General features: G+C 73.7%; 58 protein-coding genes (1 of these 58 cut by a window edge). 42 read left to right on the top strand and 16 right to left on the bottom strand.

The features are described from left to right. Positions 1–42: 42 nt before the first annotated feature. The 10 genes from ftsZ (at position 43) to Q6350_RS08780 (ending at position 10,196) form a co-directional block, all read left to right on the top strand. Positions 43–1,380, top strand: a complete 1,338-nt coding sequence (ftsZ, locus tag Q6350_RS08735; protein WP_304603732.1) for a cell division protein FtsZ — start codon at positions 43–45, stop codon at positions 1,378–1,380. Next, positions 1,377–2,183, top strand: a complete 807-nt coding sequence (pgeF, locus tag Q6350_RS08740; RefSeq protein ID WP_304607386.1) for a peptidoglycan editing factor PgeF — start codon at positions 1,377–1,379, stop codon at positions 2,181–2,183. Before ftsZ ends, pgeF begins: the two co-directional genes overlap by 4 nt. Before the next feature lie 80 nt (positions 2,184–2,263). After that, positions 2,264–2,740, top strand: a complete 477-nt coding sequence (locus tag Q6350_RS08745; RefSeq protein WP_171247733.1) for a cell division protein SepF — start codon at positions 2,264–2,266, stop codon at positions 2,738–2,740. A 67-nt stretch (positions 2,741–2,807) separates the two neighbouring features. Continuing rightward, on the top strand, positions 2,808–3,104 hold the full coding sequence (locus Q6350_RS08750; protein ID WP_171247732.1) for a YggT family protein: 297 nt from the start codon (positions 2,808–2,810) through the stop codon (positions 3,102–3,104). 177 nt (positions 3,105–3,281) lie between these two features. Beyond that, the gene (locus Q6350_RS08755) at positions 3,282–3,929 is read left to right on the top strand and encodes a DivIVA domain-containing protein (protein ID WP_171247731.1); all 648 of its coding nucleotides are present in this window, start codon (positions 3,282–3,284) and stop codon (positions 3,927–3,929) included. Positions 3,930–4,058: 129 nt separating this feature from the next. Beyond that, the gene (locus tag Q6350_RS08760; protein WP_304603734.1) at positions 4,059–4,520 is read left to right on the top strand and encodes a TraR/DksA C4-type zinc finger protein; all 462 of its coding nucleotides are present in this window, start codon (positions 4,059–4,061) and stop codon (positions 4,518–4,520) included. A gap of 16 nt (positions 4,521–4,536) precedes the next feature. After that, a complete protein-coding gene (lspA, locus tag Q6350_RS08765) occupies positions 4,537–5,157 on the top strand; it encodes a signal peptidase II (RefSeq protein WP_304603735.1) in 621 nt (206 codons plus the stop codon). Then, the gene (locus Q6350_RS08770) at positions 5,157–6,089 is read left to right on the top strand and encodes an RluA family pseudouridine synthase (protein ID WP_304603736.1); all 933 of its coding nucleotides are present in this window, start codon (positions 5,157–5,159) and stop codon (positions 6,087–6,089) included. The genes lspA and Q6350_RS08770 overlap by 1 nt, the downstream gene beginning before the upstream one ends. A 64-nt stretch (positions 6,090–6,153) precedes the next feature. Further along, a complete protein-coding gene (gene dnaE / locus Q6350_RS08775; RefSeq protein WP_171247727.1) occupies positions 6,154–9,717 on the top strand; it encodes a DNA polymerase III subunit alpha in 3,564 nt (1,187 codons plus the stop codon). Continuing rightward, the gene (locus Q6350_RS08780; protein ID WP_304603737.1) at positions 9,714–10,196 is read left to right on the top strand and encodes an NUDIX domain-containing protein; all 483 of its coding nucleotides are present in this window, start codon (positions 9,714–9,716) and stop codon (positions 10,194–10,196) included. Before dnaE ends, Q6350_RS08780 begins: the two co-directional genes overlap by 4 nt. A 21-nt stretch (positions 10,197–10,217) precedes the next feature. On the opposite strand, the gene Q6350_RS08785 is transcribed toward Q6350_RS08780, so the two are convergent. Continuing rightward, on the bottom strand, positions 10,218–10,976 hold the full coding sequence (locus Q6350_RS08785) for a DUF899 family protein (protein WP_305065956.1): 759 nt from the start codon (positions 10,974–10,976) through the stop codon (positions 10,218–10,220). A gap of 82 nt (positions 10,977–11,058) precedes the next feature. On the opposite strand from Q6350_RS08785, the gene Q6350_RS08790 reads away from it, so the two are divergent. Continuing rightward, positions 11,059–11,466 carry a pyridoxamine 5'-phosphate oxidase family protein gene (locus tag Q6350_RS08790; RefSeq protein ID WP_305065957.1) on the top strand — a complete coding sequence of 136 codons (408 nt, stop codon included), beginning with the start codon at positions 11,059–11,061 and terminating at the stop codon, positions 11,464–11,466. Between the two features lie 75 nt (positions 11,467–11,541). Here the strand turns inward: Q6350_RS08790 and Q6350_RS08795 are convergent, their stop codons facing one another. After that, a complete protein-coding gene (locus tag Q6350_RS08795; protein ID WP_304603740.1) occupies positions 11,542–11,769 on the bottom strand; it encodes an RNA-binding S4 domain-containing protein in 228 nt (75 codons plus the stop codon). A gap of 58 nt (positions 11,770–11,827) precedes the next feature. Between Q6350_RS08795 and hisD the strand changes: the two genes are divergently transcribed. Both hisD and Q6350_RS08805 read left to right on the top strand, forming a co-directional pair. After that, positions 11,828–13,150, top strand: a complete 1,323-nt coding sequence (hisD, locus tag Q6350_RS08800) for a histidinol dehydrogenase (protein ID WP_304603741.1) — start codon at positions 11,828–11,830, stop codon at positions 13,148–13,150. A gap of 110 nt (positions 13,151–13,260) precedes the next feature. Next, positions 13,261–16,539 carry a DEAD/DEAH box helicase gene (locus Q6350_RS08805; protein ID WP_305065958.1) on the top strand — a complete coding sequence of 1,093 codons (3,279 nt, stop codon included), beginning with the start codon at positions 13,261–13,263 and terminating at the stop codon, positions 16,537–16,539. 15 nt (positions 16,540–16,554) lie between these two features. Here Q6350_RS08805 and Q6350_RS08810 read toward each other — a convergent pair whose 3' ends face one another. Further along, on the bottom strand, positions 16,555–18,789 hold the full coding sequence (locus Q6350_RS08810; RefSeq protein WP_305065981.1) for a RecQ family ATP-dependent DNA helicase: 2,235 nt from the start codon (positions 18,787–18,789) through the stop codon (positions 16,555–16,557). Positions 18,790–19,055: 266 nt separating this feature from the next. Then, the gene (locus Q6350_RS08815) at positions 19,056–19,472 is read right to left on the bottom strand and encodes a hypothetical protein (RefSeq protein WP_304603743.1); all 417 of its coding nucleotides are present in this window, start codon (positions 19,470–19,472) and stop codon (positions 19,056–19,058) included. A 59-nt stretch (positions 19,473–19,531) separates the two neighbouring features. Between Q6350_RS08815 and Q6350_RS08820 the strand changes: the two genes are divergently transcribed. The 7 genes from Q6350_RS08820 to Q6350_RS08850 are packed head-to-tail and all read left to right on the top strand — an operon-like array spanning position 19,532 to position 24,522. Then, on the top strand, positions 19,532–19,978 hold the full coding sequence (locus tag Q6350_RS08820) for a ubiquinol-cytochrome c reductase iron-sulfur subunit (protein ID WP_171247720.1): 447 nt from the start codon (positions 19,532–19,534) through the stop codon (positions 19,976–19,978). 19 nt (positions 19,979–19,997) lie between these two features. Next, positions 19,998–21,131: a histidinol-phosphate transaminase gene (locus tag Q6350_RS08825; RefSeq protein WP_304603744.1), complete on the top strand. Its 1,134-nt coding sequence runs from the start codon at positions 19,998–20,000 to the stop codon at positions 21,129–21,131. Beyond that, on the top strand, positions 21,128–21,730 hold the full coding sequence (gene hisB / locus Q6350_RS08830) for an imidazoleglycerol-phosphate dehydratase HisB (protein ID WP_171247718.1): 603 nt from the start codon (positions 21,128–21,130) through the stop codon (positions 21,728–21,730). Before Q6350_RS08825 ends, hisB begins: the two co-directional genes overlap by 4 nt. Continuing rightward, positions 21,731–22,276, top strand: a complete 546-nt coding sequence (locus tag Q6350_RS08835) for a hypothetical protein (protein WP_171247717.1) — start codon at positions 21,731–21,733, stop codon at positions 22,274–22,276. Next, positions 22,276–23,022, top strand: a complete 747-nt coding sequence (hisH, locus tag Q6350_RS08840) for an imidazole glycerol phosphate synthase subunit HisH (protein ID WP_305065959.1) — start codon at positions 22,276–22,278, stop codon at positions 23,020–23,022. The genes Q6350_RS08835 and hisH overlap by 1 nt, the downstream gene beginning before the upstream one ends. Before the next feature lie 34 nt (positions 23,023–23,056). After that, positions 23,057–23,788: a bifunctional 1-(5-phosphoribosyl)-5-((5-phosphoribosylamino)methylideneamino)imidazole-4-carboxamide isomerase/phosphoribosylanthranilate isomerase PriA gene (gene priA, locus Q6350_RS08845; protein ID WP_304603746.1), complete on the top strand. Its 732-nt coding sequence runs from the start codon at positions 23,057–23,059 to the stop codon at positions 23,786–23,788. After that, positions 23,785–24,522 (top strand): SseB family protein, encoded by a 738-nt coding sequence (locus Q6350_RS08850; protein ID WP_171247714.1) that lies wholly within the window; start codon positions 23,785–23,787, stop codon positions 24,520–24,522. The genes priA and Q6350_RS08850 overlap by 4 nt, the downstream gene beginning before the upstream one ends. A 5-nt stretch (positions 24,523–24,527) precedes the next feature. Here the strand turns inward: Q6350_RS08850 and Q6350_RS08855 are convergent, their stop codons facing one another. From Q6350_RS08855 to Q6350_RS08875, 5 genes are all read right to left on the bottom strand, one after another. Then, positions 24,528–25,256: a S1C family serine protease gene (locus Q6350_RS08855; RefSeq protein ID WP_304603747.1), complete on the bottom strand. Its 729-nt coding sequence runs from the start codon at positions 25,254–25,256 to the stop codon at positions 24,528–24,530. After that, a complete protein-coding gene (locus Q6350_RS08860; RefSeq protein WP_304603748.1) occupies positions 25,253–25,843 on the bottom strand; it encodes a hypothetical protein in 591 nt (196 codons plus the stop codon). Before Q6350_RS08860 ends, Q6350_RS08855 begins: the two co-directional genes overlap by 4 nt. A gap of 1 nt (position 25,844) precedes the next feature. Beyond that, entirely contained in the window at positions 25,845–26,201 is a 357-nt protein-coding gene (locus Q6350_RS08865; RefSeq protein WP_171247712.1) for a DUF1844 domain-containing protein, read from the bottom strand. Positions 26,202–26,290: 89 nt separating this feature from the next. Next, complete coding sequence (locus tag Q6350_RS08870) at positions 26,291–27,736, bottom strand: catalase (protein ID WP_304603749.1); 1,446 nt, start codon at positions 27,734–27,736, stop codon at positions 26,291–26,293. Between the two features lie 29 nt (positions 27,737–27,765). Further along, positions 27,766–28,197 (bottom strand): Fur family transcriptional regulator, encoded by a 432-nt coding sequence (locus Q6350_RS08875; protein WP_305065960.1) that lies wholly within the window; start codon positions 28,195–28,197, stop codon positions 27,766–27,768. A 406-nt stretch (positions 28,198–28,603) separates the two neighbouring features. Between Q6350_RS08875 and infC the strand changes: the two genes are divergently transcribed. The 4 genes from infC to Q6350_RS08895 all read left to right on the top strand — a co-directional run bounded on the left by infC (position 28,604) and on the right by Q6350_RS08895 (position 30,928). Next, complete coding sequence (gene infC / locus Q6350_RS08880) at positions 28,604–29,287, top strand: translation initiation factor IF-3 (protein WP_369810846.1); 684 nt, start codon at positions 28,604–28,606, stop codon at positions 29,285–29,287. 103 nt (positions 29,288–29,390) lie between these two features. Continuing rightward, a complete protein-coding gene (rpmI, locus tag Q6350_RS08885; RefSeq protein ID WP_171247709.1) occupies positions 29,391–29,585 on the top strand; it encodes a 50S ribosomal protein L35 in 195 nt (64 codons plus the stop codon). Positions 29,586–29,645: 60 nt separating this feature from the next. Continuing rightward, a complete protein-coding gene (gene rplT / locus Q6350_RS08890) occupies positions 29,646–30,029 on the top strand; it encodes a 50S ribosomal protein L20 (protein WP_171247708.1) in 384 nt (127 codons plus the stop codon). A 44-nt stretch (positions 30,030–30,073) separates the two neighbouring features. Then, on the top strand, positions 30,074–30,928 hold the full coding sequence (locus tag Q6350_RS08895; protein ID WP_305065961.1) for an RNA methyltransferase: 855 nt from the start codon (positions 30,074–30,076) through the stop codon (positions 30,926–30,928). A gap of 85 nt (positions 30,929–31,013) precedes the next feature. Here the strand turns inward: Q6350_RS08895 and Q6350_RS08900 are convergent, their stop codons facing one another. Next, positions 31,014–31,373: a hypothetical protein gene (locus Q6350_RS08900; RefSeq protein ID WP_304603752.1), complete on the bottom strand. Its 360-nt coding sequence runs from the start codon at positions 31,371–31,373 to the stop codon at positions 31,014–31,016. Between the two features lie 134 nt (positions 31,374–31,507). Here Q6350_RS08900 and thpR point away from each other — a divergent pair, with 134 nt between their 5' ends. From thpR to Q6350_RS08920, 4 genes are read left to right on the top strand one after another with little or no spacing between them, the layout of a single operon-like run. After that, a complete protein-coding gene (thpR, locus tag Q6350_RS08905; protein ID WP_304603753.1) occupies positions 31,508–32,143 on the top strand; it encodes an RNA 2',3'-cyclic phosphodiesterase in 636 nt (211 codons plus the stop codon). A 40-nt stretch (positions 32,144–32,183) separates the two neighbouring features. Continuing rightward, entirely contained in the window at positions 32,184–33,257 is a 1,074-nt protein-coding gene (pheS, locus tag Q6350_RS08910) for a phenylalanine--tRNA ligase subunit alpha (RefSeq protein ID WP_304603754.1), read from the top strand. Next, a complete protein-coding gene (gene pheT / locus Q6350_RS08915) occupies positions 33,257–35,860 on the top strand; it encodes a phenylalanine--tRNA ligase subunit beta (protein WP_305065962.1) in 2,604 nt (867 codons plus the stop codon). Before pheS ends, pheT begins: the two co-directional genes overlap by 1 nt. Continuing rightward, the gene (locus Q6350_RS08920; protein ID WP_304603756.1) at positions 35,853–36,692 is read left to right on the top strand and encodes an SDR family oxidoreductase; all 840 of its coding nucleotides are present in this window, start codon (positions 35,853–35,855) and stop codon (positions 36,690–36,692) included. The genes pheT and Q6350_RS08920 overlap by 8 nt, the downstream gene beginning before the upstream one ends. 3 nt (positions 36,693–36,695) lie before the next feature. On the opposite strand, the gene Q6350_RS08925 is transcribed toward Q6350_RS08920, so the two are convergent. Genes Q6350_RS08925 through Q6350_RS08935 form a run of 3 tightly spaced genes read right to left on the bottom strand, consistent with a single transcriptional unit; the run spans position 36,696 to position 39,307 of the window. Beyond that, a complete protein-coding gene (locus Q6350_RS08925) occupies positions 36,696–37,487 on the bottom strand; it encodes an LLM class F420-dependent oxidoreductase (RefSeq protein ID WP_304603757.1) in 792 nt (263 codons plus the stop codon). 25 nt (positions 37,488–37,512) lie between these two features. Then, on the bottom strand, positions 37,513–38,310 hold the full coding sequence (locus Q6350_RS08930; RefSeq protein ID WP_304607398.1) for a methyltransferase domain-containing protein: 798 nt from the start codon (positions 38,308–38,310) through the stop codon (positions 37,513–37,515). Positions 38,311–38,323: 13 nt separating this feature from the next. Then, positions 38,324–39,307, bottom strand: a complete 984-nt coding sequence (locus Q6350_RS08935) for a quinone oxidoreductase (protein WP_304607399.1) — start codon at positions 39,305–39,307, stop codon at positions 38,324–38,326. A gap of 23 nt (positions 39,308–39,330) precedes the next feature. On the opposite strand from Q6350_RS08935, the gene Q6350_RS08940 reads away from it, so the two are divergent. After that, positions 39,331–40,311 carry a hypothetical protein gene (locus tag Q6350_RS08940; protein ID WP_305065963.1) on the top strand — a complete coding sequence of 327 codons (981 nt, stop codon included), beginning with the start codon at positions 39,331–39,333 and terminating at the stop codon, positions 40,309–40,311. After that, positions 40,304–41,143, top strand: a complete 840-nt coding sequence (locus Q6350_RS08945; RefSeq protein WP_304603756.1) for an SDR family oxidoreductase — start codon at positions 40,304–40,306, stop codon at positions 41,141–41,143. Before Q6350_RS08940 ends, Q6350_RS08945 begins: the two co-directional genes overlap by 8 nt. A 3-nt stretch (positions 41,144–41,146) precedes the next feature. On the opposite strand, the gene Q6350_RS08950 is transcribed toward Q6350_RS08945, so the two are convergent. The 3 genes from Q6350_RS08950 to Q6350_RS08960 are packed head-to-tail and all read right to left on the bottom strand — an operon-like array spanning position 41,147 to position 43,758. Beyond that, the gene (locus tag Q6350_RS08950; RefSeq protein ID WP_304603757.1) at positions 41,147–41,938 is read right to left on the bottom strand and encodes an LLM class F420-dependent oxidoreductase; all 792 of its coding nucleotides are present in this window, start codon (positions 41,936–41,938) and stop codon (positions 41,147–41,149) included. A gap of 25 nt (positions 41,939–41,963) precedes the next feature. Then, positions 41,964–42,761 (bottom strand): methyltransferase domain-containing protein, encoded by a 798-nt coding sequence (locus Q6350_RS08955; protein ID WP_304607398.1) that lies wholly within the window; start codon positions 42,759–42,761, stop codon positions 41,964–41,966. Positions 42,762–42,774: 13 nt separating this feature from the next. After that, positions 42,775–43,758 (bottom strand): quinone oxidoreductase, encoded by a 984-nt coding sequence (locus Q6350_RS08960; protein ID WP_304607399.1) that lies wholly within the window; start codon positions 43,756–43,758, stop codon positions 42,775–42,777. A gap of 44 nt (positions 43,759–43,802) precedes the next feature. Between Q6350_RS08960 and Q6350_RS08965 the strand changes: the two genes are divergently transcribed. From Q6350_RS08965 to tyrS, 12 genes are all read left to right on the top strand, one after another. Next, complete coding sequence (locus Q6350_RS08965) at positions 43,803–44,336, top strand: GNAT family N-acetyltransferase (protein ID WP_305065964.1); 534 nt, start codon at positions 43,803–43,805, stop codon at positions 44,334–44,336. A 37-nt stretch (positions 44,337–44,373) separates the two neighbouring features. Then, complete coding sequence (gene argC, locus Q6350_RS08970; protein WP_305065965.1) at positions 44,374–45,450, top strand: N-acetyl-gamma-glutamyl-phosphate reductase; 1,077 nt, start codon at positions 44,374–44,376, stop codon at positions 45,448–45,450. Further along, positions 45,447–46,637 (top strand): bifunctional glutamate N-acetyltransferase/amino-acid acetyltransferase ArgJ, encoded by a 1,191-nt coding sequence (gene argJ, locus Q6350_RS08975; protein WP_305065966.1) that lies wholly within the window; start codon positions 45,447–45,449, stop codon positions 46,635–46,637. Before argC ends, argJ begins: the two co-directional genes overlap by 4 nt. Next, positions 46,634–47,575, top strand: coding sequence for an acetylglutamate kinase (gene argB / locus Q6350_RS08980; protein ID WP_305065967.1), 942 nt, complete (start codon positions 46,634–46,636; stop codon positions 47,573–47,575). The genes argJ and argB overlap by 4 nt, the downstream gene beginning before the upstream one ends. After that, positions 47,572–48,825, top strand: coding sequence for an acetylornithine transaminase (locus Q6350_RS08985; RefSeq protein WP_370375376.1), 1,254 nt, complete (start codon positions 47,572–47,574; stop codon positions 48,823–48,825). The genes argB and Q6350_RS08985 overlap by 4 nt, the downstream gene beginning before the upstream one ends. 1 nt (position 48,826) lies before the next feature. Then, positions 48,827–49,759, top strand: a complete 933-nt coding sequence (argF, locus tag Q6350_RS08990) for an ornithine carbamoyltransferase (protein WP_304603764.1) — start codon at positions 48,827–48,829, stop codon at positions 49,757–49,759. Beyond that, entirely contained in the window at positions 49,756–50,289 is a 534-nt protein-coding gene (locus tag Q6350_RS08995; RefSeq protein ID WP_304603765.1) for an arginine repressor, read from the top strand. Before argF ends, Q6350_RS08995 begins: the two co-directional genes overlap by 4 nt. Before the next feature lie 46 nt (positions 50,290–50,335). Continuing rightward, positions 50,336–51,565 (top strand): argininosuccinate synthase, encoded by a 1,230-nt coding sequence (locus Q6350_RS09000; RefSeq protein WP_171247691.1) that lies wholly within the window; start codon positions 50,336–50,338, stop codon positions 51,563–51,565. After that, complete coding sequence (gene argH / locus Q6350_RS09005) at positions 51,562–53,010, top strand: argininosuccinate lyase (protein ID WP_304603767.1); 1,449 nt, start codon at positions 51,562–51,564, stop codon at positions 53,008–53,010. Before Q6350_RS09000 ends, argH begins: the two co-directional genes overlap by 4 nt. Beyond that, complete coding sequence (locus Q6350_RS09010; protein WP_304603768.1) at positions 53,011–53,631, top strand: uridine kinase; 621 nt, start codon at positions 53,011–53,013, stop codon at positions 53,629–53,631. After that, on the top strand, positions 53,628–54,299 hold the full coding sequence (locus Q6350_RS09015; protein WP_171247689.1) for a DNA-3-methyladenine glycosylase: 672 nt from the start codon (positions 53,628–53,630) through the stop codon (positions 54,297–54,299). The genes Q6350_RS09010 and Q6350_RS09015 overlap by 4 nt, the downstream gene beginning before the upstream one ends. A gap of 120 nt (positions 54,300–54,419) precedes the next feature. Further along, positions 54,420–55,654, top strand: the 5' portion of a protein-coding gene (gene tyrS, locus Q6350_RS09020) for a tyrosine--tRNA ligase (RefSeq protein ID WP_305065968.1). The gene runs 25 nt beyond the window's last position; the window shows 1,235 of its 1,260 coding nt (coding positions 1–1,235); it begins with the start codon at positions 54,420–54,422; its stop codon lies beyond the right edge, outside the window.

Consider the following 55,654-nt stretch of genomic DNA (forward strand, 5'->3'; position numbering starts at 1 on the left):
GACCGGTGGGGTCAGGACCCGAACGACCCGAGAGGCAACGACGTGGCAACTCCGCAGAACTACCTGGCAGTGATCAAGGTGGTCGGCATCGGCGGTGGCGGCGTGAACGCCGTGAACCGCATGATCGAGGTCGGCCTCAAGGGTGTCGAGTTCATCGCCATCAACACCGACGCGCAGGCCCTGCTGATGTCGGACGCCGACGTCAAGCTGGACGTCGGTCGCGAGCTGACGCGCGGGCTCGGGGCCGGCGCCGACCCCGAGGTCGGCCGCAAGGCCGCCGAGGACCACGCCGACGAGATCGAGGACGTCCTGCGCGGCGCCGACATGGTCTTCGTCACGGCGGGCGAGGGCGGCGGCACCGGGACCGGGGGCGCCCCGGTCGTGGCGCGCATCGCGCGCTCCCTCGGCGCGCTGACGGTCGGGGTCGTCACCCGCCCGTTCACCTTCGAGGGCCGGCGCCGGTCGGTGCAGGCCGAGCAGGGGATCGAGCAGCTCCGCGAGGAGGTGGACACGCTCATCGTCATCCCGAACGACCGGCTGCTGTCGATGTCGGACCGGAACGTGTCGGCCATCGCCGCCTTCCACTCCGCCGACCAGGTGCTGCACTCGGGCGTGCAGGGGATCACCGACCTCATCACCACCCCGGGGCTGATCAACCTCGACTTCGCGGACGTCAAGTCCGTCATGCAGGGGGCGGGGTCCGCGCTCATGGGGATCGGGTCGGCCCGTGGGGAGGACCGCGCGGTCCAGGCCGCCGAGCTGGCGATCTCCTCGCCGTTGCTGGAGGCCTCCATCGACGGTGCGCACGGCGTGCTGCTGTCGATCCAGGGTGGCAGCGACCTGGGACTGTTCGAGGTGCACGAGGCCGCGCGGCTCGTGCAGGAGGCGGCCCACCCCGAGGCGAACATCATCTTCGGCACGGTCATCGACGACGCGCTCGGCGACGAGGTGCGCGTCACGGTCATCGCGGCCGGGTTCGACGGCGGGCTGCCCAAGGCGCGCGAGGACTCCCGCGCCCTGGGGCAGGTCGCGGGCAGCTCCTCGGCGAGCCGTGCGGGCGGGGACGACGGCGCGGCCGGACGTCAGGGCTCGTCCGCGGCGAGCCCGGGCACCGGCCACGGCGGCTCCCCGGCCACGGCGCCGGTGCCCCTGCCGGCCGCCGAGCCCGCCCACGCGCGCCCGCGGCCGATCCCGGCCGGTCCGGACGACGTCCCCGCCAGCCTGGAGCCGGTGGGCAACGTCCAGCGGCCGACGAGCCTCGGCGTGGTCGAGGAGGGCGCGGGGGAGGGCGTCACGGTCGAGCGTCCGGTGGACGTGCCCCGCATGGTGGACCAGTCCCGGCCCGCCGAGGACCTCGACGTCCCCGACTTCCTCAAGTGACCTCGTCCGTCCCGTGGGCCCAGGAGGCCATGTTGCCCGAGGACTTCGGTGCCGGACTGCTCCGTGTCGACCTCGGCGCCGGAGTCGTCGCCGGCTTCACCACGCGGCACGGGGGCGTGTCGCCGGCGCCGTGGTCGTCGCTCGACCTGTCCGACGGCACCGGTGACGACAGCGCCCGGGTCCAGCGCAACCGTGACCTGCTGGCCGACTGGGTCGGCAGCCCCGTGGCGTTCGCCACGCAGGTGCACGGAGCCGACGTCCTCGAGCTCGGGCCCCACGAGCGCGCCGAGTGGTCCGGCACGCCCCCGACGAGTGCCGGCACGGCGGACGGTCTGGTCACGGCGGAACCGGGGCTCGGTCTCGGGGTGCTCGTCGCCGATTGCGTGCCGGTGCTGCTCGCCGACGCCACCGCGCGGGTCGTCGGTGTCGCCCACGCGGGTCGGCGCGGGCTGGTGGCCGGCGTCGTCGACGAGGTCGTCGACCGGCTGCTGACCCGCGGTGCCGAGACCGGTCGGCTGCGCGCCGCCGTCGGCCCCGCGGTCTGCGGTCGGTGCTACGAGGTGCCCGAGCAGATGCGCGACGAGGTCACGGCCGTCGTGCCCGAGGCGTGGTCCACGACGTCGGCGGGCACGCCCGGGCTCGACCTGCCGGGCGCCGTGGTGACTCGGCTCGTCGCGCGGGGGGTCGCCACCACGCGCGTGGACCGCTGCACGATGACCGACCCGGACCTGTTCTCGCACCGCCGTGCGACGGCCGCCGGGGAGGTCACCGGGCGACAGGCGGGTGTCGTCGTCCTCTCGTGACCTCGGCGTGTCGCGCTCCGCATAGCGTGTCCCGCTGGATACCGTCAAGTACCTGACGTACCGACGAACGGAGCAGAGCGATGGGCGGAGCGCTTCGCAAGACCATGCTGTACCTGGGGCTGGCCGACGACCAGCGCCCCGACGGGGACTACCTCGACGAGTACGACGAGGAGCTGGAGCCGGTGCGTGACGACGACTACCAGGCCGAGGTCACGCCGCTGCACCGTGACGGTGTGCCGGCCGACGCCCTCGTCGGTGCCGACCTGCGCCGCATCACCACGATCCACCCGCGGTCCTACAACGACGCGCGGTTGATCGGTGAGGCGTTCCGCGGGGGGACCCCGGTCATCATGAACCTGTCGGACATGGACGACTCCGACGCCAAGCGGCTGGTCGACTTCTCCGCCGGTCTCATCTTCGGCCTGCGCGGCTCGATCGAGAGGGTGACCAACAAGGTGTTCCTGCTGTCGCCCGAGCACGTGGAGATCACGGGCGAGGAGCAGGTCGCGCCGCGTCCCACCGAGGCGCGCGCGGGCGCGTTCTACAACCAGAGCTGACCCGCGCACGGCCGCTGCCCGAGAACGCCCCTCGGGCCGTGCGTCGTGCGTCGGGTAGGTTGCCCTCGTGAGCGTGATCTTCAGCCTCGTCGGCTTCGTCCTGCTGCTGTTCCTCGTCTGCCTGATCGTCCGGCTGGTGTTCGACTGGGTCCAGTTCTTCGCCCGTGACTGGCGCCCGCGCGGTGTCGTGCTCGTCATCGCGGAAGGTGTGTACACCGTCACAGATCCGCCCCTGCGCGCCCTGCGGCGGATCATCCCGCCCCTCACCCTGGGCAGCGTGCGTCTGGACCTCGCGTTCCTGGTCCTGTTCCTGGCCACGTCGATCCTCATGCAGGTCGCCAACGGGCTGGCCGCCAGCCTGTGACGACCCCTCCCCGTCCGAGGCGCGGTCCGGGGCGGGGACGGCAGACTGTTCGCCGCCTGTGAAGACGTCGTGTGCTCGCCGCGCTCGGAGGGCCGTGGCGGCGGCCGTGGGCTACCGTGGGCACCCACGGACGCTCCGGGTCCGTGCACGAACGCGCTACGGCAACGAGGTGACACGATGGCACTGCTGACGGCAGAGGACATCCTCAACAAGAAGTTCTCGGCGACGAAGTTCCGCGAGGGCTACGACGTCGAAGAGGTCGACGACTTCCTGGACGAGGTCGTCCGGACGCTGACGGCGGTGCAGGAGGAGAACGACGACCTCCGTTCGAAGCTCTCCGCCGCCGAGAGCCGTGTGGGCGAGCTGAGCCGCAACGAGGCCGCCGCGCAGTCGGCCGAGCAGCCCGAGGCCCCGGCGCCGCAGGCCGCCCCGACCCCGGCGCCCGCGCTGGCCGAGGCCGCCGCCGGCAAGCAGGGTGCCGAGCCCGAGTCGGCGACGGGCATGCTGCAGCTCGCCCAGAAGCTGCACGACGACTACGTGCGCTCCGGCCAGGAGGAGGGCGACCGGCTGATCGCGGAGGCGAAGGCCGAGGGGTCGCGCATCGTCCGCGAGGCCGAGGAGACCAGCCACCGCACGCTGTCCCAGCTGGAGCAGGAGCGGTCGCTGCTGGAGCGCAAGATCGACGAGCTGCGCCTGTTCGAGCGGGACTACCGCACCCGCCTCAAGAGCTTCCTGCAGAACCTGCTCGGCGACCTCGACGCCCGCGGTTCGGCGCTCCCCCCGCAGCGGCAGAACGCCGGGGCAGGACGCTCGCAGGACCTCTGACACCGCACCCGGAGCACGCGGCGCACGGATCGGCCCGCACCGGCAGACACGCCCGAAGGGCGCCTGCTGTTGTGCGGGCCGATCCGTGCGCTTACTCTTCGGTGACCTCGAAGAACGGAAGGGCGCCGAATGTCCAAGCTCTCCACCTCCCAGCGGGCGACGATCCGCGAGGAGTTCCCGAACCTGGCGCGTGACGTCAAGGACTTCCCGGTGCGTGACGGCGAGGAGCCGTGGACGCTTCAGGAGGTCTCCGAGCTCGCTCTGCTGCTCCTGGAGGACAAGGAGCGCTACACCGACGAGCTCGCCGCCGCGGACGCCGAGCTGTCCGACCTCCTGCGCAACTCCGGCGACGGCGCCGGTGACGACCAGGCGGACTACGGATCGAGCGCGCTCGAGCGCGAGCAGGAGCTCACCCTGGTGAACAACCTGCGGGACCTGCTCGACCAGACGACCCACGCGCTGGACCGCATCCGCAGCGGGAAGTACGCCACGTGCGAGGTCACGGGCGCGCCCATCGGCAAGGCCCGGTTGCAGGCCTTCCCGCGCGCCACCCTGTCGGTCGAGGCGAAGGCGCGCGAGGAGCGGCGCTGACCGTAGACTCTGCGCGATGTCCACGACGCCCGCCGGGTCCGACCCGGCTCCCGACCTCCCGCACGAGCCCGTGTCACCCGCTCCGCAGGACGCCGCCGGCACCGCCGCGGATCACGACGCGGCCGTGACGGCCGCACGACGTCGTCGGCTCGGGGCCGGGGCCCTGGGTCTGGCCGCCGTGGTGCTGGTCGTGGACCAGCTGACCAAGTGGTGGGCGCTCGCCACGCTCAGCGAGGGCGAACGGGTCCCGCTGCTCGGCGACCTGCTGGGTCTGACCCTCGTCTTCAACCCCGGCGCGGCGCTGTCGTTCATGGCCAACGGCTACACCTGGGTCCTGACGATCGTCGTCGTGGCGGTCGTGGTGGTGATCCTGCGGGCGATGCGCCGCATCGGGTCGGTGGGCTGGGCGGTCGCCCTGGGACTGCTGCTCGGGGGAGCGCTCGGCAACCTGGTCGACCGGCTCCTGCGCCAGCCCGGGTTCGCCCGGGGGGAGGTCGTCGACATGATCGCCTACGCCGACCTGTTCGTCGGGAACGTCGCCGACATCGCCATCGTGGTCGCGGCCGGGATGATCATCCTGCTGACGTTCCGCGGGATCGGGCTGGACGGGTCGCGGCACACCGAGGACGGTGACTGATGGCCCTGCGGACCCTGCCCGTGCCCGACGGGCTGGCCGGCGAGCGCGTGGACGTCGCCCTGGGTCGGATGCTCGGTTTCTCCCGCAGCCAGGCCGCCGATCTCGCCGCCTCGGGCGCCGTGCGCGCCGACGGGCGCACCGTGGGCAAGTCGGACCGGCTGCTGCCCGACACGCTGCTCGAGGTGGATGTCCCGGACGCGCCGGCGGACGCCCCGGAGGTCGTCGCCGAACCCGTCGAGGGCATGACGATCGCCTACGAGGACGACGACGTGGTGGTCGTGGACAAGCCGGTCGGCGTGGCCGCCCACCCGTCGCCCGGCTGGACCGGTCCGACCGTGGTCGGGGCGCTGGCGGCGGCCGGCTACCGCATCGCGACCTCGGGTGCGGCGGAGCGCCAGGGGATCGTGCACCGGCTCGACGTCGGCACCTCGGGGCTGATGGCCGTCGCCAAGTCCGAAGCCGCGTACACGGGCCTCAAACGCGCCTTCAAGGAGCGCACGGTCGACAAGGTCTACCACGCGCTCGCCCAGGGACACCCGGAGCCCACGACGGGCACCATCGACGCGCCGATCGGCCGCCACCCGCACCACGACTACAAGTTCGCCGTCGTCGCGGAGGGCAAACCGTCGGTGACCCACTACGAGGTCCTCGAGATGCTGCCGGCGGCCTCGCTGGTCGAGGTGCACCTGGAGACCGGGCGCACCCACCAGATCCGGGTGCACTTCGCCGCGCTGAGGCACCCGCTCGTCGGGGACCTCACCTACGGGGCCGACCCGGTGCTGGCCTCGCGCACCGGGCTGCAGCGACAGTGGCTGCACGCGATGCGCCTCGGCTTCACGCACCCCGTGACGGGCAAGGACGTCGTCGTGGAGTCCGAGTACCCGGACGACCTGGCGCACGCCCTGGAGACCCTGCGCGACGCCTACCGGTGAGCCGGTGACCGCTCTCACGGCGGGGCCGGGCGGGGACGTCGGAGGCCGCGCCTAGACTCGGGGCATGCCGGACGCCGCCACCCAGAAGACCGACGACTTCGTCCACCTGCACGTCCACACCGAGTACTCGATGCTCGACGGCGCCGCGCGGATGGACGACCTGTTCTCCGAGGTCGCGCGGCTCGGCCAGAAGGCCATCGCCATCACGGACCACGGCTACCTCTTCGGCGCCTTCGACTTCTGGAGCACCGCGCAGAAGTACGGCGTCAAGCCGATCATCGGCGTCGAGGCGTACGTCACCCCCGGCACCAGCCGCCACGACCGCACGAAGGTCCAGTGGGGCGAGCAGCACCAGAAGCGCGACGACGTCTCCGCCGGCGGCGCCTACACCCACATGACGCTGTGGTCCCGGAACAACACCGGTATGCACAACCTGTTCCGGGCGTCCTCGCTGGCATCCCTCGACGGGCAGATGGGCAAGTGGCCGCGCATGGACCGCGAGCTGCTGGAGACGTACGCCGAGGGGCTGATGGCCACCACCGGCTGCCCGTCGGGCGAGATCCAGACCCGGCTCCGGCTCGGTCAGTGGGACGAGGCGGTCCGCGCGGCGGGGGAGTACCAGGACATCTTCGGCCGCGAGAACTACTTCGTGGAGCTGATGGACCACGGGATCGAGATCGAGTCCCGCACGTCGAAGCAGCTCCTGGAGCTGGCCCGGCACATCGGGGCCCCGCTGGTGGCCACCAACGACCTGCACTACACCCGCCAGGAGGACTCCCACGCCCACGAGGTGCTGCTGGCGGTCAACTCCGGGTCGACCCTGGACGAGCCCACCTACGACCAGGGCGGCAGCCGGTTCGCGTTCAGCGGCGACAACTTCTACGTCAAGTCCGGCGCCGAGATGCGCCGCCTGTTCGCCGAGATGCCCGAGGCGATCGACAACACGCTGCTCATCGCCGAGCGGTGCGAGGTCTCGTTCGACACCGGGGCGAACTACATGCCGAACTTCCCGGTGCCCGCCGGGGAGGACGAGGTCTCCTGGTTCGTCAAGGAGGTCGAGAAGGGCATGCACGTCCGGTACCCGCAAGGGGTCCCGGACGCCGTGCGCGCCCAGGCGAAGTACGAGACCGAGGTGATCGTCCAGATGGGCTTCCCCGGGTACTTCCTCGTGGTGGCCGACTTCATCAACTGGGCCAAGGAGCAGGGCATCCGCGTCGGCCCGGGCCGTGGTTCGGCCGCCGGGTCGATGGTCTCCTACGTCATGGGCATCACCGAGCTGGACCCGCTCGAGCACGGCCTGATCTTCGAGCGGTTCCTCAACCCCGAACGCGTCAGCATGCCCGACGTCGACGTCGACTTCGACGAGCGCCGGCGCTCGGAGGTCATCCGCTACGTCTCGGACAAGTACGGCGACGACCGGGTGGCGATGATCGCCACGTACGGCTCGATCAAGGCCAAGCAGGCTCTCAAGGACGCCTCCCGGGTGCTCGGGTTCCCGTTCGCGATGGGGGAGAAGCTCACCAAGGCGATGCCGCCGCCCGTGATGGGCAAGGACATCCCGCTGTCCGGCATCTTCGACCCGCAGCACGACCGGTACTCCGAGGCCGGGGAGTTCCGTCAGCTGCACGACACGGACCCCGAGGCGCAGCGCGTGGTCGAGACCGCCCGCGGCATCGAGGGGCTCAAGCGCCAGTGGGGTGTGCACGCCGCCGGTGTCATCATGTCCAGCGACCCGCTGATCGACGTCATCCCGATCATGCGGCGCCCGCAGGACGGGGCGGTGATCACGCAGTTCGACTACCCGACCTGCGAGGGTCTCGGCCTGATCAAGATGGACTTCCTGGGCCTGCGCAACCTCACGATCCTCGAGGACGCCCTGGAGATCATCGAGGCCAACGGCAAGGACCCGGTCCAGATCGAGACGATCGCCCTGGACGACAAGGCCTCCTACGAGCTGCTGGCCCGCGGGGAGACTCTCGGCGTGTTCCAGCTCGACGGCGGCCCCATGCGGTCGTTGCTGCGGCAGATGCGTCCGGACAAGTTCGACGACCTCTCGGCGGTCATCGCCCTGTACCGGCCGGGGCCGATGGGCATGAACTCGCACGTCAACTACGCGCTGCGCAAGAACGGCATGCAGAAGATCGAGCCGATCCACCCCGAGCTCGCCGAGCCGTTGTCCGAGGTGCTCGACGAGACCTACGGCCTGATCGTCTACCAGGAGCAGGTGCAGCGCGCCGCCCAGGTGCTCGCCGGGTACTCCCTGGGCCAGGCGGACCTGCTGCGCCGTGCCATGGGCAAGAAGAAGCCCGAGGTGCTGGCCAAGGAGTTCGTGAACTTCGAGGCCGGCTGCAAGGAGCGGGGCTACTCGGACGCCGCCATCCAGGCGGTGTGGGACACGCTGGTGCCGTTCGCCGGGTACGCCTTCAACAAGGCCCACTCGGCCGGCTACGGCCTGGTCGCCTACTGGACCGCCTACCTCAAGGCGAACTACCCGACCGAGTACATGGCGGGGCTCCTGCAGTCCGTGCGGGACGACAAGGACAAGATGGCGCTCTACCTCAACGAGTGCCGTCGCATGCGCATCACGGTGCTGCCGCCGGACGTCAACGACTCGGCCGCGAAGTTCACGGCCGTCGGCGAGGACATCCGGTTCGGGCTGACGGCGGTGCGCAACGTCGGTGCCAACGTCGTGGACGCGATCGTGGCGGCGCGCGAGGAGCACGGCGCGTTCACCTCGTTCACGGACTTCCTGGACAAGGTCCCGGCCGTGGTGTGCAACAAGCGCACCATCGAGTCGTTGATCAAGGCCGGCGCGTTCGACTCGCTGGGCCACCCGCGCCGGGCGCTGCTCGTGGTGCACGAGCAGGCCGTGGACTCGGTGATCTCCGTCAAGCGCAAGGAGGCCGAGGGGCAGTTCGACCTGTTCGCCGACTTCGGCGGGGCCGACGACGAGGTGGTGAGCTTCTCCGTGGACGTCCCGGACCTGCCGGACTGGGACAAGAAGCAGCGCCTGTCCTTCGAGCGGGAGATGCTCGGTCTCTACGTCTCGGACCACCCGCTGTCCGGCCTCGAGCACGTGCTGGCCCGGGCGGCGGACACGTCGATCGCCACGCTCGTCGCCGACGAGCACCGCTCCGACGGGTCGGTGGTGACCGTGGCCGGGCTGCTCACCTCCGTGCAGCGCAAGATCAGCAAGAACGGCAACCCGTGGGCAGCCGTGACCATCGAGGACCTCGACGGCGGCGTCGAGGTGATGTTCTTCGGGGAGACGTACCTCGCCTACTCCACGGTGCTCGCCGAGGACCAGGTCGTGACGATCAGGGGCCGGATCCGGCGCCGTGACGAGCAGATGCAGCTGCAGGCCCAGGAGGTCTCGCTGCCGGACACCTCCGCGGTGGCCGACGCCCCGGTGCACGTGACCGTGCCGCACACCCGCTGCGTCGAACCGGTCATGATCCGCCTGCGGGAGGTGCTGTCCACGCACCCGGGGTCCGCGCCCGTGCACGTGGCCGTCGCCGAGCCCGGGAAGAAGACGCTCGTGCAGGCCGGGGACGGGCTGCGGGTGGAGAAGTCGCCCGCCCTGTTCGGCGACCTCAAGGCGTTGCTCGGACCGAGCTGCCTGTCATGAGCGGCACCTGGGACGACGGCAGCGCCGGCGACCGCTTCCGGTTGGTGCCGGCGGCCTACCTGCTGCTGCGCCGCGAGGGTCAGGTGCTGCTCCAGCTGCGCCGCGGCACCGGCTACATGGACGGCCACTGGGCCGCCGGCGCCGCCGGGCACGTCGAGCCGGGGGAGTCCGCGGTCGCGGCGGCGGTGCGCGAGGCGGCCGAGGAGCTCGGGGTCCGGGTGGCGCCGACGGACCTCGTGCCGCTGACGGTCCAGCACCGGGGCATCCCGGGCGGGCCGGCCCTGGAGCAGCGCGTCGACTTCTACTTCGCGGCCGACCACTGGGACGGCGAGCTGCAGATCCGCGAGCCGGAGCGGACCGCGGACCTGCGGTGGTTCCCGCTGGTCGCGCTGCCCGACCCGGTGGTCCCGCACGAGCTGCCGGTGCTGCGCGGCCTGCACGACGGGGTCCTGCCGGCCGTGCTCACCTTCGGTCTCTGACCGGCCGGGGGCTCGCCGGCCTCAGTGGTGGTGCCCGCGCGGTGCGTCCGGGTCGAACGGCGCAGCGCCGGGACGCGTCCACTGCGGCACCGGCCGCCCCCGGTCCGTCCACCAGGTCCCGGTGGGGTGCTGCGGCCAGCCGTCGGGGGAGTCCTCCCAGGCCTCCTGGCGGCCGTACACCGTCAGGTCGAGCACCTGGAGCTGTGCCATGACGGCCTCGACCCCGCGGTGGGTGGTCTCGTGCGTCAGGTACACGTCCTCGCCGACCCGCAGGTAGCACGAGAGCAGGCCGCGGTCGTCGCTCAGGCCGCCGCGCACCGCCTCGTCCTCGGCCTCCTGCAGCGAGTACCAGGGCACGCGGTACCCCATGAACACCACGTACGGCGCGACCTCGTCCCAGGGGCCCTCGCACACGACGGCGAAGGAGACTCCCCGGTGGTGGAGGTAGGCGGCGTCCTGGAGGCTCCACACGCTCGCCGTGCACCCGACGCACTGGCCCTCGACGGGGTGCCCGGCGTGCCACATGTGCTGGTAGGTCACGAGCTGGTCCCGCCCCTCGAACAGGTCCAGCAGCGTGACACGGCCGCCGGCGCCGACGAGGACCGTCGCGGGGTCGACGGCCGTCATCGGCTGTCGGCGCCGCGCGGCGGCGAGGGCGTCGCCCTCGCGGGTGTGCGCCTTCTCGCGGGACAGGAGCGTCGACCGCGCGCGCAGCCAGGTCGCGCGGTCGACGACGGCGGGGCGTCCGGGCCGGGTGGACGCCGAGGGCTGGACGGACATCGGGGCCTCCTCGGGTGACGTGTGCAGGGTGGGACGACCGGACCCGCCGGAACTCATCGCTGCGCCGCGTAGGCTGGCGCCGATGATCCGACTCAACCCCGAACAGCTCGTCTTCGTCACCGAGCGCCACCTGGCCACGCTGACGACCCTGCGCGCGAACGGCACCCCGCACGTCGTGCCGGTCGGCTTCACCTGGGACGCCGAGCGGGGGATCGCCCGCGTCACGGCACGACGGGGGTCGGTCAAGGCCGCCAACGCGCGACGGCGCGGGCCGGACGGCGAACCGCCCCGGGCCGCGCTGTGCCAGGTCGACGGCGGGCGGTGGCTCACCCTGGAAGGCACGCTGGAGGCGGTCGAGGACCCCGACGCCGTGGCCGAGGCGGTGCGGCGCTACGCGCGTCGCTACCGGCAGGTCGCCTACGACCCGCGGCGGATCGTGCTGGAGCTCACCGTCGACCGGACCATGTCCTCGGCGTACATGGCGTCCTGAGGCGACGGGCCGCGGAGGCGGTCGACCTCAGGTTCAGGTCGAGGTCGAGGGTCACCCTCAGGTCGAGGTCGAGGGTCAGGAGACGACGACGGTCTCGTCACCCTCGGGTCCCGCGACGGTGACCCGCATGCCGCGCGTGAGCTGACGCCCACGTCGGGTCTCGACCTCGCCGTCGACGCTCACGTCGCCGTCGGCCACCAGGTCGCGGGCGTGGGTGCCCGACTCGGCCAGGCCGGCCAGCTTGAGGAACTGGCCCAGGCGGATGACGTCGTCGCGGATCGGTACCTCGATCGGGGTGTCCATGCGCCCATTGTCCGGGACGCCCGGACGTGCTGCGGCACGCCGCACCTAGACTGGTGGGGTGATCCGACGCATCGATCTTCGGGGCCGGTCCCTGTCCCGCCGTGACCTGATCGGGGTGCTGCCGCGCCCCGAGGTCGGCGTGGAGCAGGCGACCGAGGCCGTCGCTCCCGTCCTGGCCGACGTGCGGTCCCGTGGCGCTGCCGCGCTGCGCGACCTGGCCGAGCGTTTCGACGGGGTGCGTCCCGAGCATCTGCGGGTCCCGGCCGCGGCGATGCGCTCCGCGCTGGCCGAGCTCGACCCGGGTGTCCGCGCCGGGCTCGAGGAGTCGATCCGCCGGGTGCGGGCGGTGCACGCCGCCCAGGTCCCCCGGGAGCACACGACCGTGCTGGCCGACGGGGCCGAGGTGCGTCAGCGCTGGATCCCGGTGCAGCGCGTGGGCCTCTACGCGCCGGGCGGGCTGGCCGTCTACCCGTCCTCGGTGATCATGAACGTGGTCGCGGCCCAGGAGGCGGGGGTGCCGGGGCTCGCGGTCGCCTCCCCGCCGCAGCGGGACGCCGGCGGGCTGCCGCACCCGACGATCCTCGCGGCGTGCGCGCTGCTCGGGGTCGACGAGGTCTACGCGGTCGGCGGCGCTCAGGCGGTGGCCATGTTCGCCTACGGCGCGGCGGGGACCGACCCGGTCGACGGGGACGTGCTGTGCGAGCCGGTGGACGTCGTCACCGGCCCGGGCAACGTCTACGTGGCGGCGGCGAAGCGCCTGGTCCGCGGCGTCGTCGGCATCGACTCGGAGGCCGGCCCCACGGAGATCGCCGTCCTGGCGGACGACACGGCCGACGCCGGTCACGTCGCCCTGGACCTCATCAGCCAGGCCGAGCACGACCCGATGGCCGCCTCGGTGCTGGTGACGCCGTCGCCGGAGCTCGCGGGCGCCGTCGAGGCGAAGCTGACCGATCTCGCGGACGCCACGAAGCACACCGAACGAGTGACCACCGCGCTGTCCGGTCCGCAGTCGGCCGTCGTGCTCGTCGACGACCTCGAGCAGGGGCTCGCGGTGGTGGACGCCTACGGTGCCGAGCACCTGGAGATCCAGACGGTCGACGCCGCCGCGTGGGCCGAGCGGGTGCGGTCGGCGGGGGCGATCTTCGTCGGGCCCTACTCGCCGGTCTCCCTCGGCGACTACCTGGCGGGGTCGAACCACGTGCTGCCCACGGGCGGGACGGCGCACTTCGCCAGCGGGCTCGGCGTGCACGCGTTCCTGAAGTCGGTGCAGGTGATCGAGTACGACCGGGACGCCCTGGCGGAGGTGGCCGACCGGATCGTCGCGGTCGCCGACGACGAGGACCTGCCGGCGCACGGCGAGGCGGTCCGCGGGCGCTTCTGAGCGGCCCGGCGCGCATCGCGACCGGTGTCGCGGCTCCCGCGAAATAGTGTGCCAAGCGGTCGGCGGCACCCCGGCGCCGACCGTCGGTGGGGCGTGACAGCATGGACGCCATGCCCACCGTCCCGCCCCGCGTCGACCCGCTCGAGATCGGCGGACTGGTGGGGGCCACGACCTTCCGCCGCGCCCAGGGCTACGAGCGCGGCGGCATGGTCGTCTCCTGGAGCTGGGACGCCGAGGCCCGGGTCCTCGCAGCGCGGGTCGCGGGCAGCGCGGTGCGCCCGTACGGGTGCCGCATCCGGTTCACGGTCGACGCCGACGGGCGGTACGCGGTCGACGAGGCGTCGTGCAGCTGCCCGGTCGCGACGGACTGCAAGCACGTGGCGGCAGCCCTGCTGCACGTGGGCCGGCACGGCGCGGACGGCCCCGGAGGACAGGACGCGCCGGGAGGATGGCGCGGTCGGCTCGCCGCGGTGACGTCGGCCGGACCCGACCCGGCGAGCGCCGGCGCCGTCCTGCCGGTCGGCCTGCGGTTCCGGCTGGACGGGGCCTTCGCCGAGGCACCCCCCGAGCTGTCCGTGCGACCGGTCGTCCCGGCCCGCAACGGCGGGTGGAAGACGGCACCGGAGGCCGGCTGGGAGGCGCTGGCCCGGGGCCTGTACGCCTTCGCCGACGTCCGGGCCACGCCTGCCCCCGCGGTGCGGCGCTGGTTCGCCGACCTCGGGGCCGCGCTCAGCGACGGCGTCACCCGCAGCCGCGAGGCCTGGCGACCGCTGGCCACGGCAGGACGAGGGCTCTGGCCGCTGCTGGCCGAGGCCGCCGAGCTGCAGATCCCCCTGGTGGGGCAGGGGAGCCGCGACGAGGTGCTGCTGGGGCGCACGGCCTCCCTGCGGCTGACCGCCCGGTCCGTCGCGGACGGCGTCCGGCTGGACCCCGTGGTGTCGGTCGACGGCGAGGACGTCGTGGGACCCGAGCGTCAGGGTGCCGTCGGCACCAGCGGGCTGTTCACGGTCGAGACCCGCGGCGGCCGCACGCTGCTGCGCCTCGCGCCCACCGGCGCCCGGCTGACCGACGGTGCGCGCGAGCTCGTCGGTGGCGGGTCGCTGGACGTGCCGGCCGCCGACGTCGACGAGCTGGTCGGCGAGCACCTGCCCGCCCTGCGTCGTGCCGTCACCGTCGTCTCCGACGGCAGCGTCGAGCTGCCCGAACCCGCACGGCCGGTGCTCGTGGCCCGCGCCGACTTCGACTCCCCGCAGCGCGCCGTCGTGCGCTGGTCGTGGCGGTACCCGCGCCCGGCCGGTGCGCCTCGCGAGGTGCCGCTGGACGGTGCGGCGCACGACCCCTCCCGTGGACCCGAGGCCGAGGACGAGATCCGGGCCGCTGCCGTCGCGGCCGTGCGCGGACTGGCCGGGTTCGAGCGCTTCGAGATCGCCCGGCAGCAGACGTACACCGGCCTGGAGGCCCTCGACCTCGCCGGTGAGGTGCTGCCCGCCCTGGCCGGCGCCGGTGTCGTCGTCGAGGCGCCCGACGTCCCCGACTACCAGCACCTGGACGCCCCGCCCCGGGTCGTGGTCGACGGCGCCGCGTCCGGCGACGCGGACTGGCTCGACCTCGGGATCTCCGTCACGGTGGCAGGCCGGGAGGTTCCCTTCACCCGCCTGTTCACGGCGCTGGTCCGCGGGCAGAAGCGTCTGCTGCTCACGGACGGCTCCTGGTTGCGGCTGAACCACGCCTCGTTGCGTCGCCTGCGGAACCTCGTCGACGAGGCCTCCGCCCTCGAGGACGTGCCCGGCCGGCTGCGGGTCAGCCGGTACGACGCCGAGCTGTGGGGGGAGCTGGAGGACCTCGCCGACTCCGTCGACGTGTCCGCGCGGTGGCGGCGGACCGTGGCGGACCTGCGTCTCCTCGCTGCCGGCGACCGGACCGTGGCACCGGTGCCCGCGCCGCCCGGACTGTGCGCCGAGCTGCGGCCGTACCAGCACCGCGCGTACGAGTGGCTGAGCTTCCTGCACGGCCACGGGCTGGGCGGGATCCTCGCCGACGACATGGGCCTCGGCAAGACGCTCGAGGTCCTCGCCTTCGTGGCCGGGGTCCGGGTACGGGCCGAGGACGGCCCGCGTCGACCGTTCGTCGTGGTGGCTCCCGCCTCCGTCGTCGGGAACTGGGTCGACGAGGCCGCACGCTTCACCCCCGACCTGCGCGTCGTGCCCGTCCCGTCGACCACGAAGAAGCTCGGCCGGTCCCTGGCCGACCTCACCGACGGGGCCGACGTCGTCGTGGTCTCCTACGCCGTCTTCCGGCTGGACGTCGCCGCCTTCGAGGGACGCCCGTGGGCCGGGCTGGTCCTGGACGAGGCGCAGTTCGCGAAGAACCCCCGGACGCGGGCCCACCAGACCGCCCGCCGGCTCGACGCCCCCTTCAAGCTCGCCGTCACGGGCACCCCGCTGGAGAACAACCTCACCGAGCTGTGGGCGATGCTCGCGATCGTCGCCCCGGGGCTGTACCCGTCGTCGCACCGGTTCCGCGCCGAGGTGGTGCGACCGGTCGAGGCCGCAGCACGCGACGACGACCCGCAGGTCGTGGCCGCCGGGAACCGTGCGCTCGGGAGGCTGCAGCGTCGGCTGCGCACCCTCCTGCTGCGCCGCACCAAGGAGCAGGTCGCCCCCGAGCTGCCCGCCCGGACCGAGCAGGTGCTGCGGGTCCCGCTCACCGCCGACCACCGCAAGATCTACGACACCCACCTGCAACGGGAACGGCAGCGCCTGCTCGGGCTGCTCACCGACTTCGAGGCCAACCGCGCCGCGATCTTCCGGTCGCTGACCACGCTGCGGCGGCTGGCCCTGGACGCCGCCCTCGTCGACGACGCCTACGCCGGGGTGACGTCGGCCAAGCTCGACCTCGTGGTGGACCAGCTCGTCGAGCTCGTCGCCGAGGGTCACCGGGCGCTCGTCTTCTCCCAGTTCCCCTCCTTCCTGCGCCGGGTGGCCGCCCGGTGCGCCCAGGCCGGGCTGGCGACCGTGTCCCTCGACGGCAGCACCCGCGACCGTTCCGGGGTGATCGCCGGGTTCAAGGCCGGCGAGGCACCGGTGTTCCTCATCAGCCTCAAGGCGGGCGGGTTCGGGCTGAACCTCACCGAGGCCGACCACGTCTACCTGCTGGACCCGTGGTGGAACCCGGCCGCCGAGGCCCAGGCGATCGACCGCACCCACCGGATCGGTCAGACCCGGCCGGTGCAGGTCACCCGGCTGGTCGCGGCCGACACCATCGAGGAGAAGGTCATGGCGCTCGCGCGGCGCAAGGCCGCGCTGTTCGACGCGGTGGTCGACGATGCCACCGCACGGTTCGCGGGGGTCCTGGACGCCGACGACGTCCGGGGCCTGCTGGGGGCGTAGGCCGGCCGGGAACCCTCAGCGCACGCCGAGCACGAACGGGTGCACGGCCGCCGCGCCCGCCTGACGCAGCAGCCGGGCCGCGACGGTGAGCGTCCACCCGGAGTCGGTCCAGTCGTCCACCAGGAGCACGCGGCGACCGGGCAGGCCGGACAACGCCGCCTCGTTGAGCTCCAGCCGCAGCCGTCGGGCCACGCCGGCGAGGCGCATCGCGGAGTTGACGTCGTGCCGTCCGGGCTCCTCGGCGCCCGGCGCCGGGCCGACGGCCCCGATCAGCGGCACGCCCAGATAGGCGGCCAGGCCGTGGGCCAGGTGGTACGTCAGCTGCGGCCGTGTGACGGAGCGCACGGCGACGACGCCCTCCACGACGACAGGGCGCTCCCCGCCCTCCTGGGCGGCGTCGCCGTGCAGGGCGTCCCAGTCGTCCAGCACGCGTGCCGCCGCGCCGCGCAGGGCGACCGGGGTCTCGCCGTCGGGCGTCGTGGGGGCGAACAGGTCGCGGACCGGGTTGGACCAGCCGAGACCGTCGAACCGTGCCACGGCCCGTCCGGGCTCGGCGCGCTCGCCGGGGTCGATCTTGCCCTTGAGGTCCAGCCCAAGGGTGGACAGCCCCGAGGGCCACATCTTGCGCGGCTCGACGCCGACGCCGGGTCGGTCCATCTCCGAGCGCGCCTCGGCGACGGTGTCGTCCGCGGGGGGCGGCGGCAGCGTCACGCCCCCGCAGCGGTCGCAGCGCCCGCAGCTCCACCCGTCGGGCAGCTGCGGGTCGTCCAGCTGCTCCCGCAGGAACCGCATGCGACAGCCCGGGGTCGCGATGAAGTCGAGCATCGCCTGCTGCTCACGGTGGCGGGTCTCCGCCACGCGGGCGTAGCGCTGCGCGTCGTAGACCCACTCGGCGCCGGTCGCGACCCAGCCGCCCTGCACGCGGCGCACGGCGCCGTCGACGTCGAGGACCTTGAGCATCGTCTCCAGGCGTGACCGCTTGAGGTCGACGTGCGTCTCCAGCGCGGCCGTCGAGAGCGGGGCCCCGGCGTCGGACAGTGCGGCGAGGGTGGCGCGGACCTGGTGCTCCGCCGGAAAGGCCTGCGACCCGAACCAGTCCCAGATGGCCTTGTCCTCGTGGCCGGGCAGCAGCACGACCACGGCGTCGTCGACGCCGCGGCCGGCGCGGCCGACCTGCTGGTAGTACGCGATCGGCGAGGACGGTGCGCCCACGTGCACGACGAAGGCCAGGTCGGGCTTGTCGAAGCCCATGCCGAGCGCCGAGGTCGCCACGAGCGCCTTGACCTCGTTGGTCTTGAGGTCCTCCTCGAGCTGGGCGCGCTGGGTCGGGTCGGTGCGTCCTGTGTAGGCCGCGACGGCGAGTCCGGCGGACCGGAGCTGGGCGGCGATCTCCTCCGCCGCCGAGACGGTCAGGCAGTACACGATCCCGGACCCGTCGATCTCTTGCAGCGCCTCGACGAGCCAGGCCACGCGGGTGGGCTGGTCGCCGAGCTCGAGCACCGCCAGGTGCAGTGACTCGCGGTCGAGCCCGCCGCGCAGCACCAGGACGTCGTCGCTGGTGGCGAGCGTGCCGTCGGCGCTCGCGACCCCCTCGCCGTGGACGGCCATCTGCTCGGCGACGTCCCGGGTGACCCGTTCGTTCGCGGTGGCCGTGGTCGCGAGCACCGGGATGCCCGGCGGCAGGTCGGCGAGCAGCGTGCGGATGCGCCGGTAGTCCGGACGGAAGTCGTGGCCCCAGTCGGAGATGCAGTGGGCCTCGTCCACGACGACCAGGCCGGCGTCCGCCGCGAGCCGCGGCAGCACCTCGTCGCGGAAGGCCGGGTTGTTCAGCCGCTCCGGCGAGCACAGCAGCACGTCCACCTCGCCGGCGGCGATCTGGGCGTGGATCGCGTCCCACTCGGTGACGTTCGAGGAGTTGATCGTCACGGCGTGGATGCCGGCCCGGTCGGCCGCCGCGATCTGGTCGCGCATGAGCGCCAGCAGCGGGGAGACGATGACCGTCGGCCCGGCGCCGCGTGCCCGCAGCAGCTGCGTGGCGACGAAGTACACGGCGGACTTGCCCCAGCCGGTGCGCTGCACCACCAGCGCCCGGCGATGGAACGCGACGAGGGCCTCGATCGCGGTCCACTGGTCCTCGCGCAGCACGGCGTCGTCGCGGCCGACCAGGGCCCGCAGCGCGGCGGCGGCCTCGTCGCGCAGGGTGCTCGAGCCGTCGGCGCCGCCGGCGGTGTCCATCAGGCCGCGCAGCATCGCCAGCTTGGCCCGCCGCGTCGCCTCGGCGCGGTCAGCGCCCGCGGACGAGCCGGGGGCCGCACCGGGTGCGGGAGCGGCCGCGGGACGGGCCAGGTGGGCGTCCGCCGGCGGCCCGCTCTCGTCGTCCGGCGGCGGGGCGTCGTCGTCCGGCGGCACGTCGGCGTCCGTCCAGACGGGCTCGAGGTCGGCGTACGGGTCGTCGGCGGAGGTCACCCTGCGATCGTAGGGGGCGACGGCGACAGCACGGGTGCCGGTCCACAGCCTCAGCGGCGCTGCTCGCGCAGCAGCGCGACCGTGGAGGCGACCACGGCGAGGACCTCGGCGACCGCGGCGATGGTCTCGTCCCGGCCGAACATCAGCGGTCCGGACACGTCGAAGAACCCGACCGTGCCGGAGGCCACGAACGCCAGCAGGGTGGTCGCGCCGAACACGATGCCGCCGACCAGCGGGAGCCAGTGCCGCCAGACGACGAGCAGCACCGCCAGCACGGCCCCGCCGGCGGCGTTGAGGAGGAACAGCGGCCCGACCACGTCCAGGTCCTGGTACCCCTGGTTCCACAGCAGGAGGTGCACGACCGCCGAGGCGGCCACGCCGACGGCGGCCGCCGAGCGCCAGAACCAGGCGACGTGCGTGCCGGACACGCCGTGCTTCGCTGGCACCGGCCCGCTGGGTGCGTCCATGATGGTCATGCTGCCACCGGAACGTGAGATCCGTCACCCCTGACACCCGAGGAGTCGCCATGACGCCGTCCACCCCGCCCTGCTGCTCGCGCCGCCAGCTCCTGCGCGGTGCCGGTGCCGCCGCCGGCGTCGCGGTCGCCGGCGGGGTGCTCGTGGCCTGCAGCGAGGGCACCGACCCCGGCGCGTCCGCGGACGACGCCGCCTCGTCCGGCGCGGGCGAGGCGGTCGTCGCGCTCGCCGACGTCCCGGTGGGCGGCGCCGTGAGCGCCGAGGTCGGGGGAGTGCCGGTCCTGGTGACCCAGCCCGCGGAGGGCGAGGTGCACGTCTTCAGCGCGGTGTGCACGCACCAGGGGTGCACCGTCACCCCGGGCGACGGTGTGCTCGAGTGCCCCTGCCACCGGTCCGTCTTCGCCCTCGACGACGCCGCGGTGCAGTCCGGCCCGGCTCCCGAGCCGCTGGCCGAGATCGCGGTCGAGGTGTCCGGGGGCGACGTCGTGGTCGTCTGACAGTTCGTAGACTGGGGCGGTGACCACCCCCGACGCGCCGGCCCTGCCGCTGCGCCCCGAGCTCGCCGACCAGGTGCCGTACGGCGCCCCGCAGCTCGACGTCCCCGTGCTGCTGAACGTCAACGAGAACCCGTACCCGCCCTCCGAGGAGGTCGTGGCCGGCATCGCCGCCGGCGTCGCCGACGCCGCGCGCTCGCTGAACCGCTACCCCGACCGCGACTTCCCGGCGCTGCGCCAGGACCTGGCGGACTACCTCGCCGTGGAGTCCGGCGTCCGGGTCGCACCCGAGCAGGTGTGGGCGGCCAACGGGTCGAACGAGGTCATGCTGCACCTGCTGCAGGCGTTCGGCGGCCCGGGTCGCACGGCGCTGTCCTTCGCCCCGACCTACTCCATGTACCCGGAGTACGCGCGGGACACGCACACCCGGTGGGTGACCGGTCGCCGGGCCGAGGACTTCACGATCGACGCGACCACGGCCGTGGCCACGATCGAGGCCGAGCAGCCCTCCGTGATCCTGCTGGCGAGCCCCAACAACCCGACCGGGACCGCGCTGCCGCGCGCCACCCTCGAGGTGGTCCTGGAGGCCGCGGCACGGATCCCCGCCGTGGTCGTCGTCGACGAGGCCTACGCCGAGTTCCGACGTGCCGGGACGCCGTCCGCGCTGGAGCTGGTGGACACCTACCCGCACCTGGCGGTGACGCGCACCATGTCCAAGGCCTTCGCGGCGGCCGGTCTGCGCCTCGGCTACCTCGCCGCGTCGGCACCGCTCGTCGACGCCCTGCGGGTGGTCCGTCTGCCGTACCACCTGTCGGCCGTGACCCAGGCCGCCGCCCGGGCCGCGCTGTCCTACCGCGACCTCCTGCTGGCTCAGGTGGCGGACCTGCGTGCGCAGCGGGACGCGCTCGTGGCATGGTTGCGTCGGCAGCACAGCGCCGGTCGTCCGGTGCAGGTGGCCGAGAGCGACGCCAACTTCGTGCTCTTCGGGACCTTCGCCGACCGGCACGCGGTCTGGCAGGGGCTGCTGGACCGCGGTGTGCTGATCCGCGAGACCGGGCCGGACGGCTGGCTGCGGGTCTCGGTCGGCACCCGGGAGGAGACCCAGGCGTTCCAGGACGCGCTGACCGACGTGATCGCCGAACAGGAGCAGGGATGACAGGCCGCACCGCGCGCATCGAGCGCGCCACGAGCGAGTCGACCGTCGTCGTCGAGCTGGACCTCGACGGGGCCGGGCGCACCGACATCTCCACGACGGTGCCGTTCTACGACCACATGCTCACCGCGCTGGGCAAGCACTCGCTGATCGACCTGACGGTGCGCGCCACCGGCGACACCGACATCGACGCGCACCACACCGTGGAGGACACCGCGATCGTCCTCGGCGAGGCGCTCAAGCAGGCCCTCGGCGACAAGAAGGGCATCGCGCGCTTCGGCGACGCCCTCGTCCCCCTCGACGAGGCCCTCGCCCAGGCCGTGGTGGACGTCTCCGGCCGTCCGTACCTCGTGCACTCCGGGGAGCCGGCCGGGCAGGAGTACCACCTGATCGGCGGGCACTTCACGGGATCCCTGACCCGGCACGTGCTCGAGTCGATCGCCCACCACGCGGACATCTGCCTCCACGTGCGTGTCCTGGCCGGTCGGGACCCGCACCACATCGTCGAGGCCCAGTTCAAGGCCCTGGCCCGTGCGCTGCGGGCCGCCGTCGCGCTCGACCCACGGGTCGAGGGCATCCCGTCGACCAAGGGAGCGCTGTAGGTGCCCAACTTCCCCGAATCCGACCGGCCCGGCCCGTCCGGGTCGTCCGAGCCCGAGCTGCCGGAGGGCCTGGAGATCCCGGACGACCTGTCGGCTCTGACCGGTTCCGACGAGCCCGAGATCGCGGTGCTCATCACCCAGGTCGCCGACGCCGAGGCGCTCGCGGCGGCCTGTGTGCTGGCCCAGATCGAGGTCGACGCCGTGCCGACGCCGGTCGGCGCGCTGGCGGTCCTGCGCGACCGCTCCGGCGAGGCCCCGCGCGCCGCGGCGGCCCGCATCTCGCAGGTCGTCAAGGGGGTGCCCCTCGTGCTGGTGACGCGGGACGGCGAGCAGCTCACCTGCCGCCGCTACACCGACGGCGCCGACGACGGCGAGCTGCCGCCCGGGCTGGTTCTCGGCGGCGCGCCCGAGGCGCTGGAGGACCTGCTCACCGGCCACCTCTCGCTCGACGAGCTGCCCGGCGTGGTGTCCTCGGACGGGATCGGCCGGCTCAAGGCCGTCCGGATGCTCTCGGCCGTGTCCCGCAAGGCCCGGAAGAAGAAGTGATGGGCGCCTCCGAGACCCCCGAGCTGCTGCCCGAGGGAGGTGCCTCCGCCGAGCTCAACGCACGGCCCGCCCCCGCCGCCCGGTCGTCGCACCGTCCGGGCGTCGTGGTCCTCGACTACGGGTTCGGCAACGTGCGCTCCGCGGTCCGTGCCCTCGAGCGTGTCGGCGCGGAGGTCGAGCTGACCGCCGACCGGCACGTGGCCGGGGAGGCCGACGGGCTGGTGGTCCCGGGCGTGGGCGCCTTCGCGGCGTGCATGGCGGGCCTGCGCGAGGTGCGCGGCGACCAGGTCGTCGACCGACGCCTCGCCGGCGGGCGCCCCGTGCTGGGCATCTGCGTGGGCATGCAGGTCATGTTCGACGCGGGTGTCGAGCACGGTGTGCGCACGGAGGGCCTGGGGGAGTGGCGTGGCGTCGTCGAGCGTCTGGACGCGCCGGTCGTGCCCCACATGGGGTGGTCCCGCGTGGAGGCCGCGACCGGCTCGACGCTGTTCCGCGGCGTCGAGGACGAACGCTTCTACTTCGTCCACTCCTACGCGGCGCAGTCGTTCACCCAGGGTCACGACGACGACGCCGACCCGCGCTTCACCCCGCCGCTCGTCACGTGGTCGTCGCACGGACCGGCGGACTCGCCGGCGCGGTTCGTCGCGGCCGTCGAGGACGGCCCGCTGTCCGCCACGCAGTTCCACCCCGAGAAGTCCGGCGACGCCGGCGCCACCCTGCTCGAGAACTGGGTGCGCTCGCTCTGACCGTCCTCTCCCACCACGACTGGAGAACTCCCGCATGACCGAACGACTGGTGCTGCTGCCCGCCGTCGACGTCGCGGACGGCCAGGCCGTCCGTCTCGTCCAGGGCGAGGCCGGCTCGGAGACCTCGTACGGCGACCCGCTGTCCGCCGCCCTCGACTGGCAGGAGGGCGGTGCCGAGTGGATCCACCTGGTCGACCTCGACGCCGCCTTCGGCCGCGGCTCGAACGCCGACCTGCTGGCCCGCGTGGTCCAGGAGGTCGACGTGCAGGTCGAGCTGTCCGGCGGCATCCGCGACGACGCCTCCCTCGAACGCGCCCTGGCCACCGGCGCCCGGCGCGTCAACATCGGCACCGCCGCGCTGGAGGACCCGGCCTGGACCGCCCGCGTCATCGCCGAGCACGGCGACGCCGTGGCCGTCGGCCTGGACGTGCGGGGCACGACCCTGGCGGCCCGCGGCTGGACCCGTGACGGCGGTGACCTGTGGGAGGTGCTCGAGCGGCTCGACGCGGCCGGCTGCGCCCGCTACGTCGTCACCGACGTCACCAAGGACGGGACGCTGCGCGGCCCCAACGTGGACCTGCTGCGGGAGGTCGCCGCGCGCACCCCGGCCAAGGTCGTCGCCTCGGGCGGGATCTCCTCCCTGGACGACCTCGCCGCGCTGCGGACCCTCACCGGTGACGGTGTCGAGGGTGCGGTCGTCGGCAAGGCGCTGTACGCGGGGGCGTTCACGCTGCCCGAGGCGCTCGACGTGGCGGGCCGGCCATGAGGTCGATCCAGCCCACGAGCCAGTTCGCCGGCGACGACGGGTCCGCGGACGCCGAGCTGGTGCGTCGCCTCGAGGGGTGGCGCGCCGGGACGACGCCGCTGCGCGACGTCGTCGCCCGGCTCGCCGAGACGCGTGTGCTCGTCCCGGTCCTCGCGGAGGTCGAGTCGCAGGGCACCGTCGAGCACGACGGCGCCGAGCTCGCGGTCGACAAGGAGGCCTCGGCGGGCGTCGTCGCCCTCGAGTCGCCCGACGGTCGCCGCGCCCTGCCGATCTTCTCCTCCGTGGCGGCCATGCAGGCCTGGCGGGCCGATGCGCGGCCGGTGCCCGCCGAGGCGGCCCGCGCCGCCCTGTCGGCCGTGGACGAGAAGTGGTCGCTGCTGGTCCTGGACCCTGCCGGACCGGTCACCGCCCTGGTGCCCCGGCCCGCCGTCTGGGCGCTCGCCCAGGGTGTGGAGTGGCGCCCGGCGCTGGTCCCCACGGACGACGGTCTGGAGGTCGACGCCGAGGTGGCCCGGGCCATCGCGGACGCCGCCGCCCCCGTGCAGCACGTCGTGCGCGCGACGGCGCTGCCCGGCCGGTCGGCGGAGGTGGCGGTGCGCCTGGAGCTGAACCCCGGGCTCGACCGCGCGGGCCTCGACGCGGTGCTCGGCCAGGTCAACGCGCGGCTCGCCGCCGCCACGGTGGTGGCCGAGCGCGTGGACTCCCTCGAGCTGCGCATCGCCGCCGCTCGCTGAGGCCGTCAGCAGGCCGGCAGCGGCGTGAACGCGCTGGTGTCCTCCAGCAGCTCGCGCAGCGTCGACTGCGGGACGACCAGGGAGCGTCCGTCGGTCGTCTTGGCGTAGACCACGCCGATGACGCGCCCGGCCTCGTCCAGGGCGGCGGACCCGGAGGAGCCAGGTTCCACGGGAGCGTCCGTCACGAGCACCTCGCCGAGGTTCTCGTTGAGCGGGTCGGTCGTGGTGCCGATGACCTCGCCCGCGGTGACGGTCAGCGCGCCACCGGACGGGTACCCGACCACGCTGACCGACGCCCCGGGCTCCGGGTCGGCCTCGGCCAGCTCGGGGGCGGACGGCAGCTCGTCCTCGGTGCGCACGACCGCGAGGTCGGCGAGGGCGGCCGTGCTCGCCGCCGACACGTCGATGTCGCGTCCGTCGTAGGTGTTGACCTGCAGCGACTCCGAGTCCGCCACGACGTGACGGTTGGTGATCAGCGTGGTGGCGTCCAGCGCGAACCCGGAACCGGTCGACAGTCCCTGGCAGCCGACGTTGCGGATCCGCACGGCCATCCGCTGGACCGCGTCGAAGCCGTCGGGGGAGAGGCGGGCCGACTCCTCGGGGTCCAGCGACGGGACCGCCACGGTCGGGACCAGGTCGGCCGGGACCGGCGGCGGCATGTCGGGCAGCGTGCCGCAGGACGCCGCGAGCGCCACCGCCGCCGCCACGACGCCCGTGCGCAGCGGTGCCCTCACCGCGAGAGCTCCTGCTGCAGCTGGTCGTTGGCCTCGGTGGCCTCGTCGCACAGCGCCTGGACGTCCTCGCCGAACCGCTCGAGGTCGGCCGGGTCGTAGGCCTCCCGGTTCTCCAGGTACCCGATCAGCTGGAACTGCGCCTGGGTGCACTGCCCGAGCGCGGTGGCCACGACGCCCGCCGCCTCGCTGACGCGGCGCTGGTAGTCCAGGTACTGCTGGCTGGCGACGTTCTCGTCGCCGAGCTGGGCCTTCTCGTCGGCGAGCGCGGTGATCCGCTCCGTGGCGGTGTCGAGCTGCTCGCGTGCGGCGACGAGCTCGGCGGTGACCCCGTCCAGCTCCACCTGCAGCGCCGCGACCTCCTCCGCGTACCGCTGCGCCTCGCCCTCCCACTCGGCCGCGTGGTCCTCCCACGCGTCCGTGGTCTGCCACAGGTACCCGGCGGTGGCGACGGCCACGACGAGGGCCACGGCGAGCACGATCGTGGCGACCCGCCAGCCCCGTCCTCTCCGGGGCGTCCCGCGCCCGGGCGCGGGTTCGGTGCGGTGCACCGGCCCCGCGGCCTCCCAGGACGGCGTCGGCGACGTCATGTCAGACGACGGAACCCGTGTAGGACTCCCCGGGACCCTCGCCGGGGGCGTCCGGGACGACGGACGCCTCGCGGAACGCCAGCTGCAGGGACCGCAGCCCGTCCCGCAGAGACCGTGCGTGCTGGTTGCCGATGTCCGGCGCGCTGGCGGTGACGAGCGCGGCCAGCGCCGTGATGAGCTTGCGGGCCTCGTCGAGGTCGAGGTGCTCGGAGGCGTCGTCCTCGGCGGCGAGGCCGCACTTGACCGCGGCGGCGCTCATCAGGTGGACCGCTGAGGTGGTGATGACCTCGACGGCGGCCACGTCGGCGATGTCGCGCGTGGCCCCGGTCGCGTCGAGGGGGTCGGTGCTGGCGTTCATGGGGTACATCTTGGCACCTTCCGGCGCCCGCACGACCGAGGCCGGACCCGCGTCGGCGGGTCCGGCCTCGGGACGTCAGGTCACACCGGTCAGGCGGCGACCTCGGAGCGCAGCTTGGCGCCGAGCTCGGCGTCCACGTTCGTCCAGTACTGGAAGAAGCGCTCGCGGATCTCGTCGACCGTGATCGCCTTGCCCTGACCCGTCAGGGTCTCCAGGAAGCGCGCCTTGGCGGCGTCGTCGAAGACCTCCCGGTAGAGGGTGCCGGCCTGCCCGAAGTCGTCGTCCTCGGCGTGCAGGGTGTAGGCGGAGCGCATCAGCTCGCCGTCGGTCTCCCAGCTGCCCTCGGCGGTGCGCGTCGGGTCCGCGGCCGGGCCGCCGAAGGAGTTCGGCGTGTAGACCGGGTGCTCCGGGCCGTTGAAGTGGTACTGCATCGGGCCCTGGTGCATGTAGGTGTGCACCTCGGAGGCGTGCGGCTGGTTCACCGGGAGCTGGTTGAAGTTGGCGCCGATGCGGTGGCGGTGCGCGTCGTTGTAGGAGAACACGCGGGCCATGAGCATCTTGTCGGGGGAGATGTCCGTCCCCGGCACCTGGTTGCCCGGCGAGAACGCGGCCTGCTCGATCTCCGCGAAGAAGTTGCGCGGGTTGCGGTTCAGGGTGAAGGTCCCGACCTTGATCAGCGGGTAGTCGGCGTGCGGCCAGACCTTCGTCATGTCGAACGGGTTGAACCGGTAGGTCTTGGCGTCCTCGTACGGCATGACCTGGACCTTGACGTCCCAGGAGGGGTGCTCGCCGCGCTCGATCGCCTCGTACAGGTCGCGGCGGTAGTAGTCCGCGTCCTCGCCGGCGATGCGCTCGGCGTCCTCGTTGCTCAGGTGCTCGACGCCCTGGTGCGAGATGAAGTGGTACTGCACCCAGAACCGCTCGCCCTCGGCGTTGATCCACTGGTAGGTGTGCGAGCCGTAGCCGTTGAGGTGGCGCCACGACCGCGACAGCCCGCGGTCGCCCATGAGGTAGGTCACCTGGTGGGCGGACTCGGGCGACAGCGTCCAAAAGTCCCACTGCATGTCGGCGTCGCGCAGACCGGAGGCGCCGAGGCGCTTCTGGGAGTGGATGAAGTCCGGGAACTTCATCGCGTCGCGCAGGAAGAACACGGGGGTGTTGTTGCCGACGACGTCGAGGTTGCCCTCGGTGGTGTAGAAGCGCAGCGCGAAACCGCGCACGTCGCGCCAGGTGTCGGGGGAACCCTGCTCGCCCGCCACGGAGGAGAACCGCAGCAGGGTCTCGGACGTGGCACCGGGCTGGAACACGGCGGCCGCGGTGTACCGCGAGACGTCCTCGGTGACCTCGAACTCACCGAACGCGCCACCGCCCTTGGCGTGCGGGTTGCGCTCGGGGACGCGCTCGCGGTTGAACGAGGCGAGCTTCTCGACCAGGTACCGGTCGTGCAGCACGGTCGGGCCGTCGGCACCGACCGTGAGGGAGTACTGGTCGCTCGCGACCGGGCTGCCGGTCTGCGTCGTCGTGGGGGTCGTCATGGAGTGACGTCCTTTCTCAGGGGGTTGTGTCAGCCGCGGCACCGGGGGCACAGCCCCCAGAAGGTCACCTCGGCGAGGTCGACCGTGAAGCCGTGGTCGTCGCTCGGCAGGAGGCAGGGCGCGTGCCCCACCGTGCAGTCGACGTCCGCGACCGCTCCGCACGCGCGGCAGACGATGTGGTGGTGGTTGTCGCCGACCCGGCGCTCGTAGCGGGCGGGGTGGCCGGCGGGTTCCATCCTGCGGAGCAGGTCGGCGTCGGCCAGGGCGTGCAGCGAGTCGTACACCGCCTGGACCGAGACCGTGCCCAGCTCGGCCCGCACGGCCCGCACCACGGTGTCGGCCGTCGAGTGCTGGTGCTCACCGAGCGCACGCAGGACGGCGAGCCGTACTCCCGTCACGCGCAGACCGGCGTCGCGCAGCAGCTGGCGCTCCGCCGGGTCGTCGATCGGTGTCCTGCTCATGCCGTCACCCTAGATCGTTCCCTGGAATCGTTCCAGTCTTGGGGTCGTGTCGGGGTGACGGAGGCGACACGGGTTCCCGTGGCCGCCCTACGGCGCCTCCGTGCTACAGTGTGTGGTCGACCGACCCGGCTGCCCAGTGGCCGGGTGCAGCAAGTGGAGATCATCCCACCCGCGCACCGACAGGCAGATGCCGACAGGGGCCGGGTCCGGTCGGACGACTCGCGTCGTCCCACCAGGTCGTCCGTCGGTGCGGGGCACCGGAGGACGACGGTATCGATGGCCTCCGCCTGCTGACTCAGGACGGGGGCCTTTCTCGTTCCTGACGGTCGTCACATCGAGCACTAGGAGCATCACCATCAGCGAGCCTCGCATCAACGACCGGATCCGCGTCCCCGAGGTCCGGCTCATCGGCCCGGGCGGGGAACAGGTCGGCGTGGTCGCCACGGGAGTCGCCCTGAAGCTTGCCCAGGACGCTGACCTCGACCTCGTCGAGGTCGCCCCGGCAGCCCGTCCGCCCGTCGCCAAGCTCATGGACTACGGCAAGTACAAGTACGAGTCGGACATGAAGGCGCGTGAGGCGCGGCGCAAGCAGGCGAACACCCTCCTGAAGGAGATCCGGTTCCGTCTCAAGATCGACCCGCACGACTACGCCACCAAGAAGGGCCACGTCGAGCGGTTCCTCGCGGCCGGCGACAAGGTCAAGGTCATGATCATGTTCCGTGGTCGTGAGCAGTCCCGCCCCGAGGCCGGTGTGCGTCTGCTCGAGCGGCTCGCGGACGACGTGGCGGACCTCGGCTTCGTCGAGTCCATGCCGAAGCAGGACGGCCGCAACATGACCATGGTCCTCGGGCCGGTGAAGAAGAAGTCCGAGGCCAAGAGCGAGCAGCGCAAGCGGTCCGCCGAGGTCAACGCCCAGCGCAAGACCAAGTCCGAGGTCAAGGCCGAGGCGCGCCGCGCCGCGGACGACCAGGTCGAGCCGGAGCCGGCCGAGGAGCCGGTGGAGGCGCCGGTCGAGGAGCAGGCAGCGCCCGAGCCCAGCGCCGCGGCGGGGCCGAAGCCGGGGCCGAAGCCCGGTCCTCGGGAGCGCTGAGCACCGCACGAACCATCTGACACCGGGTCGGCCCCCACCGGCCACGGTCAGCACCACGTCCCCGCCCCCGGGCGGGTGACCGACACGAGGAGAGACGGCAGTCATGCCGAAGAACAAGACGCACTCCGGTGCCAAGAAGCGCTTCCGGACGACCGGCAAGGGCAAGCTCATGCGTGAGCAGACGAACGCCCGGCACTACCTCGAGCACAAGTCGAGCCGCCGTACGCGTCGGCTCGCCGTGGACCAGGACGTCGCCCCGGCCGACGTCAAGCGAATCAAGAAGATGCTCGGTAAGTGATCTCTCCGGCGGCTCGCGCCGCCGGGAGCACTTGTCGACCCGAACTGCAAGGAGCATCACGTGGCACGCGTGAAGCGGGCGGTCAACGCCCACAAGAAGCGTCGTACGACCCTCGAGCGCGCCAGCGGTTACCGCGGCCAGCGTTCCCGTCTGTACCGCAAGGCCAAGGAGCAGGTCACCCACTCCTTCGTCTACTCGTACCGTGACCGGAAGGCCAAGAAGGGCGACTTCCGCAAGCTGTGGATCCAGCGCATCAACGCTGCGGCCCGCCAGCAGGGTCTGACCTACAACCGTTTCGTCCAGGGCCTCAAGGCCGCGGGCGTCGAGGTCGACCGTCGCATGCTCGCCGAGCTCGCGGTCAACGACACCGCCGCGTTCAACGCGCTGGTCAAGGTCGCCAAGGACGCCCTGCCCCAGGACGTCAACGCGCCGAAGGCCGCCTGAGCTCCGGCTCGGTCTTCCAGGACGCCCGGACAGCCCTCCTGCCGATGCCCCGCATCCCGGACGTGACCCTCGCCAACCCGCGAGCAGGTCGCGTCAAGCAGGTCAGGGCGCTGTCCGGGCGTTCTGCACGTGCGAAGCACGGACAGTTCCTCGTGGAGGGACCCCAGGGCGTCCGCGAGGCCGTGCGGCACGCGTCCGCCCGGGTGCGCGACGTCTACCTCACGGCCTCCGCGGCGCGACGGCACCCCGAGATCCTGGACACGGCGCTGGACGCCGGGCTGTACGTGCACCTGGGTACGCCCGAGGTGCTGGACGCCATGAGCCCCGACGCGCAGGGCGTCCTCGCCGTCGTGCGCACCGACGAGCCCGAGCTGGGCGAGGCCCTGGACCGGCGCAGGTCGCCGGACCGTCCGCTGCTCGTGGCCGTGCTGGCCTCCGTCCGCGACCCCGGCAACGCCGGCGCCGTGATCCGTGCCGCCGACGCGGCGGGGGCGGACCTGGTGGTGCTGGCCGGTGAGAGCGTCGACGTCCACAACCCGAAGGTCGTCCGCTCGACGGCGGGCTCGCTCTTCCACCTCCCGGTCGTGACGGGGGTGCCGCTGTCCGACGTGGTCGAGGGCGTCCGTGCCGCCGGGTGCGCCGTGCTGGCCGCCGACGGCACCGGCGACCACGACCTGGACGATCTGCTCGACGTCGCCGGCGCGAGCCCCGAGGGTGTGCCCGACCTGGCCGCCTCCGCCGCCTGGGTGTTCGGCAACGAGGCCTGGGGCCTGCCGAGCGAGGACCGGGCGCTGGCCGACGCCGTCGTCCGTGTCCCGATCCGTGGCCGGGCCGAGTCGCTGAACCTCGCCACCGCCGCCACGGTCTGCCTCTACGCCTCCGGACGCGCGCAGCGCTGAGACCCTGGCGCACCCGTCCGGACATGACCGAAGGCCCCGCGTGGGACGAACACGCGGGGCCCTCGGCCGGTCGATGGGCCCGAGATCAGGCCGGGCAGGCGGCGTCGATGGCGCCGTCGACGTCCGCGCCGGGCAGCAGCACGTCCGCGTAGGCCTTCAGCACCACGTTCGCGGTACCGGGGTCGGTGCGGTGGATCTTCAGCACCGTGCTGAAGGGCAGGTAGTCGCCGCTCCCGATCGGCCACTCGAGCCCGTTCGCGGCCACGCTGCTCAGGACGCCGGTGTCCTGGAGCACGCCGATACCGAACTGCTGGCACTCGATGCCGGTGGGCTTGCCGCCCTCACCCGCACCTACCGGGGCGTGGGCGGAGGCCGAGCCGGCGGCTCCCACCGTGGCCAGGGCGGCGAGGGCCGCGGACACGCCGGCGATCGCGATGCGCTTCATGGGTCTTTCCTCTCCTTCGGGGCCATGACACCCGTGTGTTCGTCGGGGGCCCCTCGGTCGGATGCAGACGGATCGAAGTTTTTTCGACGGATCACGCAGACCCCCCCGCCGACGCCCGGCCGTACGATCGGCGCGTGCGACTCTTCACGGCCGTCTACCCACCCCGCGAGGCGCTCGAGCACCTCGACCTGGCGCTCGGCGGGGTCGGCGGCGGGTCGCCCACGGCGCCGGCCGGCGGCCCGCGGTGGGTGCCCCGGGAGCAGCGGCACGTGACGCTCGCCTTCCACGGAGGGGTCCCCGACGGGGCGGTCGAGGACTACGTCGCCGAGCTGGCCGCCGTGCTGGAGGGGACGGCGGCCTTCGAGCTCGTGCTGGTGGGCAGCGGGACGTTCGGCGGCCGCACGCTCTGGGTCGGTGTCGGCGGTGACGTGGACCGGCTGCGGTCGTTGTCGCGCGACGTCTCCGCCGCGGCCGCCGAGGCCGGGATCCACGGGGCGGACCGCGCCGGCGGGAGACCGCACCTGACGGTGGCCCGGTCCTCCGGCGCACGGGTGGGCGGCGACCGGTCCGGCGGGCGCCGCGGCCGGCGTGGTGCGGAGTCGGCCGAGCCGGTCACGCCCTTCTCCCGGTGGGCCCACGCCCTGGCGGTCTACCGCGGACCCTCCTGGCCGGTCCGGACGGTGCACGTGGTGGCCTCGCGGCTCGGCGCCGGCCGGTCCGGCGGTCCGGCCCACGACGACGTCGCGGTGCTGCCGCTCGCGGGACCATAGACTGTGCGGTGCCGCTCTCACACCACGCAGGAAGGCACGCATGACTGCGCCCGAACCGCTGCCCGACCCGCTGGACGTCGCCGCCCTGGACGCCGCGGTGGACGCCGCGCTGGCCGACGTCGCCGCAGCGACCCAGCTCGACGAGCTGAAGACCGTCCGCACCCGTCACACGGGTGACAAGAGCCCGCTGGCCCTGGCCAACCGTGCCATCGGGGCGCTGCCCGGCCCCGACAAGGCCGCGGCCGGCAAGAACGTCGGTCCCCGGCGCGGACGCATCAACCAGGCGCTCACGGCCCGGCAGGCCGAGCTCGAGGCCGAGCGCGACGCGCGGGTGCTCGTCGAGGAGACCGTCGACGTCACGCTGCCGACGAACCGGACCCCGGCCGGTGCCCGCCACCCGATCGAGCTGATCCAGGAGCGCGTGGCCGACTTCTTCGTCGGGATGGGCTGGGAGATCGCGGACGGACCCGAGGTCGAGGCGGAGTGGTTCAACTTCGACGCGCTGAACTTCGGTCCGGACCACCCGGCCCGCCAGATGCAGGACACCTTCTACGTCGCGGGCACCGACGGGGGAGACCGCACCGACGGTGCGAACCTCGTGCTGCGCACCCACACCTCCCCGGTCCAGGCCCGGTCCCTGCTGGCCCGCGGTGTGCCGCTGTACATCGCCTGCCCCGGCAAGGTGTTCCGCACCGACGCCCTGGACGCGACGCACACGCCGGTCTTCCACCAGGTCGAGGGCCTCGCCGTCGACGAAGGACTGACGATGGCGAACCTCGTGGGCACCCTGGACGCCTTCGCCCGGGAGATGTTCGGCCCGGAGGCGAAGACGCGCCTGCGTCCGAGCTTCTTCCCGTTCACCGAGCCCAGCGCCGAGATGGACCTGTGGTTCCCGCAGAAGAAGGGTGGTGCCGGCTGGATCGAGTGGGGCGGCTGCGGCATGGTGCACCCGAACGTGCTGCGGGCCGCCGGCGTCGACCCCGAGGTCTACTCCGGGTTCGCGTTCGGCATGGGCATCGAGCGCACGCTCATGCTCCGCCACTCCATCGCTGACATGCACGACATCGTGGAGGGCGACGTGCGCTTCTCCACGCAGTTCGGGACGGAGATCTGATGCCCCGCATCGTTGCAGACTGGCTGGCCGACCACGTCGAGCTGCCCGCGGACCTCACCACGGAGCAGCTCGCCGCCGACCTGGTCCGGGTCGGGTTCGAGGAGGAGGAGATCCACCCCGCCGCGGTCTCCGGGCCGCTCGTCGTCGGCCGGGTGCTGGAGATGACCGGCGAGCCGCAGAAGAACGGCAAGACGATCAACTGGTGCCTGGTCGACGTCGGGCCGGAGCACAACGCGACCCGGATCACGGGCGTCGACGACGCCGACGTGCCCGCCGGTGGTGCGCGGGGCATCGTGTGCGGCGCGCACAACTTCGGCGTCGGCGACCTCGTCGTCGTCTCCCTGCCGGGCACGGTGCTGCCCGGCGGGTTCGCGATCGCGTCGCGCAAGACCTACGGGCACGTCTCCGACGGCATGATCTGCTCGACCAAGGAGCTCGGCCTGGGCGACGACCACGGGGGCATCCTCGTGCTGACCGAGGCCGGGTTCGACGCCGCGGACCTCACCCCCGGGCAGGACGCGGTCGCGCTGCTCGGCCTGGGTGACGAGGTGCTCGAGATCAACGTCACCCCGGACCGCGGCTACGCCTTCAGCTACCGCGGGGTTGCCCGGGAGTACGCCCACTCGACCGGCGCCGCGTTCACCGACCGCGGCCTGGCCGAGGCGCTGCCCACCGCGCCGCCGGCCGCCACCGCGGACGGGTTCGCCGTCGCGGTGGACGACACCGCGCCGATCGACGGGCAGGTCGGCTGCGACCGGTTCGTCACGCGCATCGTGCGGGGGATCGACCCGACCGCGCCGACGCCGCCGTGGATGAAGCGACGGCTCGAGGGCTCCGGCATGCGGTCCATCTCCCTGGCCGTGGACGTCACCAACTACGTGATGCTCGACCTGGGTCAGCCGCTGCACGCCTACGACCTCGACGCGGTCACGGCACCGATCGTGGTGCGCCGTGCGGCACCGGGGGAGCGGCTGACCACCCTCGACGAGGTCGACCGCGCCCTGGACACCGAGGACCTGCTCATCACCGACTCGCCCGACGGCCCGGGCTCACGGGTGCTCGGCCTGGCCGGCGTCATGGGGGGCGCCTCGTCGGAGGTCTCCGCGGCCACCACGGACGTGCTCGTCGAGGCGGCGCACTTCGACCAGGTCACCGTCGCCCGTACCGCCCGTCGGCACAAGCTGCCCTCCGAGGCCGCCAAGCGTTTCGAGCGCGGCGTCGACCCGCGCCTGCCCGCCGTCGCCGCGCAGCGCGTCGTCGACCTGCTCGTCGAGCTCGGCGGCGGCACGGCCGACCCGGCGGTGAGCGACCTGGACACCACCACGACCCCGGCGCCCCTGGCCATGGACGTCTCCCTGCCGTCCCGCACCTCGGGCGTGCCGTACACCCGCGAGCAGGTCGTGCAGATCCTGGAGCAGATCGGGTGCGCGGTGTCCGGTGCGGACACCCTGACGGTCACGCCGCCGACGTGGCGGCCCGACCTGGTCGAGCCGGCGGCGCTGGTCGAGGAGGTCGTGCGCATCGCCGGCTACGACCAGATCGCCTCCGTCCTGCCGGCCGCCCCGGGCGGTCGGGGCCTGACGCCGGAGCAGCGCATCCGCCGCTCCGTCGCCCGGGCGCTCGCGGACGCGGGGCTGGTCGAGGTGCTGTCCTACCCGTTCGTCGGGCAGCAGGACCTCGACGCCCTCGGGGTGCCCGCCGACGACCCGCGTCGGACCGCGCTGCGTCTGGCGAACCCGCTGGCCGAGGACCGCCCGCTGATGCGGACCACGCTGCTGGTCAGCCTGCTCGACACCGCGCGGCGCAACGTCTCGCGCGGGATCGACGACGTCGCCGTGTTCGAGATGGGCCAGGTGACCCGACCGGTCGCCGACGCCCCGGCGGCGCCGCAGCTGCCGGTGGGTGTGCGGCCCTCGCCGGACCAGCTCGAGGCGCTCGCCGCCGCCACACCCGACCAGCCGCGCCGCGTCGCCGGGGTGCTGACCGGGAACCGCGTCCCCGCCGGATGGTGGGGGCCCGGACGGCCGGTCGACTGGGCCGACGCCGTCGACGCCGCCCGGACGGTCGCCGACCTGGCCGGTGCCGAGGTCGTCGTCTCGAACGACCCCGACCACATGCCCTGGCACCCCGGTCGCTGCGCGCGGTTCGAGGTCGCCGGCGGTGACGGAGAGGTCCGGACCGTGGGGCACGCGGGCGAGCTGCACCCCAAGGTGCTCGAGGAGCTGGGCCTGCCGCGCCGCACCGTCGCCTTCGAGATGGACCTGACGGCGCTCGTCGACGTCGCCGACGGGTCGCCCCGGGTCGCGGCGCCGGTCTCGGCCTTTCCCGCGGCCAAGGAGGACTTCGCCCTCGTCGTGGACGCCACGGTGCCGGCCGCCGACGTGGAGGCCGCCGTCGTGGCGGGAGCGGGTGAGCTGCTCGAGCGGGTCGAGCTGTTCGACCTCTTCACGGGCGAGCAGATCGGCCGCGGCAAGAAGTCCCTGGCGTACTCGGTCCGGCTCCGGGCCGCGGACCGGACGCTGACCGCCGAGGACGTCCGGGCCGCCCGGGACGGCGTGGTGCGGGTCACGGCCGAGCGGGTGGGGGCGGTGCTCCGTGGCTGAGCCCCAGGACCTCCCCGCGGCGCGGACGGCGTTGGTCACCGGCGCGACGCGCGGCATCGGCCGCGCTGTCGCGCTCGGGCTGGCCGACGCCGGCCTGGACGTGGCGCTCCTCGCCCGGGACGCCGACCGGCTGGCCGAGGTCGCCGAGCAGGTGCGTGCGACGGGTCGTACGGCCGTCGTGCTGCCCTGCGACGTCACCGACCCCGAGGCGGTCGCGAGTGCCGTCCGGCAGGCGGAGGACGAGCTCGGGTCGGTCGACCTGCTCGTCAACAACGCGGGCCGCATCGACGCCGAGGTCCCCCTGTGGGAGGCGGACGTCGAGGAGTGGTGGCAGGTGATGGAGACGAACGTCCGCGGTCCGTTCCTGCTCGCGCGGCACGTCGTGCCGGGCATGCTGGCGCGTGGCGGCGGCCGGGTCGTCGACCTCAACAGCGGCGCCGGGTCGCACGACATGACCTACTCCAGCGCCTACAACCTGTCCAAGACGGCGCTGATGCGCCTGGGCCAGCAGCTGCACGCCATGGGCCACGACCAGGGTCTGCGCACCCTCGAGCTGGCACCCGGCGTCGTGGCCACGGACATGACCGCCGGGATGCGGACCCACGAGGGCCGTACGGAGTGGACGCCCGTCGAGCGCACCGTCGACGTCGCGGTCGCCTTCGCTCGGGGCGAGCTCGACGAGTGCTCGGGCTGGTTCGTGCGGGTCTCCGACGACACCCCGGAGTCGCTGCGGGCGGCGGCCGCCGAGGCGACCGCCGCCGTCCCGCGCCGGCTGCGGGTGCTGCCGGCCGGCGAGGGGGACGCGCTGGGTCACACGCTCACCGGCCGCTGAGCCTCAGCCCTGGGCGTCGCGCCAGGCGACCCAGTCGGCGACCCTCGACAGGTCGTAGTCGGGTCCGCCGACGCCCAGGGTCAGGAGCGTGGCACCGGCGTCGAGCAGACCCGGCCCGGTCGCGGCGGGCGAGCCGTGGACCCCGACCGACCGCTCGACGAGACGACCGGTGTCGCGCCCGACGGCTGCACCGTGCTCGTCGAGGATCGCCGACTTGCGGCGCAGCGTGTCGACGTCGCCGAAGGAGTGCCACACGTCGGCGTGCTCGGCCACGATCCGCAAGGTCTTCCTCTCCCCGCCGCCGCCGATGAGGATCGGGATCTCGCGCGTGGGCGCGGGGTTGCCGGCGGCGAGCCGCCGGCGGATGCGGGGCATGGCCTCGGCCAGCCCGGCGATGCGCGACCCGGCGGTACCGAACTCGTAGCCGAACTCCCGGTAGTCCTTCTCGAACCAGCCGGCCCCCATCCCGAGGATCAGGCGCCCGCCCGAGATGTGGTCGACGGTGCGGGCCATGTCGGCCAGCAGGTCCGGGTTGCGGTACCCGTTGCCGGTGACGAGAGCGCCGATCTCGACGCGCTCGGTCTGCTCGGCCCAGGCCCCGAGCATGGTCCAGCACTCGAAGTGCTTGCCGTCGGGGTCCCCCGAGAGGGGGTAGAAGTGGTCCCAGTTGAAGACGACGTCGACGCCCAGGTCCTCGGCGCGCAGGACGGCGTCGCGGATCTGGCCGTAGTCGGCGTGCTGGGGCTGGAGCTGGACGGCGACGCGCAGCGGCCGTTCCGTGGTGGGGGAGTCCATGGAGCCACGCTACGCCCGGACGCCGTCACCCGGTGGTGACCACGACGAAGACGCGGCGGAAGGCGAGCGGGGTCCCGTACGGGTGGCGCGGGTAGGCCCGGCGCAGCGCGGCACCGTACTCGGCGTCGAACTGCTCCCGCAGGGTGGTGCCGTGGTCGGCGTCGTGGGCCGCCAGGGCCTGTAGCACGGGCTGCGCCCCGGTCGCGGAGATCCAGCGCAGCACCGGGTCCTCGCCGGGAAGGACGTGCGTGTAGGTCGTCTCCCAGGCGTCGACCGCGCGACCCGGTCCGGCCAGGATCTCGAGGTAGTCCGCCGGGTCGCCGACCGCCCGTCGGGGCACGGGACCGACCACGTCGGCGTAGGGTCCACGTGCCGCCACCTCGCGCAGCAGGCGGTGGCTCGGTGCGTCCTGGTTGCCGGGCACGGAGAAGGCGAACGCCTCGCGGGCGAGGCCCGCGAGCGCCGGCAGCAGGTCCCGGTGGTCCGGCACCCACTGGAGCGTCGCGTTGCTGATCACGAGGTCCGGGCGTGACGGGACGCCCGTGGGCGGGTGGCCTGCGGCGAGGTCGCGCAGGTCGCCCAGCACGTAGCGTCCGTCGGGGTCGGCGGCGCGGGCGGCGTCGATCATGGCGGGGGACGCGTCCAGGCCGACGACGTCGGCGCCGGGCCATCGTCGGCGCAGCATCGCGGCCAGGTGGCCGGGTCCGCAGCCGAGGTCGAGGACGGAGCGCGGCGTGCCGGGCACACGGGCGAGGAGCTCGGCGAAGGGCCGGGAACGCTCGTCGGTGAAGCGCAGGTAGTCGGACGGCGACCAGTCGGGCACGGTGATCCTCTCGTCAGGGCAGGAGCAGCACCTTCCCGGTCGTGGCGCGACCCTCGAGGGCGGTGTGCGCGGCCGCGGCCTCGGCGAGCGGGTAGGCGGCGCCCACGCGGACGTCGAGGTCGCCGTCGGCGGCGAGTCCCAGGACCTCGCCCGCGCGCCACTCGATCTCGGAGCGGGTGGCGGTGTAGTGGGCGAGCGTCGGGCGGGTGAGATACAGCGAGCCGCCGGTGTTGAGCCGCTGCGGGTCGAACGGTGGCACCTGGCCGGACGCGCCGCCGAACAGCACGAGCGTGCCGCGGGGGCGCAGCGAGTCCAGCGAGGCGTCGAAGGTCGCGCGGCCCACGCCGTCGTACACGACGTGCACACCCGCGCCGTCGGTGAGTCGCCGCACCGCGGCGGGCAGCTCGGCGGTGAGGTCGTCCATCGCGGCGTAGTCGATCGTGTGCGCCGCCCCGGCCTCGCGCGACAGCGCCGCCTTCTCGGGCGACGAGACGGTGGTGACCACCCGTCCGCCGCGGGCCGTGGCGAGCTGGGTCGCGAGCAGCCCGACGCCGCCCGCCCCGGCGTGCAGCAGCACGTCGTGGCCGGGGCCGACCTCGAAGGTGGAGGCGACCAGGTAGTGGGCGGTCATCCCCTGCAGGGGGAGCGCGGCGGCCGTCTCGAGGTCCAGCGCGTCGGGCACGCGCACGGCGCCGGCGGCCGGCACGAGCGCGAGCTCGGCGTACGAGCCGGCGGCGTCGTGCCAGGCGACCCGGTCGCCCGCGGCGAACCCTCGGACCTCCGCCCCCACGTCCACGACGACCCCGGCGCCCTCGACCCCCACGACGTGCGGGTACTCCATCGGGTAGACGCCGGCCCGGCGGTAGGTGTCGATGAAGTTGACGCCGGCCGCCTCGACGCGGACCAGCAGCCGGCCGGGCCCGGGCTCGGGATCGGGCAGGTCGACGGACTCCAGGACCTCGGGACCACCCGCGGCGCGGGCCACCACTGCACGCATGCGACGAGACTACGGCCTCACGGGTGTACGCGGGGCTGGTCGAGGTGCTGTCCTACCCGTTCGTCGGGCAGCAGGACCTCGACGCCCTCGGGGTGCCCGCCGACGACCCGCGTCGGACCGCGCTGCGTCTGGCGAACCCGCTGGCCGAGGACCGCCCGCTGATGCGGACCACGCTGCTGGTCAGCCTGCTCGACACCGCGCGGCGCAACGTCTCGCGCGGGATCGACGACGTCGCCGTGTTCGAGATGGGCCAGGTGACCCGACCGGTCGCCGACGCCCCGGCGGCGCCGCAGCTGCCGGTGGGTGTGCGGCCCTCGCCGGACCAGCTCGAGGCGCTCGCCGCCGCCACACCCGACCAGCCGCGCCGCGTCGCCGGGGTGCTGACCGGGAACCGCGTCCCCGCCGGATGGTGGGGGCCCGGACGGCCGGTCGACTGGGCCGACGCCGTCGACGCCGCCCGGACGGTCGCCGACCTGGCCGGTGCCGAGGTCGTCGTCTCGAACGACCCCGACCACATGCCCTGGCACCCCGGTCGCTGCGCGCGGTTCGAGGTCGCCGGCGGTGACGGAGAGGTCCGGACCGTGGGGCACGCGGGCGAGCTGCACCCCAAGGTGCTCGAGGAGCTGGGCCTGCCGCGCCGCACCGTCGCCTTCGAGATGGACCTGACGGCGCTCGTCGACGTCGCCGACGGGTCGCCCCGGGTCGCGGCGCCGGTCTCGGCCTTTCCCGCGGCCAAGGAGGACTTCGCCCTCGTCGTGGACGCCACGGTGCCGGCCGCCGACGTGGAGGCCGCCGTCGTGGCGGGAGCGGGTGAGCTGCTCGAGCGGGTCGAGCTGTTCGACCTCTTCACGGGCGAGCAGATCGGCCGCGGCAAGAAGTCCCTGGCGTACTCGGTCCGGCTCCGGGCCGCGGACCGGACGCTGACCGCCGAGGACGTCCGGGCCGCCCGGGACGGCGTGGTGCGGGTCACGGCCGAGCGGGTGGGGGCGGTGCTCCGTGGCTGAGCCCCAGGACCTCCCCGCGGCGCGGACGGCGTTGGTCACCGGCGCGACGCGCGGCATCGGCCGCGCTGTCGCGCTCGGGCTGGCCGACGCCGGCCTGGACGTGGCGCTCCTCGCCCGGGACGCCGACCGGCTGGCCGAGGTCGCCGAGCAGGTGCGTGCGACGGGTCGTACGGCCGTCGTGCTGCCCTGCGACGTCACCGACCCCGAGGCGGTCGCGAGTGCCGTCCGGCAGGCGGAGGACGAGCTCGGGTCGGTCGACCTGCTCGTCAACAACGCGGGCCGCATCGACGCCGAGGTCCCCCTGTGGGAGGCGGACGTCGAGGAGTGGTGGCAGGTGATGGAGACGAACGTCCGCGGTCCGTTCCTGCTCGCGCGGCACGTCGTGCCGGGCATGCTGGCGCGTGGCGGCGGCCGGGTCGTCGACCTCAACAGCGGCGCCGGGTCGCACGACATGACCTACTCCAGCGCCTACAACCTGTCCAAGACGGCGCTGATGCGCCTGGGCCAGCAGCTGCACGCCATGGGCCACGACCAGGGTCTGCGCACCCTCGAGCTGGCACCCGGCGTCGTGGCCACGGACATGACCGCCGGGATGCGGACCCACGAGGGCCGTACGGAGTGGACGCCCGTCGAGCGCACCGTCGACGTCGCGGTCGCCTTCGCTCGGGGCGAGCTCGACGAGTGCTCGGGCTGGTTCGTGCGGGTCTCCGACGACACCCCGGAGTCGCTGCGGGCGGCGGCCGCCGAGGCGACCGCCGCCGTCCCGCGCCGGCTGCGGGTGCTGCCGGCCGGCGAGGGGGACGCGCTGGGTCACACGCTCACCGGCCGCTGAGCCTCAGCCCTGGGCGTCGCGCCAGGCGACCCAGTCGGCGACCCTCGACAGGTCGTAGTCGGGTCCGCCGACGCCCAGGGTCAGGAGCGTGGCACCGGCGTCGAGCAGACCCGGCCCGGTCGCGGCGGGCGAGCCGTGGACCCCGACCGACCGCTCGACGAGACGACCGGTGTCGCGCCCGACGGCTGCACCGTGCTCGTCGAGGATCGCCGACTTGCGGCGCAGCGTGTCGACGTCGCCGAAGGAGTGCCACACGTCGGCGTGCTCGGCCACGATCCGCAAGGTCTTCCTCTCCCCGCCGCCGCCGATGAGGATCGGGATCTCGCGCGTGGGCGCGGGGTTGCCGGCGGCGAGCCGCCGGCGGATGCGGGGCATGGCCTCGGCCAGCCCGGCGATGCGCGACCCGGCGGTACCGAACTCGTAGCCGAACTCCCGGTAGTCCTTCTCGAACCAGCCGGCCCCCATCCCGAGGATCAGGCGCCCGCCCGAGATGTGGTCGACGGTGCGGGCCATGTCGGCCAGCAGGTCCGGGTTGCGGTACCCGTTGCCGGTGACGAGAGCGCCGATCTCGACGCGCTCGGTCTGCTCGGCCCAGGCCCCGAGCATGGTCCAGCACTCGAAGTGCTTGCCGTCGGGGTCCCCCGAGAGGGGGTAGAAGTGGTCCCAGTTGAAGACGACGTCGACGCCCAGGTCCTCGGCGCGCAGGACGGCGTCGCGGATCTGGCCGTAGTCGGCGTGCTGGGGCTGGAGCTGGACGGCGACGCGCAGCGGCCGTTCCGTGGTGGGGGAGTCCATGGAGCCACGCTACGCCCGGACGCCGTCACCCGGTGGTGACCACGACGAAGACGCGGCGGAAGGCGAGCGGGGTCCCGTACGGGTGGCGCGGGTAGGCCCGGCGCAGCGCGGCACCGTACTCGGCGTCGAACTGCTCCCGCAGGGTGGTGCCGTGGTCGGCGTCGTGGGCCGCCAGGGCCTGTAGCACGGGCTGCGCCCCGGTCGCGGAGATCCAGCGCAGCACCGGGTCCTCGCCGGGAAGGACGTGCGTGTAGGTCGTCTCCCAGGCGTCGACCGCGCGACCCGGTCCGGCCAGGATCTCGAGGTAGTCCGCCGGGTCGCCGACCGCCCGTCGGGGCACGGGACCGACCACGTCGGCGTAGGGTCCACGTGCCGCCACCTCGCGCAGCAGGCGGTGGCTCGGTGCGTCCTGGTTGCCGGGCACGGAGAAGGCGAACGCCTCGCGGGCGAGGCCCGCGAGCGCCGGCAGCAGGTCCCGGTGGTCCGGCACCCACTGGAGCGTCGCGTTGCTGATCACGAGGTCCGGGCGTGACGGGACGCCCGTGGGCGGGTGGCCTGCGGCGAGGTCGCGCAGGTCGCCCAGCACGTAGCGTCCGTCGGGGTCGGCGGCGCGGGCGGCGTCGATCATGGCGGGGGACGCGTCCAGGCCGACGACGTCGGCGCCGGGCCATCGTCGGCGCAGCATCGCGGCCAGGTGGCCGGGTCCGCAGCCGAGGTCGAGGACGGAGCGCGGCGTGCCGGGCACACGGGCGAGGAGCTCGGCGAAGGGCCGGGAACGCTCGTCGGTGAAGCGCAGGTAGTCGGACGGCGACCAGTCGGGCACGGTGATCCTCTCGTCAGGGCAGGAGCAGCACCTTCCCGGTCGTGGCGCGACCCTCGAGGGCGGTGTGCGCGGCCGCGGCCTCGGCGAGCGGGTAGGCGGCGCCCACGCGGACGTCGAGGTCGCCGTCGGCGGCGAGTCCCAGGACCTCGCCCGCGCGCCACTCGATCTCGGAGCGGGTGGCGGTGTAGTGGGCGAGCGTCGGGCGGGTGAGATACAGCGAGCCGCCGGTGTTGAGCCGCTGCGGGTCGAACGGTGGCACCTGGCCGGACGCGCCGCCGAACAGCACGAGCGTGCCGCGGGGGCGCAGCGAGTCCAGCGAGGCGTCGAAGGTCGCGCGGCCCACGCCGTCGTACACGACGTGCACACCCGCGCCGTCGGTGAGTCGCCGCACCGCGGCGGGCAGCTCGGCGGTGAGGTCGTCCATCGCGGCGTAGTCGATCGTGTGCGCCGCCCCGGCCTCGCGCGACAGCGCCGCCTTCTCGGGCGACGAGACGGTGGTGACCACCCGTCCGCCGCGGGCCGTGGCGAGCTGGGTCGCGAGCAGCCCGACGCCGCCCGCCCCGGCGTGCAGCAGCACGTCGTGGCCGGGGCCGACCTCGAAGGTGGAGGCGACCAGGTAGTGGGCGGTCATCCCCTGCAGGGGGAGCGCGGCGGCCGTCTCGAGGTCCAGCGCGTCGGGCACGCGCACGGCGCCGGCGGCCGGCACGAGCGCGAGCTCGGCGTACGAGCCGGCGGCGTCGTGCCAGGCGACCCGGTCGCCCGCGGCGAACCCTCGGACCTCCGCCCCCACGTCCACGACGACCCCGGCGCCCTCGACCCCCACGACGTGCGGGTACTCCATCGGGTAGACGCCGGCCCGGCGGTAGGTGTCGATGAAGTTGACGCCGGCCGCCTCGACGCGGACCAGCAGCCGGCCGGGCCCGGGCTCGGGATCGGGCAGGTCGACGGACTCCAGGACCTCGGGACCACCCGCGGCGCGGGCCACCACTGCACGCATGCGACGAGACTACGGCCTCACGGGTGTCGTGTGACGATGTCGTCGTGAGCACCCGTGCGGCGTCCCCTGGGGCGACCCCCACGATCCGGGCGGCCCGGCCGGCCGACTGGCCCGCCCTGTGGCGGGTCGTCGAGCCGGTCGTGCGCGAGGGGGAGACGTACACCTACCCCACCGACCTCACGAGCGAGCAGGCGCGCGACCTGTGGCTGGCGGAGCCGCCGGCCGCGACGGTGCTCGCCGAGTCGGACGGCGTGGTCCTCGGCACCGCGCGCATGGGGCCGAACAAGCCCGGTCACGGCGACCACGTCGGCACCGCCGCGTTCATGGTGGCGCCGGAGGCGCGCGGCCGGGGCGTGGCGCGTGCCCTGGCCGAGCACGTGGTCGCCTGGCACCGCGCCGAGGGGTACCGCGGCATCCAGTTCAACGCGGTCGTGGAGTCCAACACGGCCGCCGTGCGGTTGTGGCGGTCGCTCGGGTGGGACATCGTGGGCACGGTGCCCCGGGCCTTCCGCAGCCCGGCCCACGGGTACGTCGGCCTGCACGTGATGTACCGGCCGCTGGACCAGCATTTGGAATAGTTTCCGTGCCGCATGCATAGATATGTATAGTGGCGCCATGGTCAGCACCCCCTCGACCCCGGACCGGCTGCGCGTCGCCGTCGCCGGCGCCTCCGGGTACGCCGGTGGCGAGTTCCTGCGCCTCGCCGCGCAGCACCCGTCCCTCGAGATCGGCGCGCTCACCGCCCACGCCAACGCCGGCAGCAAGCTCGGCGCGCTGCAGCCCCACCTGCGGTCGCTGGCCGACCGCGTCCTCGCACCGACGACCGCCGAGGCGCTCGCCGGGCACGACGTCGTCGTCCTCGGACTGCCGCACGGGGCCTCCGGCGAGATCGCCGCGCAGCTGCCCGACGACGTGCTCGTCCTCGACCTGGGGGCCGACCACCGCCTCGCCTCGGCCGCCGACTGGCGCGCCTACTACGGGTCCCAGCACGCCGGGACCTGGCCCTACGGCCTGCCCGAGCTCGTCGTCGCCGACGGCGGCACCCAGCGTCACCGGCTCGTCGGCGCCCGGCGCATCGCCGTCCCGGGGTGCAACGTCACGGCCGTGACCCTCGGTCTGCAGCCGGGCGTCGCCGCGGGCCTGCTCGACCCGACCGACCTCGTGGCCGTGCTCGCCAACGGCTTCTCGGGGGCCGGCAAGGCGCTCAAGCCGCACCTGCTCGCGGCCGAGGGTCTCGGGGCCGCGTCCCCGTACGCCGTCGGCGGCACCCACCGGCACATCCCCGAGATCACGCAGAACCTGCGCACCGCCGGGGCGCAGGCGGTGACGATCAGCTTCACCCCGACGCTCGTGCCGATGTCCCGGGGCATCCTCGCCACCGCCACCGCACGGTTCGCCCCGGGCCGGGGCGCCGACGCGGACGAGCTGCGGGCCGTCTGGGAGGCCGCGTACGGCCACGAGCCGTTCGTCGAGCTGCTGCCGGCGGGCCAGTGGCCGTCCACCGCCGCGACGATCGGCAGCAACACGGCCCTCGTCCAGGTCGCGCTCGACGAGGCGGCCGGCCGAGTCGTCACGGTCACCGCGATCGACAACCTCGTCAAGGGCACCGCCGGGCAGGCCGTCCAGGCGATGAACATCGCCCTCGGCCTGCCCGAGACCGCCGGCCTCGTCACCGAAGGAGTCGCCCCGTGACCGTCACCACTCCCCGGGGCTTCCGCGCGGCCGGGGTCGCGGGCGGACTGAAGGCCTCCGGTGGGCGCGACGTCGCCCTCGTCGTCAACGACGGCCCGTCGCGCACGGCGGCGGCCGTGCTCACCGGCAACCGCGTGCAGGCCGCTCCCGTGCTGTGGACCCGGCAGGCGGTCTCCGACGGGGCCGCGCGTGCCGTGGTCCTGAACTCCGGCGGCGCCAACGCCTGCACCGGTCCCGAGGGCTTCGCCGACACCCACCGCACGGCCGAGCACGTCGCGGGCGTGCTGTCCGCCGCGGCCGCCACGCCGGAGGACGAGGTCGGTGCGGGGGACGTGCTGGTGTGCTCGACAGGTCTGATCGGCGTCCGGCTCGACATGCCCGCGCTGCTGGGCGGGATCGACGCCGCCGCGGCCGGGCTCGCCGCCGACGGCGGGGACGACGCCGCGCACGCCATCATGACCACCGACACCGTCGCCAAGACGGCCGTGGCCGACCGCGACGGCTGGAGCGTGGGCGCCATGGCCAAGGGAGCGGGCATGCTCGCCCCCGCGCTGGCGACGATGCTCTCCGTGGTCACCACGGACGCCGTCGTGGATCCCGCCACCGCGGACGCGGCCCTGCGCGCCGCCACCCGCTCGACGTTCGACCGCGTCGACTCCGACGGGTGCCAGTCCACCAACGACACCGTGATCCTGCTCGCCTCCGGCGCCTCGGGTGTCGAGGTCACCGCGCAGGCGCTGACCGAGGCCGTCACCGCCGTCTGCGCCGACCTGTCCCGCCAGCTCGTCGGCGACGCCGAGGGCGCCGGGCACGACATCGCCGTGTCCGTGCTCAACGCGACCACGGAGGAGGCCGCCGTGGCGGTCGCCCGGGCGGTGACCCGGTCCAACCTGGTCAAGACCGCGATCTTCGGCAACGACCCCAACTGGGGACGGATCGTCGCCGCCGTCGGCACGGTGCCCGAGGACGTCGCGCCCTACGACCCGCTGACCCTCGACGTGACGGTCAACGGCGTCCAGGTGTGCCGGGCCCAGGGCGTCGGCGAGCCGCGCGAGCTCGTCGACCTCGCCGCCGACCGGGAGGTGCACGTCGAGATCGACCTGCACGCCGGCGACGCGACCGCGACCGTCTGGACCAACGACCTCACCCACGACTACGTCCACGAGAACAGCGCCTACTCCTCATGAGCGACCCCACCACCGATCCCGCGGCCCCGTTCGACACCCGGACCGCCCTGCGCCCCGACCAGAAGGCCGAGGTGCTCATCGAGGCCCTGCCGTGGCTGCAGGAGTTCGCCGGCGCCCTCGTCGTGGTCAAGTACGGCGGCAACGCCATGGTCGACGGCGAGCTCAAGGCCGCCTTCGCCCAGGACATGGTGTTCCTGCGCCAGGTCGGTCTGCATCCCGTCGTCGTGCACGGCGGCGGACCGCAGATCTCCACGATGCTCGAGCGGGTCGGCATCTCCTCGGAGTTCCGCGGCGGCCTGCGGGTGACCACGCCGGAGGCCATGGATGTCGTGCGCATGGTGCTGACCGGCCAGGTCCAGCGTGAGCTCGTGGGCCTGCTCAACGCGCACGCCCCGCGGGCCGTCGGGCTGTCGGGCGAGGACGCCGGGCTGTTCGGTGCGGTCCGGCGGCACGCCACCGTGGACGGGTCCCCGGTCGACGTCGGCCTCGTCGGCGACGTCGTCCGGGTCAACCCCGGCGCCGTGCAGGACCTGCTCGACGCCGGACGCATCCCGGTGGTGTCCACCGTCGCCCCCGACGTCGACGACCCCACCCAGGTGCTCAACGTCAACGCCGACACCGCGGCCTCGGCGCTCGCGGTGGCGCTGGGGGCCAAGAAGCTCATCGTGCTGACCGACGTCGAGGGGCTGTACACCGACTGGCCGGACCGCGGCTCGCTCGTCGAGGAGATCACCGCCGGCGACCTGCACGACCTGCTGCCCACGCTCAGCGCCGGCATGGTCCCGAAGATGGAGGCCTGCCTGCGGGCGGTGCAGGGAGGTGTGCCGCGCGCCTCGGTCATCGACGGTCGCCAGCCCCACTCCGTGCTGCTCGAGGTCTTCACCGCACGCGGCAACGGCACCATGGTCGTCCCGAACCCGACGGGGGAGGAGGGATGAGCGAGATGTCCGCGCGCCGCGACCTGACCACCCAGGAGTGGCAGAACGCCTACTCCGGTGCGGTGATGGACACGTTCGGTCCGCCGCAGCGGATCCTCGTGCGGGGCGAGGGCGCCTACGTGTGGGACGCCGACGGCAAGCGCTACCTCGACCTGCTGGCCGGGATCGCCGTCAATTCCCTCGGGCACGCTCACCCGACGCTGACGGCCGCCGTCAGTGCCCAGATGGGGACCCTCGGCCACGTGTCGAACTTCTTCGGCACCCCCCCGCAGATCACGCTCGCCGAGCGGTTGCTGGCGCTCGCCGAGGCGCCGTCGGGGTCCAGGGTCTTCTTCGCCAACTCCGGGACCGAGGCCAACGAGGGGGCGTTCAAGATGGCCCGGCGCACCGGTCGCCCCCGGATCGTCGCCCTGGAGGGCGGCTTCCACGGCCGGACCGTGGGGGCGCTCGCCCTGACCCACAAGCCGGCCTACCGCGAGCCCTTCGAGCCGCTGCCCGGCGGCGTGGAGCACGTGCCGTTCGGGGACACCACCGCGCTGGAGGAGGCGTTCTCGCCGGCCGCCGTGTCCGCACGCGGTGAGGTCGCCGCGCTGGTGGTCGAACCGGTGCAGGGCGAGGCCGGGGTGCGCGAGCTGCCCGCCGGGTACCTGGCCCTCGCCCGCCGGCTGACCGACGACGCCGGTGCGCTGCTCGTGCTCGACGAGGTCCAGACGGGCGTGGGGCGCACCGGGTCCTGGTTCGCCTACCAGCAGCCGGAGATCGGCGCCGGCGTCGTGCCCGACGTCGTCACGCTCGCCAAGGGTCTGGGCGGCGGGTTCCCGATCGGCGCGGTCATCGCCTACGGCGAGCGTGCCGCCACGCTGCTCGGCCGCGGCCAGCACGGCACGACCTTCGGTGGCAACCCCGTCGCGGCCGCGGCGGCGCTGGCCACGATCGGCGTCGTCGAGCGAGACCGCCTGCTGGCGCACGTGCGGCAGGTCGGCGAGACCCTGCGCCGTGCGATCACGACCGCCGGCAACCCGCTCGTCGCCGGCGTGCGCGGACGCGGGCTGCTGCTGGCCGTCGAGCTCACCCGACCCGTGGCCGCGCAGGTGGCGACGGCCGCGCTCGAGGCCGGGTTCATCGTCAACCCGGTCGCCCCGGACGCCGTCCGCCTCGCCCCGCCGCTGATCCTCACCACGGACCAGGCCCTGGACGCCGCACGGTTCTTCGCCGAGGTCGCCGTGCCCGAGCCCCCGAAGGAGGGCTGAGATGCCCCGCCACTTCCTGCGCGACGACGACCTGTCGCCCGCCGAGCAGCGCGAGGTGCTGCGGCTCGCGCTCGACCTGCGCGAGTCGCCGTACGCACGCGCGCCGCTCGCCGGCCCGCAGAGCGTCGCCCTGCTGTTCGACAAGCCCACCCTGCGCACGCAGACGTCGTTCTCCGCGGGGGTCGCCGAGCTCGGGGGCTTCCCGATGGTCGTCGACGGACGGCTCGCACAGGTCGGCGAGCGGGAGTCCGTCGCGGACGTCACGCGCGTACTGGAACGGCAGGTCTCGGCGATCGTGTGGCGGACCTTCGGCCAGGAGCGGATCGAGGAGATGGCGGCCGTCGCACAGGTGCCGGTCGTCAACGCGCTGACCGACCAGTTCCACCCGTGCCAGATCCTGGCGGACCTGCTCACGGTCGCCCAGCACCGCGGCGGCCTGGACGCACTGGCGGGCCAGCGGCTCGCCTACGTCGGCGACGCCGCGAACAACATGGGCGCCTCGTACCTGGTGGGCGGGGCGACGGCCGGGCTGCACGTCCGCGTGGCCGGCCCCGAGGGGTACCTGCCGGACGACGACGTGGTGCGCCGCGCCGAGGAGATCGCCGCCACCACGGGCGGGTCCGTCACGGTGACGACCGACGCGACGTCCGCCGTCGCCGGCGCCGACGTCGTCGTCACCGACACCTGGGTCTCCATGGGCTCCGAGGCCTCCGCGGCCCGGCGGGCCACCGACCTCCTGCCGTACCAGGTGACGCCGGAGCTGATGGACTCGGCCGCCCCCGACGCGATCTTCCTGCACTGCCTGCCCGCGTACCGTGGCAAGGAGGTCGCCGCCGACGTGATCGACGGACCCCGGTCGAAGGTGTGGGACGAGGCCGAGAACCGCCGCCACGTCCAGAAGGCCGTGCTGACCTTCCTGCTGGAGGACCGATGACCACCTCGCCCGGCCACGCGCCCACCACCAAGGCGGCCCGCCACGCCCGCATCACCGAGATCCTGCAGCGCACCGCGATCCACTCCCAGGCAGAGCTCGCTCGCGAGCTGGCCGGCGAGGGGCTGTCGGTCACCCAGGGGACGCTCTCGCGCGACCTCATCGAGCTGCGGGCCGAGAAGGTCCGCAGCGCGTCCGGCGCCCTCGTCTACGCCGTCCCGGGGGAGGGCGGCGACCGCAGCGTGCGGGCCGCCGGCGTGGACGGCCACGACGGTGGTTACCTCGCGGCGCGTCTGGCCCGGCTCTGCGCCGACCTGCTGGTCTCCGCCGAGTCGTCCGGCAACCAGGTGGTGCTGCGCACCCCGCCGGGCGCCGCCAACTACCTCGCCTCGGCCATCGACCACTCCGTCCTCCCGGGCGTCCTCGGCTGCATCGCCGGGGACGACACGATCCTCGTGATCGGCCGCGACCCCGCCGGCGGCGACGAGCTCGCCCGCCGGTTCCTCGAGCTCACGGCGCCCCAGGACGCCTGAGCCTGCCAGACTCGACATCGACCGCAACGCAAGGAAGAAGACCCTCATGACTGATCGCGTCGTGCTCGCCTACTCGGGCGGCCTGGACACCTCCGTGGCCATCGGCTGGATCGCCGAGGCCACCGGGGCCGAGGTCGTCGCCGTCGCCGTGGACGTGGGCCAGGGCGGCGAGGACCTCGAGGTCATCCGCAAGCGCGCGCTCGACTGCGGCGCGGTGGAGGCCTACGTCGCCGACGCCCGCGACGAGTTCGCGAACGAGTACTGCATGCCCGCCCTGCAGGCCAACGGCCTCTACCTCGACCGCTACCCGCTGGTCTCGGCCATCTCCCGCCCGGTCATCGTCAAGCACCTGGTGCGCGCCGCCCGGCAGTTCGGCGCGACCACCGTCGCCCACGGCTGCACCGGCAAGGGCAACGACCAGGTCCGCTTCGAGGTGGCGACCACGTCGCTGGCGCCGGAGCTGACCTCGATCGCCCCCGTCCGGGACCTCGCCCTGACCCGCGAGAAGGCGATCGACTACGCCGAGAAGCACGACCTGCCGATCGCGACGACGAAGAACAACCCGTTCTCGATCGACCAGAACGTCTGGGGCCGCGCCGTCGAGACGGGGTTCCTGGAGGACATCTGGAACGAGCCCACCAAGGACGTCTACTCCTACACCGACGACCCGACGTTCCCGCCGGTGGCCGACGAGGTCGTCGTCACGTTCGAGCACGGTGTGCCGGTGGCGCTCGACGGCGTGGCCGTCACGCCGCTGCAGGCCATCGAGGAGATGAACCGCCGGGCGGGCGCCCAGGGGGTGGGCCGCATCGACATCGTCGAGGACCGCCTCGTGGGCATCAAGTCCCGCGAGGTCTACGAGGCGCCGGGCGCCATGGCTCTCATCGCGGCCCACCAGGAGCTGGAGAACGTCACCCTCGAGCGGGAGCAGGCCCGCTTCAAGAAGGGTGTGGAGCAGCGCTGGACCGAGCTCGTCTACGACGGCATGTGGTTCTCCCCGCTGAAGAAGAGCCTGGACACCTTCGTGGCAGACACCCAGAAGTACGTCTCCGGCGACATCCGTCTGGTGCTGCACGGCGGCCGGGCCACCGTCACGGGCCGCCGCTCGGAGGCGTCGCTGTACGACTTCAACCTCGCCACCTACGACGAGGGCGACGCCTTCGACCAGTCGCACGCCAAGGGCTTCATCGAGATCTACGGGCTGGCCGCCAAGCAGGCCGCCGCCCGCGACGAGCGGTTCGGCAACGGCCCGGACCTCGGGACGGGGACGCTGTGACGAGGAACGACGACAGCCTGCCCGACGGCGTCCCGAGCGAGGGGCCGGTCGCCCTGTGGGGCGGCCGTTTCGCCGGCGGCCCCGCTCCCGAGCTGGCACGGCTGAGCAAGTCGACCGACTTCGACTGGGCGCTGGCCCCGTACGACATCCGGGGGTCGCGCGCCCATGCCCAGGTGCTGCACGCGGCGCGTCTGCTCACCGACGACGAGCTGACCGCCATGCACGAGGCGCTCGACCGGCTGTCCGAGGACGTCGCCTCAGGCGCGTTCGTCGCGGCACCCGAGGACGAGGACGTGCACACCGCGATGGAACGGGGCCTGCTCGAGCGGGCCGGCGACGAGCTGGGCGGCAAGCTGCGCGCCGGACGGTCGCGCAACGACCAGGTCGCCACCCAGGTGCGCATGTACCTGCGCGACCACGCCCGCGTCATCGCCGAGCAGGTCGTGACCGTCGTCGACGAGCTCATCACGCAGGCCGAGGCGGCCGGCGAGGCCGTCATGCCGGGACGGACCCATCTGCAGCACGCCCAGCCGGTGCTGCTGGCGCACCAGCTGCTCGCGCACGCCTGGCCGCTGCTGCGCGACGTCGACCGGCTCATCGACTGGGACGTGCGGGCGGCCCGGTCGCCGTACGGCTCCGGGGCGCTCGCGGGCTCCTCCCTGGGTCTCGACCCGGCGGCGGTGGCCGAGGGGCTCGGGTTCGACGGCCCCGTGGAGAACTCCATCGACGGGACCGCGGCGCGGGACGTCGTGGCCGAGTTCGCGTTCGTCGCGGCGATGATCGGTATCGACCTCTCCCGGATCTCCGAGGAGATCATCCTGTGGAACACCAAGGAGTTCGGGTTCGTCCGGCTCGACGACGCCTGGTCGACGGGGTCGAGCATCATGCCGCAGAAGAAGAACCCGGACATCGCCGAGCTGGCGCGCGGCAAGTCGGGGCGGCTCGTCGGCGACCTCACAGGCCTGCTCACGACGCTCAAGGGCCTGCCGCTGGCGTACAACCGCGACCTGCAGGAGGACAAGGAGCCGGTCTTCGACCAGGTGAGCACGCTCACGGTGCTGCTGCCGGCCTTCGCCGGGATGGTGCGGACCCTGACGTTCGACACCGCCCGGATGGCCGAGCTCGCCCCGCAGGGCTTCTCGCTGGCGACGGACGTCGCCGAGTGGCTCGTGCGCCAGGGCGTGCCCTTCCGGGTCGCGCACGAGGTCGCCGGGACCTGCGTGCGGGTGTGCGAGGACCGCGACATCGAGCTGTGGGACCTGTCCGACGACGACCTGTCCGGCATCTCGGAGCACCTGACCCCCGCCGTGCGCGAGGTGCTCTCGGTGGCGGGCTCCGTCGGTTCCCGTGACGCGGTGGGCGGGACCGCGCCGGCGCGGGTGGCCGAGCAGCTCGACGCGGCCAAGGAACGAGCCACCGAGTTCCGCTTCTGGGCCGAGGGCTGAGTGACCGTCACCCCGGACGTGCTCGCCGTGCTGGTGCACCGCGTCCACGCCGCGGCGCCCCGGGTGCCCGGACCGGGTGCGCCGACCGCGTGGCGCCGCACCCGGCTCGTGTGCGTCGACGGGCCGGCCGGGTCCGGCAAGTCGACCCTCGCCGTCCAGCTCGCCGTCGAGCTCGACGCCCAGGTGGTGCACATGGACGACCTCTACGAGGGATGGCAGGACGGGCCCGACGGGGGCGCCCGGCGACTGGCCGACCTCGTGCTGGCCCCGCTCGCCGCGGGCCGGCCGGGGGAGTACCGCCGGTACGACTGGATCGAGGGCACCTGGGCCGAGAGCCACACGGTGCCCCCGGCGCCGGTCCTCGTCATTGAGGGGTGCGGGGCCGCCGCCCGCGGTGTCGACCCGTGGGCCGCGCTGCGCGTCTGGGTCGAGGCGGACGACGACGAACGCCTGCGCCGGGGTCTCGAGCGCGACGGCGAGGGGCAGCGGGGACACTGGGTGCGGTGGATGCGCGACGAGGCCGCGCACTACGCTGCTGAGCAGACGCGCGAGCGGGCCGACGTGCGTCTCGACGGTGTCGGGCGGCTGCGCGGACCCGCCCGGGCGAAGGAGGCGTCATGAGCAGCTCGACGCACGAGCAGGCCGCCGCGGTGCCGTGGCAGGTCCCCGGGACGTCCTGGTACGCCCGCAGCGTGCACGACGTGGCTCGCGACCTGCTCGGCGCCTATCTCGTGCGCCGGCACCCCGACGGCGACGTGACGCTGCGCATCACCGAGGTCGAGGCGTACGGCGGCGCCGACGACCCGGCGTCGCACGCCTTCCGGGGGCCGACGGCGCGCAACCGGTCGATGTTCGGACGCCCGGGCCGGTTGTACGTCTACCGGCACCTCGGCCTGCACCACTGCGTCAACATCGTGTGCGGACCCGTCGGCGAGGCGGCCGCGGTGCTCGTCCGGGCCGGCGAGGTCGTCGAGGGACAGCCGCTGGCGCAGGGACGGCGCGAGGCCGCCGGCCGGTGCGACTCAGCCCGTCAGATCGCCCGTGGACCGGCGCGGCTCGCGGTCGCGATGGCGCTCGACCTGCAGGACGACGCCCGCGACGTCACCGAACCGTCGGGGACGGTCGTCGTCCAGCTGCCGGTGGACCCGTTGCCGCGGACCGTCGCGACCGGTCCGCGCGTCGGGGTGAGCGGCGAGGGGGCCGATCCTGCGCGGTTCGGCTGGCGGTCCTGGCTGGTCGACGAGCCGACCGTCTCCGCCTACCGCCCGGTGGCCGGGCGGGTGCGGTGACCCCCTGACCCTCCGGCAACCCTCCGCCGGGACACGTCCTCGGAGACGCCCGTGGACGTCGGGCACACTAGGGGGGTCGGCCCGTCCGGGCCGTCTCTGCTGACCTGAAGGAGCACCACGGTGACCGACGTTCTCGACGAGCTGCACTGGCGAGGCCTGGTGGCGCAGTCCACCGACGAGGCCGCGCTGCGCGAGGCACTCTCGAAGGGGCCGGTCACGTACTACTGCGGGTTCGACCCCACCGCGCCGAGCCTGCACCACGGCCACCTGGTCCAGCTGATCCTGCTGCGGCACCTGCAGCTCGCGGGCCACCGCGCCATCGCGCTCGTGGGCGGCGCCACCGGGATGATCGGGGATCCGCGCGAGTCCGGGGAGCGGGTCCTCAACACCAAGGAGACCGTCGCGGAGTGGACCGAGAAGATCCGCGCACAGGTGTCCCGGTTCCTCGACCTGACGGGGGACAACCCCGCCCGCGTCGTGAACAACCTCGACTGGACGTCCGGGCTGTCGGCGATCGACTTCCTGCGGGACGTCGGTAAGCACTACCGGCTCGGCACGATGCTGGCCAAGGACACCGTCGCGCGGCGTCTGCGCAGCGACGAAGGACTGTCGTTCACGGAGTTCAGCTACCAGATCCTCCAGGGGATCGACTTCCGCGAGCTGTACCGGCGCTACGACTGCACCCTGCAGACCGGCGGCAACGACCAGTGGGGCAACCTGCTGTCGGGTGTCGAGCTGATCCGGCGTACCGAGGGTGTCGCGGTGCACGCCATGACCACGCCGCTGATCACCAAGGCCGACGGGACCAAGTTCGGCAAGACGGAGGGCGGCGCGGTCTGGCTCGACCCCGAGCTCATGAGCCCGTACGCCTTCTACCAGTTCTGGCTGAACCAGTCCGATGCCGACGTCGTCCGCTTCCTGAAGATCTTCACCTTCCGCAGCCGCGCGGAGATCGAGGAGCTCGAGCGGGAGGTCGCCGAGCGCCCCTTCGCCCGGGTCGCGCAGCGCACCCTCGCGAACGACGTGACGTCGCTGGTGCACGGCCAGGAGGCGACCGACGCCGTCATCGCCGCCAGTCAGGCCCTGTTCGGGCGGGGCGAGCTGACCGAGCTGGACGCCGGCACGCTCGGCGCCGCGACGGCCGAGCTGCCGCGCGCCGTCGTCCGGCCGGGCGCCAGCGTCCTCGACGCGTTCGTGGACAGCGGCCTGGTGCCGTCGAAGGCGGCAGGCCGGCGGGCGATCGCCGACGGCGGTGCCTACGTCAACAACGTCAAGGTCTCGGACGACGAGGACGTCCTCGCGGCGGAGCGCCTGCTCCACGGACGCTATGCCGTGCTGCGGCGCGGCAAGAAGAC

This window comes from Isoptericola sp. b515 (assembly GCF_030588125.1).
Classification (GTDB): Bacteria; Actinomycetota; Actinomycetes; order Actinomycetales; family Cellulomonadaceae; genus Isoptericola; species Isoptericola sediminis.

Coding starts and splice junctions, on each gene's coding strand:
- Q6350_RS08745 (WP_171247733.1), top strand. CDS start 2,264: ATGGGCGGAGCGCTTCGCAAGACCATGCTGTACCTGGGGCTGGCCGAC.
- Q6350_RS08755 (WP_171247731.1), top strand. CDS start 3,282: ATGGCACTGCTGACGGCAGAGGACATCCTCAACAAGAAGTTCTCGGCG.
- Q6350_RS08760 (WP_304603734.1), top strand. CDS start 4,059: ATGTCCAAGCTCTCCACCTCCCAGCGGGCGACGATCCGCGAGGAGTTC.
- lspA (WP_304603735.1), top strand. CDS start 4,537: ATGTCCACGACGCCCGCCGGGTCCGACCCGGCTCCCGACCTCCCGCAC.
- Q6350_RS08770 (WP_304603736.1), top strand. CDS start 5,157: ATGGCCCTGCGGACCCTGCCCGTGCCCGACGGGCTGGCCGGCGAGCGC.
- dnaE (WP_171247727.1), top strand. CDS start 6,154: ATGCCGGACGCCGCCACCCAGAAGACCGACGACTTCGTCCACCTGCAC.
- Q6350_RS08780 (WP_304603737.1), top strand. CDS start 9,714: ATGAGCGGCACCTGGGACGACGGCAGCGCCGGCGACCGCTTCCGGTTG.
- Q6350_RS08785 (WP_305065956.1), bottom strand. CDS start 10,976: ATGTCCGTCCAGCCCTCGGCGTCCACCCGGCCCGGACGCCCCGCCGTC.
- Q6350_RS08790 (WP_305065957.1), top strand. CDS start 11,059: ATGATCCGACTCAACCCCGAACAGCTCGTCTTCGTCACCGAGCGCCAC.
- Q6350_RS08795 (WP_304603740.1), bottom strand. CDS start 11,769: ATGGACACCCCGATCGAGGTACCGATCCGCGACGACGTCATCCGCCTG.
- Q6350_RS08805 (WP_305065958.1), top strand. CDS start 13,261: ATGCCCACCGTCCCGCCCCGCGTCGACCCGCTCGAGATCGGCGGACTG.
- Q6350_RS08810 (WP_305065981.1), bottom strand. CDS start 18,789: ATGCTGCGCGGCCTGATGGACACCGCCGGCGGCGCCGACGGCTCGAGC.
- Q6350_RS08815 (WP_304603743.1), bottom strand. CDS start 19,472: ATGGACGCACCCAGCGGGCCGGTGCCAGCGAAGCACGGCGTGTCCGGC.
- Q6350_RS08820 (WP_171247720.1), top strand. CDS start 19,532: ATGACGCCGTCCACCCCGCCCTGCTGCTCGCGCCGCCAGCTCCTGCGC.
- hisB (WP_171247718.1), top strand. CDS start 21,128: ATGACAGGCCGCACCGCGCGCATCGAGCGCGCCACGAGCGAGTCGACC.
- hisH (WP_305065959.1), top strand. CDS start 22,276: ATGGGCGCCTCCGAGACCCCCGAGCTGCTGCCCGAGGGAGGTGCCTCC.
- priA (WP_304603746.1), top strand. CDS start 23,057: ATGACCGAACGACTGGTGCTGCTGCCCGCCGTCGACGTCGCGGACGGC.
- Q6350_RS08850 (WP_171247714.1), top strand. CDS start 23,785: ATGAGGTCGATCCAGCCCACGAGCCAGTTCGCCGGCGACGACGGGTCC.
- Q6350_RS08860 (WP_304603748.1), bottom strand. CDS start 25,843: ATGACGTCGCCGACGCCGTCCTGGGAGGCCGCGGGGCCGGTGCACCGC.
- Q6350_RS08865 (WP_171247712.1), bottom strand. CDS start 26,201: ATGAACGCCAGCACCGACCCCCTCGACGCGACCGGGGCCACGCGCGAC.
- Q6350_RS08870 (WP_304603749.1), bottom strand. CDS start 27,736: ATGACGACCCCCACGACGACGCAGACCGGCAGCCCGGTCGCGAGCGAC.
- Q6350_RS08875 (WP_305065960.1), bottom strand. CDS start 28,197: ATGAGCAGGACACCGATCGACGACCCGGCGGAGCGCCAGCTGCTGCGC.
- rpmI (WP_171247709.1), top strand. CDS start 29,391: ATGCCGAAGAACAAGACGCACTCCGGTGCCAAGAAGCGCTTCCGGACG.
- Q6350_RS08895 (WP_305065961.1), top strand. CDS start 30,074: ATGCCCCGCATCCCGGACGTGACCCTCGCCAACCCGCGAGCAGGTCGC.
- Q6350_RS08900 (WP_304603752.1), bottom strand. CDS start 31,373: ATGAAGCGCATCGCGATCGCCGGCGTGTCCGCGGCCCTCGCCGCCCTG.
- pheS (WP_304603754.1), top strand. CDS start 32,184: ATGACTGCGCCCGAACCGCTGCCCGACCCGCTGGACGTCGCCGCCCTG.
- pheT (WP_305065962.1), top strand. CDS start 33,257: ATGCCCCGCATCGTTGCAGACTGGCTGGCCGACCACGTCGAGCTGCCC.
- Q6350_RS08925 (WP_304603757.1), bottom strand. CDS start 37,487: ATGGACTCCCCCACCACGGAACGGCCGCTGCGCGTCGCCGTCCAGCTC.
- Q6350_RS08935 (WP_304607399.1), bottom strand. CDS start 39,307: ATGCGTGCAGTGGTGGCCCGCGCCGCGGGTGGTCCCGAGGTCCTGGAG.
- Q6350_RS08950 (WP_304603757.1), bottom strand. CDS start 41,938: ATGGACTCCCCCACCACGGAACGGCCGCTGCGCGTCGCCGTCCAGCTC.
- Q6350_RS08960 (WP_304607399.1), bottom strand. CDS start 43,758: ATGCGTGCAGTGGTGGCCCGCGCCGCGGGTGGTCCCGAGGTCCTGGAG.
- argC (WP_305065965.1), top strand. CDS start 44,374: ATGGTCAGCACCCCCTCGACCCCGGACCGGCTGCGCGTCGCCGTCGCC.
- argB (WP_305065967.1), top strand. CDS start 46,634: ATGAGCGACCCCACCACCGATCCCGCGGCCCCGTTCGACACCCGGACC.
- Q6350_RS08985 (WP_370375376.1), top strand. CDS start 47,572: ATGAGCGAGATGTCCGCGCGCCGCGACCTGACCACCCAGGAGTGGCAG.
- argF (WP_304603764.1), top strand. CDS start 48,827: ATGCCCCGCCACTTCCTGCGCGACGACGACCTGTCGCCCGCCGAGCAG.
- Q6350_RS08995 (WP_304603765.1), top strand. CDS start 49,756: ATGACCACCTCGCCCGGCCACGCGCCCACCACCAAGGCGGCCCGCCAC.
- Q6350_RS09000 (WP_171247691.1), top strand. CDS start 50,336: ATGACTGATCGCGTCGTGCTCGCCTACTCGGGCGGCCTGGACACCTCC.
- Q6350_RS09015 (WP_171247689.1), top strand. CDS start 53,628: ATGAGCAGCTCGACGCACGAGCAGGCCGCCGCGGTGCCGTGGCAGGTC.